At 71.5% G+C, this 47,081-nt stretch carries 46 protein-coding genes; 22 read left to right on the forward strand and 24 right to left on the reverse strand.

Features of this window, described 5'->3' with window-relative positions; all coding sequences use genetic code 11:
• Positions 1-137: 137 nt before the first annotated feature.
• Positions 138-788, reverse strand: coding sequence for a heme oxygenase (biliverdin-producing) (locus tag ACFWA7_RS10135; RefSeq protein WP_385537218.1), 651 nt, complete (start codon positions 786-788; stop codon positions 138-140).
• Between the two features lie 82 nt (positions 789-870).
• The gene (map, locus tag ACFWA7_RS10140) at positions 871-1,728 is read right to left on the reverse strand and encodes a type I methionyl aminopeptidase (protein ID WP_385537216.1); all 858 of its coding nucleotides are present in this window, start codon (positions 1,726-1,728) and stop codon (positions 871-873) included.
• Between the two features lie 77 nt (positions 1,729-1,805).
• On the opposite strand from map, the gene ACFWA7_RS10145 reads away from it, so the two are divergent.
• Positions 1,806-2,030 (forward strand): hypothetical protein, encoded by a 225-nt coding sequence (locus tag ACFWA7_RS10145; protein ID WP_385537213.1) that lies wholly within the window; start codon positions 1,806-1,808, stop codon positions 2,028-2,030.
• Positions 2,031-2,301: 271 nt separating this feature from the next.
• On the opposite strand, the gene ACFWA7_RS10150 is transcribed toward ACFWA7_RS10145, so the two are convergent.
• On the reverse strand, positions 2,302-2,904 hold the full coding sequence (locus ACFWA7_RS10150) for a hypothetical protein (protein WP_385822148.1): 603 nt from the start codon (positions 2,902-2,904) through the stop codon (positions 2,302-2,304).
• A 119-nt stretch (positions 2,905-3,023) separates the two neighbouring features.
• Between ACFWA7_RS10150 and npdG the strand changes: the two genes are divergently transcribed.
• Positions 3,024-3,737, forward strand: coding sequence for an NADPH-dependent F420 reductase (npdG, locus tag ACFWA7_RS10155; protein ID WP_385822151.1), 714 nt, complete (start codon positions 3,024-3,026; stop codon positions 3,735-3,737).
• Between the two features lie 66 nt (positions 3,738-3,803).
• Positions 3,804-3,995 carry a hypothetical protein gene (locus ACFWA7_RS10160; RefSeq protein WP_385822153.1) on the forward strand — a complete coding sequence of 64 codons (192 nt, stop codon included), beginning with the start codon at positions 3,804-3,806 and terminating at the stop codon, positions 3,993-3,995.
• On the opposite strand, the gene ACFWA7_RS10165 is transcribed toward ACFWA7_RS10160, so the two are convergent.
• Positions 3,985-4,785 carry a site-2 protease family protein gene (locus ACFWA7_RS10165; RefSeq protein ID WP_385537204.1) on the reverse strand — a complete coding sequence of 267 codons (801 nt, stop codon included), beginning with the start codon at positions 4,783-4,785 and terminating at the stop codon, positions 3,985-3,987. The genes ACFWA7_RS10160 and ACFWA7_RS10165 overlap by 11 nt on opposite strands.
• Before the next feature lie 167 nt (positions 4,786-4,952).
• Between ACFWA7_RS10165 and ACFWA7_RS10170 the strand changes: the two genes are divergently transcribed.
• On the forward strand, positions 4,953-8,309 hold the full coding sequence (locus ACFWA7_RS10170) for a BTAD domain-containing putative transcriptional regulator (RefSeq protein WP_385822155.1): 3,357 nt from the start codon (positions 4,953-4,955) through the stop codon (positions 8,307-8,309).
• A gap of 163 nt (positions 8,310-8,472) precedes the next feature.
• On the opposite strand, the gene ACFWA7_RS10175 is transcribed toward ACFWA7_RS10170, so the two are convergent.
• The 3 genes from ACFWA7_RS10175 to panB all read right to left on the reverse strand — a co-directional run bounded on the left by ACFWA7_RS10175 (position 8,473) and on the right by panB (position 11,406).
• Positions 8,473-9,327, reverse strand: a complete 855-nt coding sequence (locus ACFWA7_RS10175; RefSeq protein WP_371652395.1) for an ABC transporter permease — start codon at positions 9,325-9,327, stop codon at positions 8,473-8,475.
• Complete coding sequence (locus ACFWA7_RS10180) at positions 9,324-10,349, reverse strand: ATP-binding cassette domain-containing protein (protein ID WP_385537196.1); 1,026 nt, start codon at positions 10,347-10,349, stop codon at positions 9,324-9,326. The genes ACFWA7_RS10175 and ACFWA7_RS10180 overlap by 4 nt, the downstream gene beginning before the upstream one ends.
• Positions 10,350-10,527: 178 nt before the next feature.
• Positions 10,528-11,406, reverse strand: coding sequence for a 3-methyl-2-oxobutanoate hydroxymethyltransferase (panB, locus tag ACFWA7_RS10185; RefSeq protein WP_385537194.1), 879 nt, complete (start codon positions 11,404-11,406; stop codon positions 10,528-10,530).
• Between the two features lie 304 nt (positions 11,407-11,710).
• Here panB and ACFWA7_RS10190 point away from each other — a divergent pair, with 304 nt between their 5' ends.
• Entirely contained in the window at positions 11,711-12,733 is a 1,023-nt protein-coding gene (locus tag ACFWA7_RS10190) for an endonuclease/exonuclease/phosphatase family protein (protein WP_385537191.1), read from the forward strand.
• Between the two features lie 115 nt (positions 12,734-12,848).
• On the opposite strand, the gene ACFWA7_RS10195 is transcribed toward ACFWA7_RS10190, so the two are convergent.
• The 3 genes from ACFWA7_RS10195 to ACFWA7_RS10205 all read right to left on the reverse strand — a co-directional run bounded on the left by ACFWA7_RS10195 (position 12,849) and on the right by ACFWA7_RS10205 (position 16,754).
• Positions 12,849-14,597: an NAD+ synthase gene (locus tag ACFWA7_RS10195; RefSeq protein WP_385822157.1), complete on the reverse strand. Its 1,749-nt coding sequence runs from the start codon at positions 14,595-14,597 to the stop codon at positions 12,849-12,851.
• A 78-nt stretch (positions 14,598-14,675) separates the two neighbouring features.
• Positions 14,676-16,280 carry a multicopper oxidase family protein gene (locus ACFWA7_RS10200; RefSeq protein ID WP_385822160.1) on the reverse strand — a complete coding sequence of 535 codons (1,605 nt, stop codon included), beginning with the start codon at positions 16,278-16,280 and terminating at the stop codon, positions 14,676-14,678.
• A gap of 66 nt (positions 16,281-16,346) precedes the next feature.
• Complete coding sequence (locus ACFWA7_RS10205; RefSeq protein ID WP_385537186.1) at positions 16,347-16,754, reverse strand: hypothetical protein; 408 nt, start codon at positions 16,752-16,754, stop codon at positions 16,347-16,349.
• Positions 16,755-16,824: 70 nt separating this feature from the next.
• Between ACFWA7_RS10205 and ACFWA7_RS10210 the strand changes: the two genes are divergently transcribed.
• The 3 genes from ACFWA7_RS10210 to ACFWA7_RS10220 are packed head-to-tail and all read left to right on the forward strand — an operon-like array spanning position 16,825 to position 18,706.
• Entirely contained in the window at positions 16,825-17,526 is a 702-nt protein-coding gene (locus ACFWA7_RS10210) for a DUF998 domain-containing protein (protein WP_385822163.1), read from the forward strand.
• Entirely contained in the window at positions 17,523-18,365 is an 843-nt protein-coding gene (locus ACFWA7_RS10215; RefSeq protein WP_385822166.1) for an alpha/beta fold hydrolase, read from the forward strand. Before ACFWA7_RS10210 ends, ACFWA7_RS10215 begins: the two co-directional genes overlap by 4 nt.
• A 41-nt stretch (positions 18,366-18,406) precedes the next feature.
• Positions 18,407-18,706 carry a transposase gene (locus ACFWA7_RS10220; RefSeq protein WP_385822211.1) on the forward strand — a complete coding sequence of 100 codons (300 nt, stop codon included), beginning with the start codon at positions 18,407-18,409 and terminating at the stop codon, positions 18,704-18,706.
• Positions 18,707-18,923: 217 nt separating this feature from the next.
• Here the strand turns inward: ACFWA7_RS10220 and ACFWA7_RS10225 are convergent, their stop codons facing one another.
• Both ACFWA7_RS10225 and ACFWA7_RS10230 read right to left on the reverse strand, forming a co-directional pair.
• Entirely contained in the window at positions 18,924-19,139 is a 216-nt protein-coding gene (locus tag ACFWA7_RS10225) for a DUF397 domain-containing protein (protein ID WP_385822169.1), read from the reverse strand.
• Positions 19,136-19,966 carry a helix-turn-helix transcriptional regulator gene (locus ACFWA7_RS10230; RefSeq protein ID WP_385822172.1) on the reverse strand — a complete coding sequence of 277 codons (831 nt, stop codon included), beginning with the start codon at positions 19,964-19,966 and terminating at the stop codon, positions 19,136-19,138. The genes ACFWA7_RS10225 and ACFWA7_RS10230 overlap by 4 nt, the downstream gene beginning before the upstream one ends.
• 134 nt (positions 19,967-20,100) lie before the next feature.
• On the opposite strand from ACFWA7_RS10230, the gene ACFWA7_RS10235 reads away from it, so the two are divergent.
• From ACFWA7_RS10235 to ACFWA7_RS10270, 8 genes are all read left to right on the forward strand, one after another.
• Positions 20,101-20,280: a hypothetical protein gene (locus ACFWA7_RS10235; protein WP_385822174.1), complete on the forward strand. Its 180-nt coding sequence runs from the start codon at positions 20,101-20,103 to the stop codon at positions 20,278-20,280.
• On the forward strand, positions 20,277-20,528 hold the full coding sequence (locus ACFWA7_RS10240) for a hypothetical protein (RefSeq protein WP_385537172.1): 252 nt from the start codon (positions 20,277-20,279) through the stop codon (positions 20,526-20,528). The genes ACFWA7_RS10235 and ACFWA7_RS10240 overlap by 4 nt, the downstream gene beginning before the upstream one ends.
• A 1-nt stretch (position 20,529) precedes the next feature.
• Positions 20,530-20,715, forward strand: coding sequence for a hypothetical protein (locus tag ACFWA7_RS10245; RefSeq protein WP_385822176.1), 186 nt, complete (start codon positions 20,530-20,532; stop codon positions 20,713-20,715).
• Positions 20,716-20,935: 220 nt separating this feature from the next.
• Complete coding sequence (locus ACFWA7_RS10250; RefSeq protein WP_385822178.1) at positions 20,936-21,139, forward strand: hypothetical protein; 204 nt, start codon at positions 20,936-20,938, stop codon at positions 21,137-21,139.
• Positions 21,140-21,150: 11 nt separating this feature from the next.
• On the forward strand, positions 21,151-21,411 hold the full coding sequence (locus tag ACFWA7_RS10255) for a hypothetical protein (RefSeq protein WP_385822180.1): 261 nt from the start codon (positions 21,151-21,153) through the stop codon (positions 21,409-21,411).
• Positions 21,408-21,689 (forward strand): hypothetical protein, encoded by a 282-nt coding sequence (locus ACFWA7_RS10260; RefSeq protein ID WP_385537167.1) that lies wholly within the window; start codon positions 21,408-21,410, stop codon positions 21,687-21,689. The genes ACFWA7_RS10255 and ACFWA7_RS10260 overlap by 4 nt, the downstream gene beginning before the upstream one ends.
• Before the next feature lie 177 nt (positions 21,690-21,866).
• Positions 21,867-22,811, forward strand: a complete 945-nt coding sequence (locus ACFWA7_RS10265) for a radical SAM protein (protein ID WP_385822182.1) — start codon at positions 21,867-21,869, stop codon at positions 22,809-22,811.
• A gap of 12 nt (positions 22,812-22,823) precedes the next feature.
• Positions 22,824-23,954, forward strand: a complete 1,131-nt coding sequence (locus tag ACFWA7_RS10270; protein ID WP_385822185.1) for a protein-L-isoaspartate(D-aspartate) O-methyltransferase — start codon at positions 22,824-22,826, stop codon at positions 23,952-23,954.
• A 247-nt stretch (positions 23,955-24,201) separates the two neighbouring features.
• On the opposite strand, the gene ACFWA7_RS10275 is transcribed toward ACFWA7_RS10270, so the two are convergent.
• The 5 genes from ACFWA7_RS10275 to ACFWA7_RS10295 form a co-directional block, all read right to left on the reverse strand.
• Positions 24,202-26,112 carry a protease pro-enzyme activation domain-containing protein gene (locus ACFWA7_RS10275; protein WP_385822188.1) on the reverse strand — a complete coding sequence of 637 codons (1,911 nt, stop codon included), beginning with the start codon at positions 26,110-26,112 and terminating at the stop codon, positions 24,202-24,204.
• Between the two features lie 254 nt (positions 26,113-26,366).
• A complete protein-coding gene (locus tag ACFWA7_RS10280) occupies positions 26,367-26,999 on the reverse strand; it encodes a DUF305 domain-containing protein (protein ID WP_385822190.1) in 633 nt (210 codons plus the stop codon).
• Positions 26,996-27,655 carry a DUF3105 domain-containing protein gene (locus tag ACFWA7_RS10285; protein ID WP_385822193.1) on the reverse strand — a complete coding sequence of 220 codons (660 nt, stop codon included), beginning with the start codon at positions 27,653-27,655 and terminating at the stop codon, positions 26,996-26,998. The genes ACFWA7_RS10280 and ACFWA7_RS10285 overlap by 4 nt, the downstream gene beginning before the upstream one ends.
• Before the next feature lie 203 nt (positions 27,656-27,858).
• The gene (locus ACFWA7_RS10290) at positions 27,859-28,179 is read right to left on the reverse strand and encodes a hypothetical protein (RefSeq protein WP_385537151.1); all 321 of its coding nucleotides are present in this window, start codon (positions 28,177-28,179) and stop codon (positions 27,859-27,861) included.
• A 196-nt stretch (positions 28,180-28,375) separates the two neighbouring features.
• A complete protein-coding gene (locus tag ACFWA7_RS10295) occupies positions 28,376-30,364 on the reverse strand; it encodes an amino acid transporter (protein WP_385537148.1) in 1,989 nt (662 codons plus the stop codon).
• A gap of 274 nt (positions 30,365-30,638) precedes the next feature.
• Here ACFWA7_RS10295 and ACFWA7_RS10300 point away from each other — a divergent pair, with 274 nt between their 5' ends.
• The 3 genes from ACFWA7_RS10300 (at position 30,639) to ACFWA7_RS10310 (ending at position 32,968) form a co-directional block, all read left to right on the forward strand.
• Complete coding sequence (locus ACFWA7_RS10300; protein ID WP_371652380.1) at positions 30,639-32,000, forward strand: glutamine synthetase family protein; 1,362 nt, start codon at positions 30,639-30,641, stop codon at positions 31,998-32,000.
• A gap of 120 nt (positions 32,001-32,120) precedes the next feature.
• Entirely contained in the window at positions 32,121-32,465 is a 345-nt protein-coding gene (locus ACFWA7_RS10305; protein WP_385537144.1) for a VOC family protein, read from the forward strand.
• Between the two features lie 143 nt (positions 32,466-32,608).
• Positions 32,609-32,968 carry a 5-carboxymethyl-2-hydroxymuconate Delta-isomerase gene (locus ACFWA7_RS10310; protein WP_385822195.1) on the forward strand — a complete coding sequence of 120 codons (360 nt, stop codon included), beginning with the start codon at positions 32,609-32,611 and terminating at the stop codon, positions 32,966-32,968.
• A gap of 128 nt (positions 32,969-33,096) precedes the next feature.
• Here ACFWA7_RS10310 and ACFWA7_RS10315 read toward each other — a convergent pair whose 3' ends face one another.
• The 7 genes from ACFWA7_RS10315 to ACFWA7_RS10345 form a co-directional block, all read right to left on the reverse strand.
• Positions 33,097-34,119, reverse strand: coding sequence for a TolB family protein (locus tag ACFWA7_RS10315; protein WP_385537138.1), 1,023 nt, complete (start codon positions 34,117-34,119; stop codon positions 33,097-33,099).
• Positions 34,116-35,384: an MFS transporter gene (locus ACFWA7_RS10320; RefSeq protein ID WP_385537135.1), complete on the reverse strand. Its 1,269-nt coding sequence runs from the start codon at positions 35,382-35,384 to the stop codon at positions 34,116-34,118. The genes ACFWA7_RS10315 and ACFWA7_RS10320 overlap by 4 nt, the downstream gene beginning before the upstream one ends.
• 1 nt (position 35,385) lies before the next feature.
• On the reverse strand, positions 35,386-36,276 hold the full coding sequence (locus ACFWA7_RS10325) for an alkaline phosphatase family protein (RefSeq protein ID WP_385537132.1): 891 nt from the start codon (positions 36,274-36,276) through the stop codon (positions 35,386-35,388).
• Positions 36,277-36,538: 262 nt separating this feature from the next.
• A complete protein-coding gene (locus ACFWA7_RS10330; RefSeq protein ID WP_385549627.1) occupies positions 36,539-39,529 on the reverse strand; it encodes a bifunctional [glutamine synthetase] adenylyltransferase/[glutamine synthetase]-adenylyl-L-tyrosine phosphorylase in 2,991 nt (996 codons plus the stop codon).
• 96 nt (positions 39,530-39,625) lie between these two features.
• Positions 39,626-40,546 carry a phosphatase PAP2 family protein gene (locus tag ACFWA7_RS10335; protein ID WP_385822197.1) on the reverse strand — a complete coding sequence of 307 codons (921 nt, stop codon included), beginning with the start codon at positions 40,544-40,546 and terminating at the stop codon, positions 39,626-39,628.
• Positions 40,547-40,701: 155 nt separating this feature from the next.
• The gene (locus ACFWA7_RS10340; RefSeq protein WP_067160863.1) at positions 40,702-41,724 is read right to left on the reverse strand and encodes a LacI family DNA-binding transcriptional regulator; all 1,023 of its coding nucleotides are present in this window, start codon (positions 41,722-41,724) and stop codon (positions 40,702-40,704) included.
• Positions 41,725-41,749: 25 nt separating this feature from the next.
• Positions 41,750-43,381, reverse strand: coding sequence for a glycoside hydrolase family 13 protein (locus ACFWA7_RS10345; RefSeq protein WP_385822199.1), 1,632 nt, complete (start codon positions 43,379-43,381; stop codon positions 41,750-41,752).
• 319 nt (positions 43,382-43,700) lie between these two features.
• On the opposite strand from ACFWA7_RS10345, the gene ACFWA7_RS10350 reads away from it, so the two are divergent.
• From ACFWA7_RS10350 to ACFWA7_RS10360, 3 genes are read left to right on the forward strand one after another with little or no spacing between them, the layout of a single operon-like run.
• Positions 43,701-44,975, forward strand: coding sequence for an extracellular solute-binding protein (locus tag ACFWA7_RS10350; RefSeq protein ID WP_385549617.1), 1,275 nt, complete (start codon positions 43,701-43,703; stop codon positions 44,973-44,975).
• A gap of 33 nt (positions 44,976-45,008) precedes the next feature.
• Entirely contained in the window at positions 45,009-46,016 is a 1,008-nt protein-coding gene (locus ACFWA7_RS10355; protein WP_385549614.1) for a carbohydrate ABC transporter permease, read from the forward strand.
• Positions 46,017-46,018: 2 nt separating this feature from the next.
• A complete protein-coding gene (locus ACFWA7_RS10360) occupies positions 46,019-46,855 on the forward strand; it encodes a sugar ABC transporter permease (protein ID WP_385549611.1) in 837 nt (278 codons plus the stop codon).
• The last annotated feature ends 226 nt before the right edge of the window (positions 46,856-47,081 follow it).

Raw genomic sequence — 47,081 nt, forward strand, 5'->3', positions numbered from 1 at the left:
GCGTGACCAGCCCCCGCCGGCCCGCAGGCGGGCACCGGGCCCGAAGGGGGCGCGGGGCTGTGACATGTGCGGCTCCGCCGCGTGGGCGCGACCAGCCACAGCGGACCCGCACCCGAAAAACCGCCCCCCGCGGAGCGCTACGCGCTGAGCGGGAATTCGTCGCCCAACTCCCGGAACACCGCGGTGTTCAGCGCGAAAGCCCGCCGGCACTCGTCAACGATCCGCTGCCGCTCCAGATCGTCCACCTCCACCGCGTCCAGCAGCTCCCGGTACCCCCGCTTGAACGCGGCCGGATTCGGGATCGACTCGAAGACGTAGAACCGCACACCGTCGCCCTTGCGGGCGAATCCCCAGGTCTTCTCCGCCCTGTCGCGGATGATCTGGCCCCCGGAGAGGTCGCCGAGGTACCGGGTGTAGTGGTGTGCCACATACCCCGCGGGCCAGGTGACGGCGCACTCGCGGACCCGGGCCGCATAGGCCCTGGTCGAGGGGAGCGGGGCCGCGGTCCGCTGCCAGCCCGCGCCCCGCAGATGCGTGAGGTCCCGCTCCAGCTCGGCCGTACGCATCAGCTCGGGCCGTATGAACGGGCCGGCCACCGGATCGGTCCGCAGAGCGCCCGCGCCCTCCTCCAGCGCCTGGTACACGAACCACAGCTGCTCGGTGTAGCGGGCGTACGCCTCGACGCCGAGCCGTCCGCCGAGCAGGGCGCGCATGAAGCCGGAGGTCTCCGCCTCGGTGTGCTGTTCGTGCGACGCCGTACGGATGAGGGTGGAGAAGGGCGTGTCCAAGGTGCGCCTCCGGAGACCGATCCCGACGGCCTGTCGGTAAATGCCGTACCCCTCATGCGTACCCCCGCACACGGGGAACGGATCACGGCAGCGTGAGGATTTCCGTGCCCGTCTCGGTCACCACCAGCGTGTGCTCGAACTGGGCCGTCCGCTTGCGGTCGCGGGTGACGACCGTCCAGCCGTCCTCCCACATGTCGTACTCGTGCGTCCCCAGCGTCAGCATCGGCTCGATGGTGAAGGTCATCCCGGGCTTGATCACGGCGGTGGCGTGCGGCGCGTCGTAGTGCGGCACGATCAGGCCGGAGTGGAAGGCCGTGCTGATGCCGTGCCCGGTGAAGTCGCGCACGACGCCGTAGCCGAACCGCTTGGCGTACGACTCGATGACGCGCCCGATGATGTTGATCTGGCGGCCGGGCTTGACGGCCTTGATGGCGCGGTTGAGCGACTCCCGGGTCCGCTCGACGAGGAGCTTCGACTCCTCGTCGACGTCGCCGCAGAAGTAGGTGGCGTTGTTGTCGCCGTGGACGCCGCCGATGTACGCGGTGACGTCGAGGTTCACGATGTCGCCGTCGTTCAGGACGGTGGAGTCGGGGATGCCGTGGCAGATGACCTCGTTGACCGAGCTGCACAGGGACTTCGGGAAGCCCCGGTAGCCCAGCGTCGAGGGGTACGCCCCGTGGTCGCACATGTACTCGTGCGCGACCCGGTCGAGCTCGTCGGTGGTCACGCCGGGCGCGATGAGCTTGGCGGCCTCCTCCATCGCGCGGGCGGCGATGCGCCCCGCGATCCGCATGAGCTCAATCGTTTCGGCGGTCTGCACCTCGGGGCCGGTGTACGGCGTGGGCATGGGCTTCCCGACGTACTCGGGGCGGCGGATGTTCCCCGGGACGGTGCGGGTGGGAGAGAGCTCCCCTGGTACGAGCAGCGACTGGCCAGACATACCGGCGAGTCTATCGAGCCGCGTTGGGGCAGCATGGTCGAGAAGGTCCGAGCACGGGCCGAGGAAGGAGCCTCCGCATGGCCCTGTTCAAGAAGCGCACGGCCGGCAAGCCGGGCGAGTGGTACTACTGCCTGGTCCACGGCAAGGTCGAGGAGGGCCCCGAGTGCCCCGCGAAGGACCGTTTCGGCCCTTATGGGTCCCGCGAGGAGGCCGAGCACGCCATGCAGACCGCCCAGGAGCGCAACCTGGAGTGGGAGACGGACCCGAAGTGGCACGACAAGCAGCCGGAGAGCGAGGACTGAGGCCCCGGCCCCCGGTTGGGGCTCCGCCCCAGGCCCACCCTTGTCTGCAGGCCGTCCGTGGCTGGTCGCGCAGTTCCCCGCGCCCCTTCTGTGCCCGGTGCCCGGTGCTCGTGTGCGGGTTGTGGTGGGTTGCTCGCGCAGTTCCCCGCGCCCCTGCAAATGCCGCTGCATTCCCTGGGCGGCCCGGAGGGGCGCGTCTTGGGGGCGCGGGGAACTGCGCGACCAGCCACGCACGGTCCGCAGACGAACAGGGGCCCGGGGCGAAGCCCCCTCACCACCGAGCCGGCGGCGGGGCCGTCAGCTGGTCCGCCAAGCGGGACAGCCGGTCACGGAACCCCCGCCGCCCCCGCTGCACGGGCAGCCCGTTCTCGCCCGCCGCCGCGCTGACCAGGTGCTGCACCGTGTCCAGGTCCACCTCCGCGCCCGGCGGCACCGTCAGCGACTCGTGGACCAGGCCCCGCACCTCCGGGTCGCCCCCGTCCAGCGCCAGGACCCGCGCCCCGGCCCGCCGGGCGTCGTGCACCCGCTCCAGGAGGCCCCCGTCCGGCCGTTCCGGGGCCACCACGAGCAGCGTCTCGCCCCGCCCGGCCGCCTCCAGGCGCCCGAGCCCTACGGACAGGTGCGGGCCGCGGCCCGGCTCGACCCGGTGGCGTACGAGCGTGGGGGTGAGCTCGGGGACCCCCGACCAGGCGGCCTCGTCGGTCAGGTGCGCCGCCAGGTGCCACGGCTCGTACGCCTCGGTCCCCACCAGCAGCAGCCCCCCGCCGTTCGGCACCACCGAGCCCCGCAGCACCCCCGCGAACCGGCGGGTGCCCCGCAGCCACTCCGTCCCCGCGAGGACTTCCCGCAACAGTGCGACGCGTATGGCATCCATGGCCCGGCATCCTGCCGCACCGCACGCCCCGGCGGGCCGCATCGGTCAGTCCTCACCCGAACGGGAGCCGGCGTACCGGGGGCGTACCTACCGGTAGGGCCCGGCGTAAGGTCGGCCTCATGACTTCCACTGACAGCGCCGCGAACACCCCGAAGCCCGCCGCCAAGGACCCCTGGGACCTGCCCGACGTCTCCGGCCTGGTCGTCGGCGTGCTCGGTGGCACCGGTGACCAGGGCCGTGGGCTCGCCTACCGGCTGGCCCGGGCGGGCCAGAAGGTGATCATCGGCTCGCGGGCCGCCGAGCGCGCCCGGTCCGCCGCCGACGAGCTGGGCCTCGGCGTGGAGGGCGCGGACAACGCCGAGTGCGCGCGCCGCAGCGACATCGTGATCGTCGCGGTGCCGTGGGACGGGCACGCCAAGACGCTGGAGGCGCTGCGCGAGGAGCTGGCGGGCAAGCTCGTCGTCGACTGCGTCAACCCGCTCGGCTTCGACAAGAAGGGCGCGTACGCCCTCAAGCCCGAGGAGGGCAGCGCCGCCGAGCAGGCCGCCGCCCTGCTGCCGGACTCGCGGGTCACCGCCGCCTTCCACCACCTCTCGGCCGTGCTCCTCCAGGACGCCTCGATCGAGGAGATCGACACCGATGTGATGGTGCTCGGCGAGAGCCGCGCCGACACCGACCTGGTGCAGGCGCTGGCCGCCCGGATTCCCGGGATGCGCGGCGTCTTCGCGGGGCGGCTGCGGGGCGCCCACCAGGTGGAGTCGCTCGTCGCCAACCTGATCTCGGTGAACCGCCGCTACAAGGCGCACGCCGGGCTGCGCGTGACCGACGTGTAGGTCCGCCCGGGGCATGGGGGACACTGGACGGGCATCAGCGCCGTACCCGGACAGGAGCCGACTCCCATGCCCCGCCTCGCTCTGTACGCCCTCGTCGTCTGCGCCCTCGCGGTCGCCGCCGCCGTGGTCTCCTTCGTCCAGGGCAACTGGACCGGCGTCGTCTGGATCCTGCTCGCCGGGCTCTCCTCCAACATGGCCTGGTTCTACCTGCGCAAGGCGAAGGCCGACGCCCGGCGGGCCGCGGCCGTCAGCCGGTGAGCGACGGGATGTCCGGCGTGCCCTGCCAGAAGCGGTAGAGGCGCTGGCCCCAGTAGGTGTCCCACTCGGTGACGCCGAGCCCGCGCAGGATCGAGTGGATGGCGTCGAAGAACACGTTGTTCACCGACGGCAGCCACAGGAACGCGAAGACCGCGAGCAGCCCGAAGGGCGCGAACGGCTCGATCTGGCGGCGGATCCCGTGCGACAGCCACGGCTCGATCACCCCGTACCCGTCCAGGCCCGGGACCGGCAGGAAGTTCAGGATCGCCGCCGTCACCTGGAGCAGCGCCAGGAACGCCAGCGCGTAGCGGAACCCGGCGGGCACGCCGTCCAGCGCGTGCAGCCAGAACGGCGCCGTGCAGACCACCGCGAACAGCGCATTGGTGAGCGGGCCCGCCGCCGCGATCAGGCTGTGCTTCCAGCGGCCCCGGATCCGGCCGTGCTCGATGAACACGGCGCCGCCGGGCAGACCGATGCCGCCCATGATCACGAAGATGACCGGCAGCACGATCGACAGCATCGCGTGCGTGTACTTCAGCGGGTTGAGCGTCAGATAGCCCTTGGCGCCCACCGAGATGTCGCCGCCGTGCAGCGCGGTGCGGGCGTGCGCGTACTCGTGCAGGCACAGGGAGACGATCCAGGCGCCCGTCACGAAGAGGAAGACGGCGAAGCCCGGCGCGGCCGAGAACCCCGTCCACACCGCCCATCCGCCGACCGCCGTGACGGCGACGATCCCCAGGAAGACCGGGCTGATCCTCCGGTCGCTGCGACGCGAGGTGGCGGTGGCCATGTGCGGGGCTCCCGGGGTGGAGGTGCGGTCGGACGGCCCCGACCGTACAGGTGATACCCCGGGAACGTCCGGCGATCCCTCACGAGTTCCACCCCTGGCCACCGCCGCTTGGCCGGGAGTTGGCGGGCGTGGGCACGAGGGCGTCGCACGTCGCGGAGAATGGGGCCGTGCGCTACCGGATTATCGGCACCACCCAGCTGTTGAACCCCGAAGGAACGGCGGTCGCCGTCGGCGGGGCGCGGCTGCGCGCCCTGCTGACCGTGCTCGCCCTGCGTCCCGGCCGTACGGTCCCGGTCGGCCTCCTCGTCGACGAGGTGTGGAACGGCGAGCCGCCCGCCGACGCGGCCGGTGCGCTCCAGGCGCTCGTGGGGCGGTTGCGGCGGGCGGTCGGGCACACCGCGGTCGCCTCGGTGGAGGGCGGCGGCTACCGCCTCGACGCCGAGCCGGACGACATCGACCTGTACCGGTTCGAGCGGCTGGCCGGGGACGGGACCCGCGCCCTTGAGCAGGGCGACCCGGCGAAGGCCCTCTCCCGGCTCGACGACGCGCTGGCGCTGTGGACCGGGCCCGCCCTGGCCGATCTGCCCGACCGGACGGCCGAGGCGGCCCGCTGGGAGGCCCGCCGCCTCGACGCCCGCCGGGCCCGCCTCGCCGCCGCCCTCGCCCTGGGCCGGGCCGATGAGGTGCTGCCCGAGCTGGCCGCGCTCTGCGCCGCCCACCCGCTGGACGAGCCGTTGCACGCCCTGCGCATCCGCGCCCTGCGCGCGGCGGGCCGCACGGCCGAGGCCCTCGCCGCGTACGAGGACGTCCGCCGCACTCTCGCCGACCGCCTCGGCGCCGACCCCGGCCCCGAACTGCGGGCGCTGCACGGGGAGTTGCTGCACACGCCGGACGCGTCACCCGCCGATGCGTACCCGCCCGGTCCGCCCCCCGCGCCGGCCGCCCGCCCGGCCGCCCCCGGCAATCTGCGCGCCCGGCTCACCTCCTTCGTCGGGCGCGAGGCCGACATCGAGACGATCCGGGGGGACCTGGGCGGCGCACGCCTGGTGACGCTGCTCGGGCCCGGCGGGGCCGGCAAGACCCGGCTCTCCCAGGAGGCCGCCGAGGCCGTCGGCGCGGCCGGGGACGGCTGGCCCGACGGGGTGTGGCTGGCCGAGCTCGCCCCGGTCGCCGACCCGGCGGCCGTGCCCGCCGCCGTCCTCACCTCGGTCGGCGCCCGCGAGACCGTGCTGCACGGCGCCGGCGCCGAGGAGCTGCGGGCGGCCGACCGCACCGGCGGCGATCCGCTCGTCCACCTCGCCGCGCACTGCGAGCGCCGCCGGATGCTGCTGCTCCTGGACAACTGCGAGCATGTGATCGGCGCCGCCGCGGAGCTCGCGGAGTATCTGCTGGCCCGCTGCCCGGGGCTGACCGTCCTGGCCACCAGCCGGGAGCCGTTGGGCGTGCCGGGCGAGCTGGTGCGGCCGGTGGAGCCGCTGCCGGGGCCGGTGGCGCTGCGGCTGCTCGCCGACCGGGGCGCGGCGGCGCGGCCGGGCTTCCGGGTGGAGGACGACCCCGGGGCGGCCGCCGAGATCTGCCGTCGGCTCGACGGTCTGCCGCTGGCGGTGGAGCTCGCCGCCGCCCGCCTCCGTATGTTGACACCACGTCAGATCGCGGACCGGCTCGACGACCGGTTCCGCCTCCTGACCAGCGGCAGCCGGACCGTACTGCCGCGCCAGCAGACCCTGCGCGCGGTCGTCGACTGGTCCTGGGACCTCCTGGAGGCCCCGGAGCGTACGGTCCTGCGCCGCCTCTCCGTCTTCGCGGGCGGCTGCGTCCTCGCGGCGGCGGAGGAGGTCTGCGCGGACGGCGCGGCCGGGGCCGGGGGCGTCGCCGCCCGCGATGTCGCCCCGCTCCTCGGCTCCCTCGTCGACAAGTCGCTGGTCGTCGCCGCGCCCGGGGACGGCGGCGAGATGCGCTACCGGCTCCTGGAGACCGTCGCCGAGTACGCGGCGGAGCGGCTCGACGACGCCGGGGACCGGGGCGCCACCGAACGCCGCCACCTCGTGCACTACCGCGAGCTGGCCCGGACCACCGACCCCGAGCTGCGCGGCCGGGGGCAGCGCGCCGCGGTCGCGCTCCTGGAGCGGGAGTACGAGAACCTGCGCACCGCGCTGCGCCGGGCGGTGGACCTCGCAGACGAGGACGAGGCGCTGTGCATGGTGCACGCGCTGGCCTCGTACTGGCACATGCGCGATCTGCGCGGCGAGTCCCGCCGCTGGTCCGAGGCGGCCGCGGAGCTGGGCCCCGACCCGTTCGCGCCGCCCGCCGAGCCCGCGCCCCCGGTCTTCGCGCGCTGCACCGACAGCCCGCCCCCCATGGAGCCCGAGGTGCTCCAGGAGGCGCGGCGCGGGGTGCGGCTGTTCCTGCTCGCCGCCATGGACCACACCGGCGACGACTGGACGACGCCCGAGGCGCGGGAGCGCCTGCGCACCATCGTGGGCGTCTACCGGCCGGGGCTGCCGCAGACCTGCCGGATGCCCGGCGCGCTCTGGTTCTTCCCGGTGATCCTGGTCAGCGACGCGGACGCGCTCATGGAGCTGCTTGACGCGACCGTACGGGCCTGTGAGGAGTTCGGTTACGAGTGGGAGCTCGCCAACGCCCTCCAGATGCGGGCCAACGTCCTCGCCAACCGCAGCGACTGGTCCGGTGAGGCGACCCGCGACGCCGACGCCGGGCTGGACATCTTCCGGCGCCTGGGCGACGACTGGGGCGCCGCCGAGGCGCTGTCCGCGCGCGGCGAGGCACGCGAACGGCGCGGCGAGTACGCGCTGGCGGGCGAGGACTACGCCGAGGCCGTGCGGTACGCCGAACGGCTCGGCGCCCAGGCGCAGGTGTCGCTCCTGAAGGCGCGCCTGGCGTCGGTGCTCCTTGAGACCGGCGAGGACGAGCGCGGCGAGGCGATGCTGCGCGAGATCCTCGCCGCGGGCCGCCAGGCGGGGTACGAGGCGCAGCCCGCCGCCCGGCTGTTCCTGTCGATGTGGCTGGGCCGCACCGAGCGGATCGCCGAGGCCCGGGAGCAGATCGCGCTGATGCTGGAGGAGTTCAAGTCGAGCAACCTCTCGCTCTTCGAGGGCTTCGTGCTCGGCATCCGCGCCTGGCTGGAGAACCTGGAGGGCGCCTACGACAAGGGCCTGGTGGACTCCCGCGCCGCGCTGGCCCGGGCCGTGGAGCCGATGGCCCAGATGGTCGCGCCCCAGATGATCCCGGTGCATCTGCTCTGCGTCGCCTGGGCGTGGGCCGGCCTCGCGGAACCCGGCGCCGGGGCCGTCACCGACGCGGCGCGGCTGATCGGCGCGCACGACACCCTGCTGCCGTCGATCCACTTCGCCACGCCCATGGAGGTGCAGCTGCGGGAGAGGGTGGAGGCGATGGTCCGCCCGCTGCTCGACGACGCCGTCTACGAAGCGGCGTACGCCGAGGGCGGCGGCCTCTCTCTGGAAGAGGCCGCCGCCCTGGCACAACGGGACCGGCAACAGGCTTGATGGGACGTCAGCTCTGGGCGGCCCCGTAAAGGGCGCGGGGCTGCGACATGTGCGGCTCCGCCGCGTGGGCGCGACCATCCCCCGAACTCTCCGCTTCGTTCGAGCAGGGGGGGACCCCCATTGCACGGTCCGCGGCCGCATAACCGCACACCCCGCGGAGCGATCAGGTGCGCTTACGGAACTTGGCGACCGCCAGCGGGGCCGTCACCGCGGTGATCGCGACCGCCCAGCCCAGCGTCATCAGCGCCGAGTGGGCGACCGGGCCGCCGTTGACCAGGTTGCGGGCGGCGTCCGCGAGGTTGGAGAGCGGGTTGTAGTCCGTGAAGGTCTGCAGCCAGCCCGGCATCGTGGTCGGCTTCGCGAAGATCGACGAGCCGAACTGCAGCGGCATCAGCACCAGCATCGCCACTCCCTGGACGGCCTGGGCCGTCTTCATGGTGAGACCCAGCAGGATGAAGATCCACATCAGTGAGGCGCCGAACACCAGGGACAGGCCGACCGCCGCGAGCAGCTCGAACACCGAGGTGTGGATGGACAGCCCGAGGATGAAGCCCATGATCAGCAGGATCGAGGTGGCGACGATCATGCGGCCGATCTCGACCACGATCTTGGCGATCAGGACCGACGACCGGGCGATCGGCATGGTCCGGAACCGGTCCATGACGCCCTTCTTGAAGTCGTCGTTGATGCCGGTGCCGACGGCCATCGCGATGTTCAGGCCCTGCATCGCCATCAGGCCCGGGATCAGGTAGTTGACGTACTCGCCCTGGTTGCCCTTGCCGGAGACGGCGCCGCCGAACACGTACACGAACAGCAGCGTGAAGATGATCGGCATGAACACGGCGTCGAACATCGACTCCGGGTCCTGCTTGATCTGGAGCGCGTTGCGGCGCACCAGGGCGCCTATGTGCCGCAGATTGGCGCGCGGGCCGATCCGGCTGTCGGCGTCCGTGACGGGCGGGCGGATGCCGGTCGGCGCCTTGGTGGGGGCCGCCTTGGCGGTGGTGGCGGTGCTCATGCCGCGACCTCCTCGATCGTGTCGTCGCTCTCGGACTCCTGGAGGGTGGGCTTCTGGCCGGTGATGGCCAGGAACACCTCGTCCAGGCTGGGCAGATGGGTGCCTATGTGGGCGATGCCGAAGCCGTGGGCGCCCAGCAGAGCGACCACCGCGGTCAGCTGCTCGTCGCTGAGGATCGGCACGTTCAGCAGGCCCTCGTCGGGGACCGCCTGGGTGCCGGAGACCCCGTCCAGACCGGCCTCGGTGATGGCGCGCGCCATCGCGCCCAGCTGACCCGGGTCGGTGGGCCGGATCTGCAGGGTGCGGCCGCCGACCTTCGCCTTCAGCTCGTTGATGCCGCCGTTGGCGATGACCTTGCCGCGGTCGATGACCGTCAGCTGGTTCGCCAACTGCTCGGCCTCTTCCATGTACTGGGTGGTGAGCAGCACGGTGGCGCCTTCGGCCACCATCCGCTGGACCTCGTCCCACACCTCGTTGCGGGTGCGCGGGTCGAGACCGGTGGTCGGCTCGTCCAGGTACAGCACGGCCGGGTTGCCGATCATCGAGGCCGCGAGGTCCAGACGGCGGCGCATGCCTCCCGAGTAGTTCATCGCGGGCCGCTTCGCCGCCTCGGTGAGCGAGAACCGCTCCAGGAGCTCGTCGGCGCGGGCCCTGGCGTCCTTGCGGGACAGATCGAGCAGCCGCCCGATCATGTACAGGTTCTCCCAGCCCGACAGCTTCTCGTCCACCGAGGCGTACTGCCCGGTGAGGCCTATGGTGCGGCGCAGCTGGCGGGGCTGCTTCACCACGTCGTACCCGGCGACGGTGGCGGTGCCGGCGTCCGGCACGAGCAGGGTGGACAGGCAGCGGACGAGGGTGGTCTTGCCGGCGCCGTTGGGCCCCAGGACTCCGAGGACCGTGCCCTCGCGTACGTCCAGGTCCACGCCGTCCAGCGCCTTGGTGTCGCCGAAGTGCTTCACCATTCCCCGCACCGTGACGGCGTTGGCCGCGCCGCCTTCGGGGTTGTCGTCGATTCGCGTCATGACCACAAAGGTGCCAGGTGCCACCGACAATCCACCGACAGCCCGCCTACAGCCCGCCTACAGGGACTGTAGGCGGGCTGTAGGAGCGCCCCCTAAGGGGTGTGGGACTGTGACCTTCGCGGCTCCGCCGCGTGGGCGCGCTCAGCCGGAGCCGGCCCGCGGCCAACCGGCGACGCGCTTAGTGGAACGTGTGCTCCTCGGCCGGGAACGCCCCGCCCACGACCTCTCCGGCGAACGCCTTGGCCGCGTCGCCCAGGACACCCCGCATATCCGCGTACTGCTTGGTGAAGCGCGGCACCTTCCCCCCGGTCAGCCCCACCATGTCCGTGTAGACCAGGACCTGCGCGTCGCACTCCACGCCCGCCCCGATCCCCACGGTCGGGATGTGCAGCGAGCGGGTGATCTCCGCGGCCACCTCGGCCGGTACGAGTTCGAGCACCACCGCGAACGCGCCCGCGGACTCCGCGGCCTTCGCGTCGCGCAGCAGCTGGTGCGCGGCCTCGTCGGAGCGGCCCTGCACCCGGTAGCCCATGGCGTTCACGGACTGCGGGGTCAGGCCCAGGTGGGACATGACCGGGATGCCGGACTGCACGAGCAGCTCGGTCTGGGGCAGCGAGCGCTCGCCGCCCTCCAGCTTGACGGCCCCGACGCCGGTCTCCTTGATCAGGCGGGTGGCGCTGCGCAACGCCTGCACCGGGCCCTCCTGGTAGGTGCCGAACGGCAGGTCCGCGACGACGAGGGCGCGCTTGGTGCCCCGTACGACGGCGGCGGACAGCATGGCCATCTCGTCGAGCGTGACCGGGACGGTCGTGTCGTAGCCGAGGTGGCAGTTGCCCATCGAGTCGCCGACGAGCAGCACCGGGATCCCGGCCTCGTCGAAGACGGACGCGGTCATCGCGTCGTACGCGGTGAGCATGGGCCACTTCTCGCCCCGGGCCTTGGCGGCGGCGATGTCGTGGATCGTGACGCGGCGCGTCGACTTGCCCCCGTACAGCGCCTTGCTGCTGTCGGAACGTTCTACGGGCGGATTCTGCGCAGCCTTGAATTGTTGCGTCATCGCAACGGCTCCTGTTCGTCATCTCGAAGCGCCCTGACGGCGTCTCCGGACCACTTCCATGGTGGCATCCCACCCCCGCCGACGGGAAGTGGGTGCCTCAGTCACGCAAATACATGAGCTTTAAACCACCTGCCTGGCAAATATGCGCGTTTTGTCACAGCCGCCCCCTCAACCGTGACCTGCTGGAACCCGGCGGGGCGCCCTGTCGTCATCGAGGCAGTACGACGACAGGGAAAGCCACCCTCCATCGCCTAGGGTCATCGGTGCGGCGGAGTGCGAACGGCAAGGCAGTGAGGACGACGGTATGACGCGGGCGTACGTGACGGAGACGGGGATCGGCAGCGCGGAGGGCGAGCGCTCCGGATCCCGGGTCCGGCGCCTGCTGGACGGCTGGAAAAACGATCCCGGCATCTGGCGGCGGGGCCTGGTCCTGGCCGGGCTCGCGGTGCTCATCGCCCTGGTGATGCTGGTCCACGCCAAGATCCCCAACCGGATCGGCAACCTGGGCAGCCTCACGGAAACCTTCCTGCCGTGGCTCGGGATCTTCGTCCCGGTGCTCCTCGGCCTCGCCCTGTGGCGCCGCTCGGCGACCGCGCTGATCGCCCTGGTCCTCCCGGCGGTCGTCTGGCTCAATCTGTTCGGCGGGCTGCTCACCGACAAGGAGAGCAAGGGCGGCAACCTGGTCGTCGCCACGCACAACGTGAACGCCGACAACCCCGACCCGGCCGGCACCGCCCGCGACCTCATCGCCTCCGGCGCCGACGTCCTCGCCCTGGAGGAACTGCCCGGCAGCAGCGTCGGCGCGTACGAGAGGGCGCTGGCCGGGACCTACCCGCACCACTCGGTGCAGGGCACGGTGGGCCTGTGGTCCAGGTTCCCGCTGAGCGACGCCGAGCCGGTCGACATCAAGATGGGCTGGACCCGCGCCATGCGGGCCACGGTGAGCACGCCCGCGGGCCGGGTGAAGGTGTACGTGGCGCACATGCCCTCGGTACGGGTGAAGCTCAGCGCCGGGTTCACCGCGCGCCAGCGGGACGCCAGCGCGGACGCCCTGGGCGACGCGATCGCGAGCGACCCGCTGAAGAAGGTGGTCCTGCTCGGCGACCTCAACGGCACCATGAACGACCGCGCCCTGAACAACATCACCTCGCAGATGCGCTCCACCCAGGGCGCGGCGGGCAACGGCTTCGGCTTCACCTGGCCGGCCTCGTTCCCGATGGCCCGGATCGACCAGATCATGGTCAAGGGCGTCGAGCCGAAGTCGTCGTGGACGCTGGGCCGGACGCCGAGCGACCACCTGCCGATCGCGGCCAGGCTGAAGATCTGAGCCGGTAGCCGATCGGCAGGGTGCCGGTCAGGCCGACTCGTGCCATCGGTTGGTGATCGGCAGGGTGCCGGTCAGGCCGACTCGTGCCATCGGTTGGTGATCGGCAGGGTGCCGGTCAGGCCGACTCGCGCCACCGGTTGGTGACCGGCAGCCGCCGGTCCTTGCCGAAGCCCTTCGCGGAGATCTTGGTGCCCGGCGGGTACTGGCGCCGCTTGTACTCGGCGGTGTCGACGAGCCGCAGGGTCCTCGCCACCAGCTCCGCGTCGAACCCCGCCGCCACGATCGCCTCGCGGCCCTGGTCGCGGTCGACGTACATGGCCAGGATCGCGTCCAGGACCGCGTAGTCCGGCAGCGAGTCCGTGTCGACCTGGTCGGGGCGCAGCTCGGCGCTGGGCGGCTTGGTGATCGAGTTCTCCGGGATGGGCGGAACCTCGCCCCGCCCGGCCGCCGCCCTGTTGCGCCAGTTGGCGAGGCGGAACACGGTCGTCTTGTAGACGTCCTTGATGGGGCCGTACGCGCCGACCGAGTCGCCGTACAGGGTCGAATACCCCACCGCCAGCTCGGACTTGTTGCCCGGCGCGAGCACGAGGTGGCCCTCCTGGTTGGAGATCGCCATCAGCATGGTGCCGCGCAGCCGCGACTGGAGGTTCTCCTCGGCGAGCCCGGTCAGGCCGAGCGAGTCCATGTACGCGGTGAACATCGGCTCGATGCTCACCGTGCGCAGATTGAGGCCGGTGCGGCGGCCCAGCTCGGCCGCGTCGCCCTTGGAGTGCTCCGAGGAGTACTTGGACGGCATCGACACGCCGTACACGTTCTCCGCGCCGAGCGCGTCGCAGGCGATCGCGGCGACCAGCGCCGAGTCGATGCCGCCGGACAGGCCGATCAGGACGGACCGGAAGCCGTTCTTGGTGACGTACGCGCGCAGCCCCGTGACCAGCGCCGAGTAGACCTCCTCGGCGTCGTCCAGCCGCTCGGCCTGCCCCCCGGTGAGCTCCGGCTCGTACGCCGGGACGGGCTCCTCGGAGAGGATCACGTGCTCGATCCGCAGACCGTCGTCGACGGTGCCGGACGGGACCGGGCCCGCGGCCGGCAGCTCCAGGTCGAGCAGCACACCGCCCTCGGCGAACTGCGGGGCGCGGGCGACGACCTCGCCGTTCCGGTCGACGACGATCGAGTCGCCGTCGAAGACCAGATCGTCCTGGCCGCCGACCATCGCCAGGTAGGCGGTGGTGCAGCCCGCCTCCTGGGCCCGCTTGCGGACCAGTTCGAGCCGGGTGTCGTCCTTGTCCTGCTCGTACGGCGAGGCGTTGATCGAGACCAGCAGCCCGGCCCCGGCGGACCGGGTGGCCGGGACGCGGCCGCCGTCCTGCCACAGGTCCTCGCAGATGGCGAGGGCCACGTCGATGCCGTGGACCCGGATCACCGGCATGGTGTCGCCCGGCACGAAGTACCGGAACTCGTCGAAGACGCCGTAGTTGGGCAGGTGGTGCTTGGCGTATCTGAGCACCACCTCGCCGCGGTGCAGTACGGCGCCCGCGTTGCGCGGGGCGCCCGCGGGCTGGCCGTAGCGGGGCTGGGTGTCCGACCGGTCGAGATAGCCGACGATCACCGGGAGCTCCCCGAGGCCCTCGGCGGCCAGGCGCGCCGCGAGGCCGGTCAGCGCCTGCCGGGACGCCTCGACGAACGAGGAGCGCAGCGCCAGGTCCTCGACGGGATAGCCGGTCAGCATCATCTCGGGGAAGGCGGCGAGGTGCGCGCCCTGCTCGGCGGAGTGCCGGGTCCAGTGCACGATCGCCTCGGCGTTCGCGGCGATGTCGCCGACCGTCGAGTCGATCTGATTCAGAGCGAGACGTAGTTGAGGCACCCCGCCAGTGTAATCGTCAAAGCGACGCGATGGGGGGTGGAGCGGGGGCGCGGCGCCCGGCTCCACCCCACCGGCGGGCTACTTCCGGTAGCCGAGGACCGTCATCATCCCGGCCTCCGAGTGGTAGACGTTGTGGCAGTGGACCATCCACAGCCCCGGGTTGTCCGCGTCGAGGTCCACGGTCAGCGTCCGCCCCGGCAGCACCGACGCCGTGTCCTTGCGAGCCCCGCCGGCCCCGCCTGCCAGCGCGAACGTGTGGCCGTGCAGATGCACCGGATGCCACATCGACGTCGTGTTGGCGAAGACCATCCGCACCCGCTCGCCCGTGCTCACCGGGTGCCGCGCGTCCGGCCGGTACGGCTTCCCGTCGAAGGCCCAGTCGTACTTCGCCATCCCGCCGGTCAGCGTCAGCCTCACCGTGCGGTCGGGCGCCTTCGGCGGCAGCGCCACGGACGCGTCCGGCGCGAGCCGGTCGGCCGTGACCAGTCGCCCGGTCAGCTCCTTGGGGCGTACGGAGGCGGTAGGCGCGGCCCCGCCACCGGTGCGCAGCACCGCGAGCGCCGCCGCCTTCTTCCCCTCGGCCTGCGCCACCAGGGGGAACACCCCGTCGCCCGCCGTGACCAGCACGTCGTACCGCTCGCCCATGCCGAGCAGCAGCGCGTCCGCCGTCGTGTGCCGGACCGGGAAACCGTCCGTGTGGGTCACCGTCAGCTCATGGCCGCCGAGCGCCACCCGGAACGCGGTGTCGCCGCCCGCGTTGACGATCCGCAGCCGGATGCGCTCGCCCGGCTTGGCCGTGAAGGAGGAAGGGGCCTGCGGCGTACGGCCGTTGACCAGGTAGTACGGATACGCGACATCGCCCGCGTCCCCGCCGAGCAGCTCGCTGCTCGCGCCCATGAGCATGCGGGAGGGACCGGTGGAGGGACTCCGCGTCGGCTCGCCACCCGTATCTCCCCTGCCTCCCATGTCGTGGCCGGAGTGGTCCATGCCGCCTCCGCTGCCCATCCCGCCCCTCAGCTCCGCCAGCACCGCGTCCGGCGTCGAGCCGTCCACCCCGTCGACCCAGTCGTCCAGGACGAGGACCCACTCCCGGTCGTACGCCAGCGGCTCCTTCGGGTCCTCGACGATCAGCGGGGCGTACAGACCGCGGTCCTGCTGGACGCCGGAGTGGGGGTGGAACCAGTACGTGCCGGGGTGGGCGACGGCGAACCGGTAGGCGAACGACGCCCCCGGCGCGACCGGCCGCTGGGTCAGACCGGGCACGCCGTCCATGTCGTTGCGCAGGGCGAGGCCGTGCCAGTGCAGCGAGGTCGGCTCGGGGAGGTGGTTGGCGAGGGTGAGCGCGAGCGTGTCGCCCGCGGTGACCCGCACCTCCTGCCCGGGCAGCCGGTCGCCGTACGCCCAGGACCGGACCGTACGGCCGCCGCCCAGGTCGAGCGGGGTCGCGGTGGCGGTGAGCCGGACGTTCCGGACGGGCCCGGAGCCGCGCCGGGCCTCGGCGGCGACGACCTCGGGACCGGCGGGGTCGACGAAGCCGCCGGGGGTCGCCGAGGACTTGGAGCCGTGGTCCATGCCGTCCATGCCGTCCATGGAGCCGGAGCCCGAGCAGGCGGCGAGCAGGGCGCCGCCCGCGACGGCGGTGGTGGCGCCGAGCACGGCGCGGCGGGTGGGGTGTGCGGACATGACTGGGTGCACCTCGTGGTGTGGGCATGCGGAAAAGTAGGGGCGCGTGTCCTGCTTCGCGCGCTCCTACTGCCGCAGCACCGACAAGGCGGCGACGGAACTCCCGTAGGGAGGGGGCGGGTTGGGCCACAGGGGCCGCGGGATCCGGCCGCGTACGGCGGTCGCGCCCGGCGTCCGGCCGCGCGCCGACAGCAGCCGTACGGCGAGCAGGGCGAGGCCCCACACACCGAGCACCGCGAGACACACCGAGCCGGGGTCCATCCCGCGCATGGGCTCCGGGCGGGGAGCGACGGCCTGGTGGTGACCGGCCGTCGCGGGCGCGGGCGCGGCCATGGCCATCGAGGTGTGCTCCCCGGCCGTCGGCGCGGTGTGCTCCGTCGGATGCCCGACCGTGTGCATCGTAAAGATGCCGAAGAGCAGCGCGGCGCAGAGCAGCAGCTGCCCGTACGCCGTCGTCCTCCTCGCGGTCACCATGGACCGCACCTTACCCCCACCCGGTATCACCCGACGTGCGGGACCGGGGTGCCCCGGCGAGCATGACCCCATGACGACCACGGACGCGGCCGAAGAGGACGTACCCGCCTCGGGTGTCCGGCCCGCGGTGGTCCTGCTGGCGCTCGGCGCGCTCGCGTACACCGCGTGGGTGCTCGAAGTGGTCGTCCACACCGGTCTCGACCCCGTACAGACGTATGTGAGCGAGCTCGCCGCGGCCGACCAGCCGCTCGGCGGGCTCTTCCGGGCGACGGACCTGACGGCCGGGACGCTGGTGTTCGCCGGGTCGGCGTCGGCGCTGTGGCGGTGCGACCGGCGGCCCTGGTCGGTGGCCGGGTGGGCGGGGCTCGTGCTGTTCGGGGCGGCGACCGTGGCCGACTCCCGGCTGCCGCTGAGCTGCGCGCCGACCGTCGACCCCGAGTGCGCGGCCCGCGAGACGGCCGGTCTGGTCCCGGCCACGCACACCGCGCACGCGGTGAGCAGCAGCGTCGCGATGACAGGCGCGCTGGTGGGCGTCGTGGCGCTCACCGTCGCGGCCCGCCGCTACGGCCGATGGGCCCCGATGGCCCGGTTCGGGCCGGTCCTGGTGGCGCTCGAACTGGCCGTCACGGTCTGGACGCTGACCTCCATCGCCGCGTTCGAGGCCGGGCGCGGCACCTGGTCGCTGGGGGCCGGGCAGCGGTTGCAGGTGCTGTTCGTGGCGGTGTGGCTCGGGGTGCTCGCGCACGCGGTCGCGCGCGAGAATCAAGTATGACGTTCGTACGGATCGACGGGGTGCCGCACCACGTGGTGGTGGCGGGCAGCGGTCCGCCCGTGCTGCTCAGCGCGGGCCTGGGCATGGCCTGGTTCGACTGGGACGAGGTGGCGGCCCTGCTGGCCCCCCACCGCACGGTGGTCCGCTTCGACCGCCCCGGCCACGGCCTCTCCGGCCCGGCGGTGGCGCCGCCGACGGCCTCGGGGGAGGCGCACCGGATCGCGGCGGTGCTGGACGCGGTGAGGGTTTCCGGGCCGGTGACGGTGGTGGGGCACTCGATCGCGGGCTTCCACGCGGAGGCCTACGCCCGGCTGCACCCGGACCGTACGGCCGCGCTCGTCCTGGTGGACTCCAGCGTGGAGCCGGAGGCGAGGGTGCCGGTGGCGGCGGGGACGCGGGTGGTGTCGGCGCGGGTGGCGGGGGCGGTGCTGGCGGCGGCGGGTCTGCCTGCGGCGCTCGGCCCGCTGCTGCGCCGGGCCACGGTCCGCCTCTCCCGCACGGGCGGCGCCGACCCGGCCCCGCGCGCCCTGGTCCGCCGCTGCTACCGCACCTCCCGGGTGTGGCGGGGCCTGCTCCTGGAGAACGCCCGCTACCGCCCGGTGGCGGCGGAACTCCTCACCCTCCGCGACCGCTTCCCCCTGCCCCCGATCCCGGTGACGGTCCTGGCGGCCGCCGCCGGGGGCCCGTCCTGGCTCACCCGCCAACGTGGCCTGGCGGACACGCTGCGGGGCGACCTGCGAGTGGCGGAGGGGGCTGGGCACCTGGTGATGCTGGACGCGGCGGGAGTGGTGGCGGAGACGGTCCTGAGGACGGTTTCCCCCACCCCGCCCGTTGCCTGAACGGGATAAGGGGTACAGTCGAACGGATCATCCCCGATGCTCTGTGGGAGCACATCGCGCCGCTCGTGCCGCCGATCGGAACCCCTGGGCGCGGTACCCCCAGCGCCGACCACCGGGCCGTGATCGCCGGTCTCGTCTGCGCCGAACTCCTCGGCACTGCCTGGGTGAAGATCCCCGCCACCCTCGGAGTCTCCCGCCGCACCTGCCGCACCCGGCTCGACCGCTGGGAAGCCACCGGCACATGGGCCCAAATCCGCACCCTGGTGGAAGACTCCGACCACTTCCACACCCTCACGCGGGAAGCCATCACTACCGCAGTCACCGGGCACGCCACCAGCTAGCGCCCTGTCCCGGGGCGCCCGATCACCCGGACGCCCCGGAACCGCACACCAAACCCATCGCGCAAGGTGACGCAACGGCGCCCGCCCTGTCCGGTTTCCCGCCCGCTTGCGCGTAGCCGGCTGCGCGCCCCCTGATCACCCAACGCAGCAGCAACACCAAAGAGCCCCGCCGCTCCGAGGGGAGGAACGGCGGGGCCCAGCCAGCAAGGAGGCTTAGTTAGTCGGCGGCGCGGTACATGCCAACGAAGGCGGACCAGGCGGCAGCCGGGACCGTGAGGCGAGGACCGTCCGGAACCTTGCTGTCCCGGACCGGAACCACACCAGTGGCCGCCGCATCGGCGGGGGACCACTCAACACACTGGCCGCCGTCGCCACCGCTGTATGTGCTCTTGACCCACTGCGTGATGGTGCTGGGGTCGGGGGTGTTGCTCATCTGGCGTGTTCCTCCGTGATCTTACGAACGAGGTCTAGCGACTCTTCGTCGGACAGTGCCGCCATACGTAGCCGGTCGAACATTTGGCAAGCGGAGTTGACCACGCTAGTGGAGTCGTCCACTTGTCCGCCCTGAGTTGGTGTTTCGGTGTAGACAGCTTTGGGCTTGTCGTCCAGGGAAAGCAGCGTAAACGGAAGGTGGGACGCGGGGGCACCCGCCTTGAACGGCAGGACCTGAACCGTGACGTGCGGCGACTCCATGAGCATGGCTAGGTGCTCAAGCTGGGCCACCATGACCGCCTTGCCGCCGACAAGCGTGCGTAGGACGCTCTCGTGCACGATGACCCACAAGAGCGGCGGCTCTTCCCGGCGCATGACTTCGTGGCGCAGCATGCGGGTCTCCACCCGGGCTTTGATGGTGTCCGCGTCCTCCCTTGGATGCGCTGAGCGGAACACCGCTGCCGCGTACTCCGGCGTCTGTAGTAGGCCCATGAGGAACGTGCAGGAGTAATCAGTGATGCCGCTCGCTGTCCGTTCAAGGTCTACGTACGGCACGAACCACTCAGGATGACCATTTCGACTCAGGCGTTCACGGAGGCGCTTGTACAGCCCCGGAGTGCCAGCGGCCTTGTCCAGCGCTTCCGCGAAGGCGACTGAAGCCAGTACGACGCCGCGCTCAACCTTGCTGATCTGTGGCTGCCCGTAGTGGATCACGTCGGAGAACTCGTCCTGGGAGTAGCCCAGCGACTCGCGTAGTTCCCGCGCTTCCTCCCCGAAGTACTCCGCCGCGTTGGACGGGCCGGATGACTGGTCAGCACTTTCGCTCACTTGTCCAACTCCCGGGTATTCCACTGACGTTGGCATGGTCTAGCTCCTTTTGAGCGTACGCGCGACTGGCCATGGTGGAAGCCAGGAGTCCAGCCAGAAGGAACCACCCACGTGAAGAGGACGGGCGCCAGGCCATGACCAGTGACACCACCAGGACCACCGGCTCGCGGGACGACGTGGCGGATTTGGAGCGAGCCATAGCCCGACGCGACTTCTGGCGCCTGGTCCCGGAGTGGGTTCCGCGCGGCGGGTACACGCCCCCGAACCACGACGTGCTCATGGCCGCGCTCGCCGGACTCAGGCGGAAGCTGTGAACGGCCAGGAGGCGGCGCGGGAGCACCCGTACGAGCCGGAGCCGGGCGCCGTGGTCCGGGACGCGCAGGGGCGCGTGGGGCGCTTTGTCGGCCGGGACTACTGGGGCCACCACATCCTGCGCCCGCTGCGCGGTGGCCGGGAGTGGGACGCCGGAACCGGGGAGCTTCGACCGGCTGCCCAGTCCGACGTGCTGAGCGAAGCCGTCCGCGAAGCCAACGCCCGGAGCCAGAGACAGGGGAGGGCGTGAGATGTCGCGTGACGCTGTCCCCCGTTTCACACCGGAACAACGGGGCGTGCTGGAAGCGGGGTTGGTGCAGATCGTCGCGGAGCGGGAGGCGCGGGAATGGGTGGCCGCCATAAACGCCGTGCTGCCCACGCTGGCCGTGGCCGTGACGGCAGCAGTCGAACGCGAGACGCGAGGGCGGGAGGCGTGAATGCGCGGCGTACCCGTCACCCGGCGCGTGCCGTCCACGGAAGCAATCAGGCTGTGCCCGCGCGGGTGCCGGTGGTGCGAAACCGCCCGCCGCATGTTCGGCGCGTCCTACGGCCGGTTGCCCGATTCACCGGGCCGCTACTGGTGGCGGTGATCATCGGCGGCTGCGTGGCCGCCATGGTCCTGGCAATTGCATCCCGTACCCCGTGAGGAACTGAGGAATGGACGTGGCACAACTGAGCGCGGAAGAGCAGCGGTTACACAGGGAGTACGTCATGGCCCACCGCAAGCAGATCCTCAGACGGCACGGATGGGGCGAGACGCCCGCCCAGATGAGCAAGCGTTACGGCGTCGGCTCCTATCTGCTCCACCGCATGCTGGACCGGTGGCTGAGCGGCCCGGACGGATGGGAGCCCGCCCAGTGAGGAGCCGTGTCTTGTGTGAAGCGGTCGCCGTGCTGAAGGTGGAGCACGTGGCCGCCGCCCGGCGCATCCCCATGACGGAGCCCTGGTACGTAGGGGCCGTGCCCCCGGTGGTCATCTGTACCCGCCCGCGCCATGTCGGCGGCTGGCACGAATGCCGACTCCGCCCGCTGGCAGACGCATACGGGGGTGGCACGGTCGGGATTCGCTGGCGCCCCACCGGGGTGCGGATCACGCACTTCCCCGGATACGAGGGAGGGGAGCCACAGCCGTGACCACCAGGAATCCCGTCACCTCCGACCCCCGGGACCTCAACCGGCCACCCGCGTTCAGGGACCCCGACGAGATCAGTAAGGGCCTGGTCGTCTTTGACCGCGACTACGACATGCCCGGCACGGTGCGAGCGGTGGTCGGTCTCATGGTCGAGATGGAGCGCCCCACGGGCCTCATCTGGCGGTCGAATTACCGAAGACTGCGCCCTGCCTCGCCGTGGGAGCGGAGGCAGCTCGTAGCGGTCGGCAAGCTCCACCGGGTCCGTCAGCGCGGACGCTGACCCATCCGACTCCGCCCCCTGCCGGGGACGACCTGTTGACCGCTTCCCCCAACCGACCCCCGGCAGGGGCGCGGGCACCACCCCGCCCCCGTTGGACCACCCACCCACCCGCAACCGGTCGAGCGCCGACCGGGACGGGCAGGCCAGTGCACGAACGACACGAAGGAGTGCGCCACCGTGACAGCCATCTTGGACGGCCCCGCCAGCACACCCGTGAGGCGGCTGAGTTCGCTTGCGTTGGAGATCACCGGCCAGTGTCAGAACACCTGCGCATCGCACTGCTACGCCAAGTCCGGTCCGCACGGCAGCCACGGCACGATGCGCCGCGCGGATTGGTACGCGCTGCTGGACCAAGCCGCCGGGCTCGGCGTGGCCATGGTGCAGTACATCGGCGGCGAGCCGACCCTCCACCCCGATCTTCCGACGCTCATTGACCGTGCGCTGAACCTCGGTATGCGGGTGGAAGTGTTCTCCAACCTCGTGCATGTGCGCCCGTCGATGTGGCAAGCCTTGGACCGGCCCGGGGTTCGTCTGGCCACCTCGTACTACAGCAACAAAGCGACCGAGCACGAGAGGATCACCGGCGGGCGCGGTTCCTACGCCCGAACGAAGGCGAACATCACCGAGGCGATCCGCCGTGGCATCCCGCTACGTGCCTCGCTCGTGCACATCATGGACGGACAGGCCATCGAAGGTGCCCGCGCGGAGCTGCGGCAGCTCGGTGTCACGGGGGAAATCCGGCTCGACCGGGTTCGCGCCATCGGCAACGGCGACAGCGCCGGAGTCACCTTCCACGATCCGGCCGAACTGTGCGGGCGGTGCGGCGGCGACCGCGCCGCGATCAACCCGGACGGCGTCGTCACTCCCTGCGTGATGTCACGCTGGCTGACGGCCGGGAGTGTCCGGACGCAGACCCTTGCCGAGATCCTGAACGGGCCTGAGTGGGCCGACCGTATGGCCGTGATCCCCCAACGCGGCGGTAACGCGTGCGTTCCGGACTCGTGCACGCCGAAAGAGGACTCGTGCCAGCCGTCGCCGGGCGTGGTGACGGCGTGCAACCCCGACCAGGATGGGTCGGACTGTTCGCCTGCGGAAACCGAGGCGTGCGATCCCGCTTACTGAGGAGGTGCCCTGATGGACTGGGAGACACACGCGCGTCGTCTGGCGGCCGATACCGTCCGGCCTGAATCGCGCTGGTACGGTCCGCTCGCCACCGTGCCCCGGCACCTCTTCGTGCCGCGCTGGTGGGCGAACGACGGCGGCCGATGGGTGCTGCGGGACGGTCCCAGCGATCCCGAGGCGTGGGTACAGGCGGCCTACAGTGACCGCACGCTGGTGACCCGTGTGGGTCCGCTGCACGCGGACGACGCCGAGCCGGACGCCGAGATCACCACAGGGCACCCCACCTCGTCGTCAACGCTGCCGGGACTGGTCGTCTCGATGTACCGGCACGCGGTGATCGGTGACGAGTCGGAGGTGCTGGTGACGACCGGGTCGGGCTACGGCACCGCACTTGCCTGTCGGCGCCTCGGGGACAAGCGGGTGACGAGCATCGATGTAGATGCCGCGCTTGTGAAGAAGGCTGGTGACCGGCTGAAATCGGTAGGGCTGAACCCGAAGACGGCCGTCTGCGACATCACCGGCCCGCTGCCCGGGGAGTACGACCGGATCATCTCCACCGTGTCCGTACGGCCCGTCCCCGCCTCGTGGCTGGCCGCGCTCAAGCCGGGCGGGCGCCTGGTGACGACGATCGCCCGCACGGGCCTGATCGTCACGGCGGACAAGACCCCCGATGGTGGCGCGGCCGGGCGTATCGCGCTGGACGCTGCCGGGTTCATGGCCACCCGCCAGGATGACGACTACCCGCCCGGCCTCGACGCGGTGTACGAGCAGGCCAAGACAGCGGAGGGAGACGCGGTCGGCGTCGGCCGGTATCCGGTGCTGTACGTACCGGACGCATGGGACGTGTGGTCCATGCTCGAACTCTCCGTACCCGGTATCGAGCACAGGCGCACGGACGACGATGACCGGCGCACCGTGTGGCTGCTGCACCCTGACGGGTCATGGGCACGCGCGGAAGGCGTGTGGACCGACCCGCCCACGGTGCACCAAAGCGGTCCCCAACGTCTGTGGGATGAACTCGAACGCATCCGGCACCGCCTCAACCGCGAAGGCGGGCTGCCCGTCTACGGCGCACACGTCCGGATTGAGCCGGACGGCACCACGCACCTCAAGCGCGGCGCCTGGTCGGCAACCATCTGCTGACCGCCCCGCCAACGGGGCCGCGCCCCTTGGCCGCGCGGGGAACTGCGCGACCAGCCCCCACCGGCCCGCAGACAAACACGGATCCCCGGGGCGAAGCCCCGCAACGGGGTCCGGGGGCGGAGCGGCCCCCGACCCCCACCCCGGCCGCCCGCCCAGGGCTTCAGGGAAGGGGCGGGGTGGGGGCAAAACCCCCCGCCCCGGAGCCGAAACCGGCCCCGGGGCGGGGGAGATGGGCGAGCCGGGTCGGCTAGTGGTGGCGGCCGTAAGACGCCACGTAGCCCCGGGACGGGGTGCCTACGCCCGTCACGTCGTCGTAGCCGCGCACCGCGTGCAGCGAGCTGTCCTTGCCCAGCGTGCGCACCGACGTCGCGAGACCGCCCGACGCGTCGACGCTGTTCACGAAGTCCACCCGCGCCACCGCGAGGTCACGCGCACCCAGCGGGTGGTCCGTGACGTCGTGGTACAGGGGCGAGCCGTAGCGCGCGTAGATCGACGGGTTCGCGAAGCCGATCGGGAAGTGCCGGGCCTGCTGCGCCAGCGCCTGGACGCCCGCGATGACCGGCGCCGCCAGCGACGTGCCGCCGATGCGGTACTCGTCGTACTTCACCGCACCATCGGGGAACGTCTGCGTCTGGCCGACGAGGAAGCCCGTGTTGGGGTCCGCGACCGCCGCGATGTCCGGGATCGTGCGCATGCGCGACGAACCGTTCGCCTTCGCCAGCGAGTCCGGGACCACTCCGCGCTGGTAGAACGGCTGCTTCACCGTCGAGCTGGTGCCGCCGCCCGCGCCCGAGGTGTACGCGCCGGGGAAGGCCGTCCAGCTCTTGCCGTCCGCCGCCAGCGAGGACTTCAGCGTTCCCCAGCCCGTCTCGAACTTGTACGTGTCGCCCTTGCCGACCGCCAGCGAGGTGCCGCCGACCGCCGTCACCCACGCCGAGTTGGCCGGGGTGTCGACCTGCTTCTTGCCGGTGTTGGCGACCTCGTCGCCGTCGTCGCCGGAGGAGAAGTAGAAGCCGATGCCCTCGACCGCGCCCAGCTTGAACGTCTGGTCGTAGGCCGCCGCGACGTCCGGCGTCTCGTTGGCCTCGATGTCGCCCCACGAGTTGGAGACGATGTCGGCCAGGTGGCTGTCGACGACCTTGTTCAGCGCGTCGAGCAGATCCGGGTCGTTGCAGGACGCGCCCGCCACGTACACGATGTCCGCGTCCGGCGCGACCGCGTGCACGGCCTCGACGTCCAGCGACTCCTCGCCGTACCAGCCGGCCGCGTCGCACGCCTCCACGCTGTTGTAGTCGGCGGGCTTCACCTCGCTGTACTGGCCGTGCCTGTACGACTTGTCGCCGTTGCGCAGCGCGTACCGCTGGGCGTCCTTCGCCATCGTCGGCGAGGCGTACGCGTCGGTGATCGCGACGGTCACGCCCTTGCCGGTGTAGCGGCCCGCGCCGTACGCCGCCCGCAGCTGCTTGCCCGTGTACCCCTTGACCGCGTACGGGACCTTGGTGCCGTACGCGTCCGGCAGGGTGGTGGCGATGTTCGAGCCGTAGTACGTCGAGAACGGCCCCGAGTTCTTGAAGGCCGGGCCCGGCGCGGGCAGCGTCTCGTGGTGCGTCGCCTTGTGCGGGGCGTTGTCCAGACCGGTCACGGTGAGCACCGCGTCGGCCAGCGCGCCCGGCGCGGAGGCGGTCTTCACCGGGGCGCGGTAAGTGCGCCCGCTCTTGCGGTAGTTGTGGAGGGGGGTGGCGAACGCCTTCTCGGCGGCGGCCACGTCGCCGGAGACCGAGATGTAGTGCTGGTTGGCGCCAGTGACGGTCAGCCCGGCCGACTTCAGCCAGCCGGTGACCGCCGCGATCTGCTCCTTGGTCGCCCCGAAGCGCTGCTGCGTCTGCGCGGGCTCAAGGAACTTCCCGTACGACGCCGAGCTCGGGTCGGACACGGCCGCGGCGTACGCGGCGAGGCCCTTGGCGTCGCGGCCCGCGAGGTAGACCCGCGCGTCGACCTTGTTCGTGGTCGCCGTGGCGCCCTGGTCGGCGGCGCCGGTGGCCCACGCGGGCTTGGTGCCCGTGAGGGCGGCCCGCCCGGACGGCACGGGGTCCGCCGCGTGGGCGGACGGTATGCCGAGAGCGAGCGCGCCGGCGAGCAGAGGCAGTGTGGCTGCCATGCTCACGGCACGCCGCCTGGTGCGGCTGGTTCTCAATGTGACCCCCTGCATGAGGCTCTTCACCTGGGAGGCATGCGCTCTTGATCTGCACATGCACAGCGTCACTCTGGTGAGGAACGGTTCATGCGGGGGACATGTGAGTCCCAAGAGAAACCCAAGTCCCGCCGGGGTGGCGGGACTTGGGTTCTTTTGGTGACTGAAATGCCGACTCGGGCGGATTGTGTACGCCGCCCGGACCGGGGCCGCTCACCGCGTTACGTACGCGGGGTGGCCCCCCGCGCCTTAAGCATCCCGGCCATCAGGTCGATCTCCGACTGCTGGGAGTCGACCATGCCCTGCGCCAGAGCGCGCTCCACCCCGGTCGTACACCGCTGGGCGCACCCCTGGGCCATGTGGATACCGCCCTTGTGGTGCTCGGTCATCAGCTGGAGGTAGAGGATCTCCGCCTGCTTGCCGTCGGCCGCGCGCAGCCGGTCGAGCTCGGTGTTGGTCGCCATGCCGGGCATCAGCGCGCCGTCCGCGCCGCGCTCGCTGCCCATGCCCATCCAGGCCATCGGCAGCCGGTCCGGCTCCGACTTGGGCAGCCCCCACAGGTCGAGCCAGCCGATCAGCATGCCCCGCTGGTTGGCCTGGGTGTTGGCGATGTCGTACGCGAGACGGCGGACCTCCTCGTCCTTGGTGCGGTCGCGCACGACGAACGACATCTCCACCGCCTGCTGGTGGTGGACGGCCATGTCGCGCGCGAATCCCGCGTCCGCCGAGGCCGCCACCGGGGTGTGCTCGGCCGGCTCGGAGTCCCCGCCGGTGGCACTCGCGACCGTGGCCACCGTCGCGAACACCAGGGCCGCCACGACCGCCGCGAGGGACGCCCAGTAGGTGCGGTTCACTTCTGGTCCAGCCCGCCGGTGCACGCCGCGCCCGGCTCCGGCGTCTGCGCGCCCTGCACGTACTTGGCGAAGAACTGGTTGACCCGCGGGTCGTCCGCGCTGGTCACGGTGACCTGCTTGCCCCAGGCACTGAGCATGATCGCCCCGGCCTGGTCCTGGTAGGGGCTCATCAGCGAGTACGGCGTCTTGGAGACCTTGTCGGAGAGCTTCTGCACATCGGCGGCGGGCGCCTTGTCGTTGTACGTCACCCACACCGCGCCGTGCTCCAGCGAGTGCACCGCGTTCATGTCGGGGAGCGCCTTCTTGTAGACGACGCCGCCGCAGTTCATCCACACCTGGTTGTGGTCGCCGCCGACCGGCGGCTTCATCGGGTACGACACGGTCTTGGTGACGTGGTTGCGGCCGAGCTTCTTCGGGTCCCAGTCCTTCTCGCCGGCGATGCTCGCCTTGGCGTCGGCGGCCTTCTGCGCCTGCTGCTTGTCCTTGTCGTCGGACTCCTTGTTCAGCAGGTACGCGCCGACGCCGACGAGCCCGGCGACGATCGCCACCGACACGGTGACGGCGACGATCTTGTTGCGCCGCTCGCGGGCCTGCTCGGCGCGGCGCATCTCGGCTATCCGCGCCTGGCGGGAGTTCTTCGATTCCTTGGTGGCCATGGGGGCTCAAGTCCTTCTGGTGATGGGGGAGTCGGGGGAGGGTCTTCGGACCCCGCGAGGCCCGTTGCCGCTCAGGGGCGCGGGGCTGTGTCATGTGCGGCTCCGCCGCGATGGGGGTCCCCCCTGCTCGAGCGCAGTCGAGAGCTTGGGGGCGCGACCAGCCCAGGACGGTCCGCAGCCGAACAACCGCACAACCAGCGGAGCTACGTCCGCAGAACTTGAAGGACATGCAGGTCAGGGGCCCGGGGCCGAGCCCCGCCCCGAACAGGCGCCCCCGAGGGGCAGACCGCGGCGGCCCGCACCGCATGCCCGGCCCCCGGCGCCGAGGTGTCGATCGGCGGCGGCGCCGTGAGCACGGCCGGGTCGGCGTGCGGGAAGAGCCCGCAGTCGCCCCGGTCGTACGGACAGCTGTACTGCGCCGCGCCGCTCACCGGCACGGCGTGGTGGGCCCTGGGGGCCGGGTCGGCGCTCGCCGCGCCGCCCGCGGTGAGGCAGAGGAAGAGCGCGCCGAGGAGCGTCGCCATGGCGCTCACCAGCGCCACAGGACGTGAGATGCGAAGGCGTCGCACTCCCCCCATAGGCGCAGATGCTAAGCGAGGGAGCGCGACGCGCGGCAGGGCGGGGTCGGCCAAGATCCGGCCGTCCGGCCGGAACCGGGCCGCCACGCCCCGGGCAGCCGCCCGGGGCGGATCCGTCGGCGGCCCGGCCCGGACCCGGGGGTCAGCCCACGTGGACGCGCGGCCGCCGCTTCAGGTCCGGTTCGGCGCGGCGCAGCACCTCGCGGGTGACCGGGGCGACCTCGCCGTCGCCGAAGACCAGGAAGCGCAGCAGATGGCTGAGCGGGTGGCCCTCGGTCCAGTTGAAGTACGCGTGCGGCACCTCGCCGGTGCGCTCGCGCAGCTTCATCATCACCGCCGCGATGGTGTTGGGCACCACCGCGCCCTCCACCCGCAGCCTGCGCACCCCGTGCTTCTCGTCGCCGTGCACGGTCAGCTCGGTGGTGAAGTCCGAGGAGTTCTGCACGAACACCTCCAGGAACAGCACCGGCCGCCCGTCCGGGATGTGGGTCTCCTCGCGCTGGCTGTACTCCTTGGCGCGGTACTCCCGGGTGCTGTGCTCCTGCGGCTCGTTGGCGATCAGCCGCAGCGGCCCGCTCGCGGCCGCCTCGTCGATGAACCGGCTCGCCGCCTCGTCGAAGGTCACCTCGGTGGCCCGCAGCTCGAACGCCCGGTGCACCCGGGACGCGAACGACGACAGCAGGATGGCGAGGATGAACAGCAGCGCGATCTTGAGACCGTCGGGCCGCTCGATGACATTGGTGACCAGGGTGTACGCGAAGACGGCGGTGATGGCGCCGAACCCCAGAGCGGCGGCCCGCCTGCCCCGGTGCAGTACGGCGACGGTCGAGGCGAACGACGCCGACAGCATCAGGACGAGCACCCCGGTCGCGTACGCGCCGCTCTGCGCGTCGACGTCGGCGTCGAACCACCAGGTGATGAAGAAGGCGATCGCCACGAAGATCAGCACCAGCGGGCGCACCGCGCGGGTCCACTCCGGGGCCATGCCGTAGCGCGGCAGATAGCGCGGAACGAGGTTGAGCAGCCCGGCCGTCGCCGACGCCCCGGCGAACCAGAGGATCGCGATGGTCGACACGTCGTACACCGTGCCGAACGCCTCGCCCAGGTGCTGGTGGGCGAGATAGGCGAGCGCGCGGCCGTTGGCGTCGCCGCCCGTCTTGAACTCCGCCTCCGGGATGAGGATCGTCGTGGCGAGGCTGGAGACCAGCAGGAAGCCGCTCATGACGAGGGCCGCGGTGGTGAGCAGCTTGCGGGTGTCGCGGATACGGCCGAGCGGCTTGGCGTACGTGTCGGAGGCGTCCCCCGTGATCTGCGGCATCACCGCCACGCCCGTCTCGAAGCCGGACATGCCGAGCGCGAGCTTGGGGAAGACGAGCAGCGCCACGCCGACCATCGCCAGCGGCGAGGAGTGCTCGGCGCTGACCGCGTGCCACCAGTCGTCGACCACCACCGGCTCGGTGGCGATCTTGCCGACGGCGGTGGCGAGGACCACCAGGTTGAGCGTCAGATAGACGGCCACCAGCACCACGGCGATGCCCATGGCCTCCTTGAACCCCTTGAGGAAGACCGCGCCGAGGGCGGCGACCAGGGCCAGCGTGATCCAGAGGTTGGAGCCGTGCAGCCAGTCGGGGGCGAAGGGGTTCTCCACCACGTGGGCCGAGGCGTCGGCCGCCGAAAGGGTGATGGTGATCATGAAGTCGGTGGCCGCGAAGCCGAGCAGCACCAGGACGAAGATCTTCCCCGCCCACCAGGGCAGCAGCCGCTCCAGCATGGCGATGGAGCCTTCGCCGTTGGGGGACTCCTTGGCGACGCGCCGGTAGACCGGCAGCGCGCCGAGCAGGGTCAGCGCGATCAGTACGAGAGTGGCCATCGGCGAGAGCAGTCCGGCCGCGAGGGCCGCGATGCCGGGCTGGTAGCCGAGGGTGGAGAAGTAGTCCACACCCGTCAGGCACATCACCCGCCACCACGTGTGGCCCTTGTGCTCCTGCGGCGGGGTGCCGTGCGGGCCGGGGTGGCGCGCGGAGTTCTCGGACAGGCCGTCCAGGAGCCAGGCCCGCCAGCGGCGGACGGCCGGCTCCCGGGCAGGCGGGGCGGCGACGGTATCCGGGGGCTCCATCTGGGTGCCGGTCATCCTGCGGTTCTCCATAGACGTACTCGTTGGCAGTACTCGGGTCCGTGCCCGGTGGCCGTGATCGACCGTTGCGGGGACGTTTCTGCATGCGACGAGGAGCGAGTATCCCCCACAGCCTCGCCCCGGGCGGCACCTGGTGCGACTGTGGGGAGGTGACGTGCCGCAGGTCATAGCGGGTGCGTAATGTGGCGGTAATCCCGGGCCTTGATACTGATGCTTCCCCCTCATGCCCGGGCGGTGGTGCACAGACCGTCTGAACTGCAAGGATGTGGCTATGGACAAGCAGCAGGAGTTCGTGCTCCGCACTCTCGAAGAGCGTGACATCCGGTTTGTGCGTTTGTGGTTCACCGATGTGCTCGGCTTCCTGAAGTCGGTCGCGGTGGCTCCTGCCGAACTGGAGCAGGCGTTCGACGAGGGCATCGGCTTCGACGGGTCGGCCATCGAGGGCTTCGCCCGGGTGTACGAGTCCGACATGATCGCCAAGCCGGACCCGAGCACGTTCCAGATCCTGCCGTGGCGCGCTGAGGCCCCGGGCACCGCGCGGATGTTCTGCGACATCCTGATGCCCGACGGCTCCCCGTCCTTCGCGGACCCGCGCTTCGTCCTCAAGCGCATCCTCGCCAAGACCTCGGACCTGGGCTTCACCTTCTACACCCACCCCGAGATCGAGTTCTTCCTGCTGAAGGACAAGCCGCTGGACGGCACCCGCCCGGTGCCCGCCGACAACTCCGGCTACTTCGACCACACCCCGCAGAACGTCGGCATGGACTTCCGCCGCCAGGCGATCACCATGCTGGAGTCGATGGGCATCTCGGTCGAGTTCAGCCACCACGAGGGCGCGCCGGGCCAGCAGGAGATCGACCTCCGCTACGCCGACGCGCTCTCCACGGCCGACAACATCATGACGTTCCGCCTGGTCATGAAGCAGGTGGCGCTTGAGCAGGGCGTCCAGGCGACGTTCATGCCGAAGCCGTTCTCGGAGTTCCCCGGCTCCGGTATGCACACCCACCTCTCCCTCTTCGAGGGCGACCGGAACGCGTTCTACGAGTCGGGCGCCGAGTACCAGCTCTCCAAGGTCGGCCGCTCCTTCATCGCGGGCCTGCTCAAGCACGCCGCCGAGATCTCGGCCGTCACCAACCAGTGGGTCAACTCCTACAAGCGCATCTGGGGCGGCTCGGAGCGCACGGCGGGCGCGGGCGGCGAGGCCCCCTCGTACATCTGCTGGGGCCACAACAACCGCTCCGCGCTGATCCGTGTACCGATGTACAAGCCCGGCAAGACCGGCTCCTCCCGCGTCGAGGTCCGCTCCCTGGACTCCGGCTGCAACCCGTACCTGGCGTACTCCCTGCTCCTCGCGTCCGGCCTCAAGGGCATCGAGGAGGGCTACGAGCTCCCGGCGGGCGCCGACGACGACGTCTGGGCGCTCTCCGACTCCGAGCGGCGCGCGATGGGCATCGAGCCGCTGCCGCAGAACCTCGGCGAGGCGATCTCGCTGATGGAGCGCAGCGAACTGGTCGCCGAGACGCTCGGCGAGCACGTCTTCGACTTCTTCCTGCGCAACAAGAAGCAGGAGTGGGAGGAGTACCGCTCCGAGGTCACCGCGTTCGAGCTGCGGAAGAACCTGCCGGTGCTGTAGAGGCGGTACGGGTAGTAGGGGCATTCGGGTGAGCCCGGCGGGCGGGTCGGTCCGCCGGGGTATGTCATGGCAGGGGCGGTCGGAAGCCGCCCCGCGCCATGCACTGCGAGGAGCACTCCCATGACCCAAGGCCTCAAGACGATCATCTATCCCGTCAAGGACATCGCCCGGGCGAAGGCCCTGTTCGGCGGCCTCCTGGGCGCCGATCCCGTGATGGACGAGCCGTACTACGTGCAGTTCAACGCGGGGGGCCAGGAAGTTGGCCTCGACCCCAACGGCCACGGCAAGGGGATGACGGGGCCGGTCCCGTACTGGCATGTCGACGACATCAAGAAGTCCGTGAAGACGCTGCTCGAAGCCGGCGCGGAGTCGCTCCAGGACGTCCAGGACGTCGGCGGCGGCCGGCTGACGGCGTCGGTGAAGGACGCCGACGGCAACGTGATCGGGCTGGTCCAGCCGTCCTGAGTACGTACGGGAGGCCCGCCCGGGCGCGTGGGGCGGGCCTCCCGGCGCGTCCGGGACCGGCGGCCGGGGGAATACCGCCCGGCGGCGGCCGGTTGCGGCTGCTGGGAGCCAGCCGGTCCCGCCGTGCGACCAGAGGATTGAGCATGCCGTTCGTCCATGTCGAGTACTCGGAAGGTCTCGCCGAGACCTTCGACCGCCAGGCCTTCGCGCGCGAGGTGCACGCCGCCGCGCCGGGCATCGTCGACGCCCCGGCCGTGGCCTTCAAGACCCGCTTCCGGCGGATAGAGGAGTCCTACTTCGGCGAGGGCGACGAGAACATCGACGCCCTCTTCATCCAGCTCTCGATCCTCACCGGCCGCACCCGGGAGGCCCGCGAGAAGCTCGCCGAGACGGTCCGCGACATCGCCCTCAAGCAGGTGACGGCCCCGGAGGGCCGCCGGCTGCACGTCATGGTCGAGGTCCGCGAGATGGAGCGGGAGTCGTACCGCTTCCACAAGGACTGACCGCCCCGCCCTTCCCGCCCCCCGGCGCCGCTGCCGTCCTTGGCCCCGTGTCCGTATGGATGGATGAATGGCGTGCGTCGGGGGGCTGTACGGCCCCGCCGCCCCCGGCGCCGCCCCCGCCCGGCCGATCAGCCCAGATACGCCGGCGCCAGACCCGCCGTCAGCAGCCGGTGCGGGCTGCCCGTGCCGTCCGCCGGGAGCGTGTACAGGTCGGCCCCGTAGTCGCCCGGCAGGGAGTACGTCACCGTCCTGTCGTCCTGCCAGACCAGCTGGTCGTCCACGCTGCGCGGCTCCGCCAGGGCCGTCTCGTGCATCGTGGCGAGGTCCAGGACGTACAGGCGCCAGGGCGCGTCCGCCGGGAGGCCGGGGACGCGCTTCTTGAAGGCGAGGCGGGTGCCGTCGGGGGAGAGGGACGGGCACTCCAGGTTGGTGCGGAGTGTCGTCACCTTGCGGGAGGGGAGGTCGCCGCGGACCAGATACGTCTTCTTGCCCGTCGCCATCGTCGCGTAGAAGTGCTCGTCGTCGGCGAAGGTGACGCCCCAGAAGTTCACATCGGAGGCGCGGTACGGGTGTCCGTCGCGCTCGATCGCGAAGTCCTCCAGCGTCTTGGTCAGTTGGCCCGTGCGCGTGTCCAGGATCGCCGTGCGGGTGGAGAAGTTCGTGCCCGCGTACGAGTCGCCGCCCACGAAGACCGTCCAGGCGGCCAGATGGCCGGACGGGGAGACCCGCGCCCGGGTCGGGATGCCCGGCAGGCTGTAGTGGGCGCGCTCCTTCAGCCGCGCGTCCAGGATCACCGCCCGGTAGCCGTCCTGCACCGCGCCCCGCTCGGCCCGCAGGCACACCCCGGTCCCGGCGGCGGCGTAGAAGCGCAGGCACTTGACCCCGGAGGCGGTGCGCGGCCCCGCCGGGCCGGCGGCCGGGACCGTGGCGAGCTCGTCGCGGTGCGGGCCCCAGGCCATGTTGCGGAAGACGATCCGGCGGCCGGAGTCCGGGGCGAGCGAGACCTGGCCGCCCTTCACCGGCGGGCCGCCCGCCTGCACCTGGTTCCTGCGGTCCTCGCGGGCCGTCGCGTGCAGCACGGACGCGGTGGCCACGCCCGCGAGGACGACCAGGGCCGTCACGAGGACGATCAGTTTGCTGCGGAGGGTCATGCGGGCCTTCCCCCGTCGGTTTCGGACGTGGCCGCCGGGCGCAGCAGAACCGCCCCGGCCGCGCACACCGCGAGCGCCACGGCCGCCGTGGACAGGGCCGTGCGGTCGCCCCACGCGGTCCAGGCCGCGCCGAACGCGATCGAACAGACGAAGCGGGCCGACGCCTGGCCGGTCTGGATCAACGCCAGCCCGCTGGAGCGGAGTCCGGCCGGGACGGCGCCCGCCGCCGCGGCCATCAGGACGCCGTCGGTCGCCGCGTAGAACAGGCCGTGCAGGGCGAGGACGACGTACGGGAGCGCCGCGCCGCGCCAGCCCGGCAGCAGCAGGGCGTACGCGCACAGCAGGGCCGCGTGGCCGCCGAGGAAGACCTGCCAGCGGCCCACCCGGTCGGCGAGGCGGCCCAGCGGGACGGCAAGCAGCAGGAACGCGGCGGCCGTCCCGAGCGGCAGCAGCGCGAACCAGCGGTCGGGCACGTCCAGGCGCCGCTGGAGCAGGAGGTAGACGAAGGAGTCGCTGACCGTGGCCAGGCCCAACAGCAGGGCGCAGAGGGCGAGTCGGCGCACCTCGCGCTCGCCGAGCAGGGCGAGGGCCGCCTTGAGCGAGGCGCGCGGCGCGTCGGGGGCCCGTTCGGGGGCGGTGCGCGCGGGGACGAACAGCACCAGGACGAGGACGCCGACCGCCGCCACGCAGAAGCTCACCGTGAAGACGGCGTCATAGCCGTCCACCGCTTGACGGAGGATCAGAAACGCTGCCAGCGGCCCGAGCAGCGCGCCCGCCGTGTCCATCGCGCGGTGCACGCCGAACGCCCGCCCGCGCGCCTCGGGCGCCGAGGCCAGCGAGATCATCGCGTCGCGCGGCGCCGTGCGCAGCCCCTTGCCGGTCCGGTCGGCCGCGAGCACCGCGCCGATCACCGGCAGCGAACCCGCCACCAGGAGCAGGGGTTTGCACACCGCCGACAGGCCGTAGCCGAAGACCGCGACGGCCTTGTGGCGCCCGCCCCGGTCGGCCAGGTGCCCGCCGATGAGCCGGACGAGCGCGCTGAAGCCGTTGTAGACGCCGTCGAGCAGGCCGAAGCCGAGCGGCGACAGACCGAGGCCGGTGACCAGGTAGAGCGGCAGGACGGCGGTGACCATCTCCGAGGAGACGTCGGTGATCAGGCTGACCGCGCCGAGCGCGAGCACGGTCGGGGCCACGGCGGACCGCCGCCCGGGGGTGAGCCGGGCGGCGGGGGCCGCGGGAGTGCTGCGGCTGTCTGCTACGTACACGTCAGGAGGCCCAGATGCCCGTGATGTCCGAGGCGTTGGCGGCCTGGCCGGCGTGCGTGGTGCCGTACATGTCCTCGATCGTGCGCAGGACGTTGTAGTGGTTGTACGTCGTCGAGGACGACGAGCCCGGGATGACCTGCTGGCCGTAGAGGACGGTCGCGATCTTGTTGCCCGCGAGCCGGTTGTCCTCGTCGAAGGTGACCACGAGCAGGCTGTTGTGGGTCTTGGCCCAGTCCGCGTACGCCTTCAGGTTGTTCTTCAGCCAGGTGTCACCGGTCGAGACCGAGCAGTCGTGCATGTCGCTGCACAGGTTCGGCACGACGAAGGAGACCTGCGGCAGCGTGGTGAAGTCGGTGGGGAACTGGGTCATCGTCTTGGCCGTGGAGGTCGGCACGTTGCTGAAGGCGAACCAGGGGTTGTGCTTGCGGGCGTACTTGCCGCTGCTGCACGTGGTGGAGCCCTGGCTGGGCAGGGTCTCGTTGTAGCTGCCCCAGGTCTTGCCCGCGGCGATCAGCTCGGAGCCCAGGTTGGCCGCGGAGCTGAAGCCGGGGGTGTAGCAGCTGTCGTCCGTGACGCCCTGGTTGCTGCCCGAGAAGAGCTGGAGGTAGTTGGGCTGGCTCGGGTGCGTGACGCCGAACGACTGCGTGAGGTTGGCGCCGCCGCTCTTGAGCGAGTTGATGTAGGGGGCGCTGGAGCTGCCGATGACCTGGTTGTACGCGTGGTTCTCGAAGACCACGACCACGGTGTGGTCGGGGGTGGGCACGGTCGCCGTCGTCGAGGCGGCGGACGTGCCGCCGAGCCCGGCCCACAGGCCGGCGGACGCGGCCGCGAGGCCGACGGCGGAGAAGAGGGCGGTGCGGGTACGGCGGCGGGGTATGGACCAGCCGGACACGGCGGTACCTCCGGTGAGGGGGAATGTGGGGGGCGGTGCACCGAGAGGTTAGGGCGGGCAGTTGAAGACGGGAAGATCCGTGCGGGTGAAGGACTGGGGAACGGTTGGGTGAGATTGTGGCTGCGGACCGTGCGGGGTTGCTCGCGCCCACGCGGCGGAGCCGCAAATGCCACAGCCCCGCGCCCCTGGGTGGTCAGGGGCGCGGGGAACTGCGCGAGCAACCCAGCACGGTCCGCAGCCGAAATGCGCCCTTGTTCGATGGTTATGCCCCGTAGAAAAGGCGTTCTACCACCGCTCGCGCCCGCCGCGTCACACGGCGGTAGTCGTCCAGCATGTCCCCGACGTGGCCCGGCTCGTAACCGAGGTAGCGGCCGACCGCCGCCAGCTCCCGCCCGTCGGACGGGAACGTGTCACCCGCACGCCCCCGCACCAGCATCACCCCGTTGCGCACCCGCGTCGCCAGTACCCACGCGTCGTCCAGTATCACCGCGTCCTCGGTGGAGATCAGGCCCGCCGCGTGGGCGGCGGAGAGCGCTTCCCGGGTGCGGGTGGTGCGCAGGCCCGGCTCGGCCCAGCCGTTCTGCATCTGGAGCAGCTGGACCGTCCACTCGACGTCCGAGAGGCCGCCGCGCCCCAGCTTGGTGTGGAGCGTGGGGTCGGCGCCGCGCGGCATCCGCTCCGACTCCATCCGGGCCTTGAGGCGCCTGATCTCGCGCACCGCGTCGTCCCCGAGCCCCTCGGCCGGGTAGCGCAGCGGGTCGATCAGCTCGATGAACCGCCGCCCCAGCTCCTCGTCGCCCGCCATCGGCTCGGCGCGCAGCAGCGCCTGGCTCTCCCACACCAGGGACCAGCGGCGGTAGTACGCGGCGTAGGAGGCCAGGGTGCGCGCCATCGGGCCGCTCTTGCCCTCCGGGCGCAGATCCGCGTCGATCAGCAACGGCGGGTCGGCCGTGGGGAGTTGGAGCAGCCGGCGCATCTCGGCGACGACCCGGTTGGCGGTCTGCGTGGCCTCCTGCTCGTCGACGAACTCGCGCGGCTCGTGGACGAACAGGACGTCCGCGTCCGAGCCGTAGCCCAGTTCGTGCCCGCCGAAGCGGCCCATGCCGATGACCGCGAACCTGGTGGGCAGGAGCTCGCCCCACTCCGCCCGCACGGCCGCCCGCAGCGCGCCCGCGAGCGTCGCCGCGTTCAGGTCCGTCACCGCGTTCCCGACCCGGTCGACCAGCGCCCCCGGGTCCTCCTCGGCGGGGCGTTCCTCCGTGCCGTACGAGCCGATCAGATCGGCCGCGGCGGTGCGGAACAGCTCTCTGCGCCGTACGCCACGGGCCGCCGCGACCGCGCCCTCGGCGCTCTCGGAGCGGCCCACCGCGGCCAGTACCTCCTGCTCCAGCGGCTCGCGGACGCGCGGCTTGAGGCCCTCCGGGTCGCCCAGGATCGCCACCGCCTCCGGGGCCCGCAGCAGCAGGTCCGGGGCGAGGCGGCCGGCCGAGAGCACCCGGGCCAGGTTCTCCGCCGCCGCGCCCTCGTCGCGCAGCAGCCGCAGGTACCAGGGGGTCTTGCCGAGCGCGTCGGAGACCTTGCGGAAGCCGAGCAGGCCCGCGTCCGGGTCGGCCGAGTCGGCGAACCAGCCGAGGAGGACCGGCAGCAGGGTGCGCTGGATGGCGGCCTTGCGGGTCACGCCCGAGGAGAGCGCCTCCAGATGTCTCAGCGCCGCGGCCGGGTCCGCGTACCCCAGGGCCTCCAGTCGCTGTCCGGCCGCGCGCGGGCTGAGCCGGGTCTCGCCGGGGGAGAGCTGGGCGACCGCGTCGAGCAGCGGCCGGTAGAAGAGCTTCTCGTGCAGCCGCCGCACCACGGAGGCATGCTTCTTCCACTCCCGGTTGAGGGTGCTGACCGGCTCGGTGCGCAGGCCGAGCGAGCGGCCCAGACGGCGCAGATCGGCCTCGTCCTCGGGCACCAGATGGGTGCGGCGCAGCCGGTACAGCTGGATGCGGTGCTCCATCGCGCGCAGGAAGCGGTACGCGTCGTCCAGCTGGGCGGCGTCCGCGCGCCCCACGTACCCGCCCGCCGCGAGCGCGCCGAGCGCGTCCAGGGTGGTGCCGCTGTGCAGGGTCGCGTCGCCGCGCCCGTGCACCAGCTGGAGCAGCTGTACGGCGAACTCGACGTCCCGCAGCCCGCCCGGCCCCAGCTTCAGCTCGCGGTGGACCTGGGCGGCCGGGATGTTGTCGACGACCCGGCGGCGCATCTTCTGCACGTCGCCGACGAAGTTGTCGCGCTCGGCGGCCTGCCACACCAGCGGCGACACCGCCTCGATGTACGAGGCCCCCAGCTCCGGGTCCCCGGCCACCGCCCGTGCCTTGAGCAGCGCCTGGAACTCCCAGGTCTTCGCCCAGCGCTGGTAGTACGCGAGGTGCGAGGAGAGCGTGCGCACCAGCGGGCCGTTGCGGCCCTCGGGGCGCAGATTGGCGTCGACGGGCCAGATGGTGCCCTCGACGGTGGTCTCCGAGCAGATCCGCATCAGGTGCGAGGCGAGCCGGGTGGCGGCCTGGAGCGCCTTGCGCTCGTCGGCGCCTTCCGCGGGCTCCCCGACGAAGATCACGTCGACGTCGGAGACGTAGTTCAGTTCGTGGCCGCCGCACTTGCCCATCGCGATCACCGCGAGCCGGCATATCGCGGCGTCGTCGGGGGCCGCGGTCCGGGCGATGGCGAGCGCCGCCCGCAGCGTGGCGGTGGCCAGGTCCGCGAGCTCGGCGGCCGTCTCGGCCACATCGGTCGTCCCGCACACATCGCGGGCCGCTATGGCCAGCAGGCAGCTGCGGTAGGCGACCCGCAGCGAAACCGCGTCCTGGGCCCGCGCCAGGCCCCGCTCGAACTCCGCGACCCCCGGATGCAGGTCCACGGCCTCGTAGGTGACGAGCGCGTGCCAGTCGCGCGGATGCCGCGCCAGATGGTCACCGAGCGCCTCGGAGGCCCCCAGGACCCCCAGGAGGCGGTCCCGCAGCGGCTTGGCGGTGATCAGGGTGTCGAGCAGCGCCTGCCGCTCGGCCGGGTCCTGTGCCTCCACGATCCGTACCAGCCCGGCGAGCGCCAGATCGGGGTCGGCGGTCGCCCCCAGCGCGTCCAGGAGCACCGGATCGGTCCGTACGGAGGCGAGCTCCGGGGTGTCGAGCAGCCGCTCGGCCGCCGACGGATCGGTGAACCCGAACCGCAGCAGCCGTGTGAAGGTGCTGCTCCTGCGCCCCGGCACCGCCGTCATCCCGCCTCCCACTGCCACCGCGCCCGGCTCCGCGCCGGATCAAGGTCGGATCCGAGCCTATCCGCAGGGAGCCGGGTCAGGGCAGGCGAGGAACGGCTACGCGCGTACGGGGCCGGCGGCCGCGCGGGCGCGTGGCGTGTCCTCGGGCCGCCTCGCCAGGCGGTGCGGCAGTTTCCCGTACCAGGCGTACGAGACGAGGAAGCCGAAGGCCAGGCAGAGGATGCCGCCCACCGCGTCCAGCCAGAAGTGGTTGGCCGTCGAGACGATGACGACCAGGGTCGCCGCCGGGTAGAGCAGGCCGAGGATCCGTGCCCAGGGCGCCTTGGCGAGCGCGAAGACCGTCAGGCCGCACCACAGCGACCAGCCGATGTGCATGGACGGCATCGCCGCGTACTGGTTCGACATGTTCTTCAGGTCGCCCGAGGCCATCGAGCCCCAGGTCTGGTGGACCAGGACGGTGTCGACGAAGTTCCCGCCGTTCATCAGGCGGGGCGGGGCCAGCGGGTAGAAGTAGTAGCCCACCAGGGCCACGCCGGTGGTGGCGAAGAGGATCAGCCGGGACGCCGCGTAGCGGCCGGGGTGGCTGCGGAAGAGCCACACCAGGACACCGATCGTGACGATGAAGTGGAGTGTGGCGTAGTAGTAGTTCATCCCGGTGATCAGCCATGTCACCGAGTTGACGCCGTGGTTGACGGACTGCTCCACCGCGATGCCGAGGTGCTGCTCGACCGACCAGATCCAGTCGGCGTTGTCGAGCGCCTGCGACTTCTGTTCGGGGACGGCGTTGCGGATCAGTGAGTACGTCCAGTAACTCACCGCGATCAGGAGGACTTCGAACCAGATCCGGGGGCGGCGCGGGGTGCGCAGCCGTTGGAGCAGCGTGGTGGGCGGTGCCGGGACCGGCGGCGTCGGCGCTTCGGTGACGTGCTCTTCGGAAACGGGTGTGGGCGCAGCCGACGCGGCGGCCGACGGGGTGTCCGCCGTACCTTCCAGAGTCTTCACGGTCATTTCACCCATAGCGAGAGAGTCTGCCAGATGGACCCACGCCCCGCAGATCGTCCTCCGGTCGCGTTCGGTCCGGATTTCTACTCCCTGTGGAGGACTCCTTACGGAGGAGAGGCCGACTCTTCCCCCGATTTTATGCCGAACCGGGCAGCCGTCCCACTGGAGAGCTACTTGGGAGCCGGTCCAGAAGCGGTTGAACCACGTACCACCAGCTCGGGCATGAACACGAACTCGCTGTGCGGGGCCGGGGTGCCGCCGATCTCCTCCAGGAGGGCGCGGACCGCCGCCTGCCCCATGGCCGTCACCGGCTTGCGGATCGTGGTCAGCGGGGGATCGGTGAACGCTATGAGCGGGGAGTCGTCGAAGCCGACCACCGAGATGTCCTTCGGCACGTCGAGCCCGGCCTGGCGGGCCGCCCGGATCGCGCCCAGCGCCATCATGTCGCTGGCGCACACCACCGCCGTGCACCCCGCCGCGATCAGCGCGGTGGTCGCGGCCTGACCGCCCTCAAGCGTGTACAGCGAGTGCTGGACCAGCGCCTCGGCCTCGGCCGGGGTCAGCCCCAGCGAGTCCTCCATCGCGGCCGTGAACCCCTCGATCTTGCGCAGCACCGGCACGAACCGCTTGGGGCCCACGGCGAGCCCGATGCGGGTGTGGCCGAGGGCTGCGAGGTGCGTGACCGCGAGCCGCATCGCCGCCCGGTCGTCGGGGGAGATGAAGGGTGCCTGCACCTTCGGCGAGAAGCCGTCCACCAGCACGTACGGCACGCCCTGGGCGCGCAGCTGCTCGTAGCGGTCCATGTCGGCCGTGGTGTCGGCGTGCAGCCCGGAGACGAAGATGATGCCCGAGACGCCCCGGTCGACCAGCATCTCGGTGAGCTCGTCCTCGGTGGAGCCGCCGGGCGTCTGGGTGGCCAGGACCGGGGTGTACCCCTGGCGGGTGAGGGACTGGCCGATGACCTGGGCGAGCGCCGGGAAGATCGGGTTCTCCAGCTCCGGCGTTATCAGACCGACCAGACCGGCGCTGCGCCTGCGCAGCCGTACCGGCCGCTCGTAGCCGAGGACGTCGAGTGCGGCAAGCACGGATTCACGGGTGCCCGCGGCCACACCGGGCTTGCCGTTGAGCACGCGGCTGACTGTGGCTTCGCTGACCCCCGCCTGGGCTGCGATGTCGGCAAGCCGTGCGGTCACGGGATTGGACTGTACCGGTCGCACGTCAGATTGCCCACCAGACCGCTGATTCGGCGGGGATCGTGACGTTACCGCCGGTGAACTCCAGCGCCGAGGTCGAGAGCAGTGGCCGTCCGGGCACTGGAAGTTGGGCCGCCCCGGCGCCCGTGTTGACCGTGCACACGAACCCCGGCCGCGTGAACGCCAGCACGTCCCCGGGCGCCTGGAGCCACTCCATCTCCCCGTCCCCGAGCCCCGGCAGTTCGCGGCGCAGGGCGAGGGCCGAGCGGTAGAGCTCCAGGGTCGAGCGCGGGTCGCCGGTCTGCGCCTCGACGGACAGACCGCGCCAGGAGCCGGGCTGGGGCAGCCAGCTGCCGCCGCTGCCGAAGCCGTACGAGGGCCCCTCGGCGGTCCACGGGATGGGCACCCGGCAGCCGTCCCGGAACCCGTCCTGGCCCTCGGCGCGGAAGAAGGACGGGTCCTGGCGCACCTCGTCGGGCAGGTCGGTCACCTCGGGCAGGCCCAGCTCCTCGCCCTGGTAGACATAGGCGGAGCCGGGCAGCGCCAGCATCAGCAGGGCCGCGGCCCTGGCCCGGCGCAGGCCCTGCTCGCCGCCGCCGTAGCGGGTCGGGTGGCGCACCACGTCGTGGTTGGAGAGCACCCAGGTGGTGGGCGCGCCCACCGAGCGGGTCGCGGCGAGCGAGGCGTCGACGACCGCGCGCATCTGTGCCGCGTCCCACGGGCAGTTCAGGAACTGGAAGTTGAAGGCCTGGTGCAGTTCGTCCGGGCGTACGTACAGGGCGAGCCGCTCGGGCGAGGGCGCCCAGGCCTCGGCGACCGCGATGCGCTCCCCCTCGTAGGAGTCGAGCAGCCGGCGCCAGGTGCGGTGGATCTCGTGGACGCCGTCCTGGTCGAAGAACGGCAGCTCCTGGGCGCCGATCAGCTTGGCCTGCTCCCGGGCGCCGATGTCGGGCAGTCCGGCCGCCTTCACCATGCCGTGGGCCACGTCGATACGGAAGCCGTCGACGCCGAGGTCGAGCCAGAAGCGCAGCACCGACTCGAACTCGGCCCGCACCTCGGGGTGTTCCCAGTTGAGGTCGGGCTGCTCCGGGGCGAACAGGTGCAGATACCAGTCGCCGTCCTCGGTAGGGGTCCAGGCCGGGCCGCCGAAGACCGACTCCCAGTCGTTGGGCGGAGCGGCGCCGCCCTGGGCGGGCACGGCGGCCCGCTTGCCGGGGTGGAAGTGGTAGCGGTCGCGCTCGGGGCCGCCGGCGAGCGCCGCGCGGAACCAGCTGTGCTGGTCGGAGGTGTGGTTGGGGACGATGTCGACGATCACCCGCAGGCCGAGTCGATGGGCCTCGCGGACCAGGTCGTCGGCGTCCTGGAGGTCCCCGAAGAGCGGGTCGACGGCCCGGTAGTCCGCCACGTCGTAGCCGCCGTCGGCCTGTGGGGAGGCGTAGAAGGGGGTGAGCCAGACGGCGTCCGCGCCCAGCTCGGCGAGGTGCGGCAGGCGGGCCCGGATGCCGGGCAGGTCACCGATGCCGTCGCCGTCGCCGTCCGCGAAGGAGCGGACGTACACCTGGTAGATGACGGCGTCGCGCCACCAGGGGGTACTCCCGGGGTCCCGGCCCTGGCCGCGGCCCGCGACGGCGGTGGTCGTGGTGAGCTCCTGCGTCATAAACGGGTCCCTCTCCAGTGGCCTGCGCGATGTTCTGCGTTCTGCGACTACGGGATCAACGCCTCTGCATCCCGAAGGTAACAGTCCTGCAAGGTCTTGCGGAAGCCTTGCAAAGGCGGTGCCGACCTCCCGGACGTGCCCATGGGGTACGGAGAAGCCTCCTGACAAGGTGCGCATCGGCAACCGTGTGGACACGTGGATGTAACGATCGACCGGCCTTGCAGAAATTCTTCGCAAGGTCTTTCGGTCTTCTTTCATCCTTGTTACGTTCCTGGCGATCCGGCGCCGTGATGGCGCGGCACCCGTTGAAGGAGTTCACATGCGACGTGGCATAGCGGCCACCGCGCTGGTCGCGGCCCTGGCGCTCGCGGCGACATCTTGCGGCGACAGTGACAGCAGTGACAGCGGTGACAAGAAGAGCTCGGGCGAGCTCTCCGGCACCGTCACATGGTGGGACACCTCGAACGACACCGAGAAGGCGACGTTCAAGAAGATCGCCGAGGACTTCCACGCGCAGCACCCCAAGGTCACCGTCAAGTACGTCAACGTGCCGTACGGCGACGCGCAGAACAAGATCAAGAACGCTTTCAGCAGCGGCTCCGACGCGCCGGACGTCATCCGCGCCGACGTCGGCTGGGTCGCCGACTTCGCCTCCCTCGGCTACCTGGACAAGGTCCCGGACGCCAAGGCCAAGGAAGTGGACTCCGCCTTCCTCAAGCAGGCCGCGGCCAGCGGCAGGTACGACGGCCAGATGTACGCCGTCCCGCAGGTCATCGACACCCTCGGCCTCTTCTACAACAAGAAGATGCTGAAGGACGCGGGCGTGCAGCCGCCGAAGTCCCTCGAAGAGGTGAAGACGGCCGCCGCGGCCATCAAGTCCAAGACCGGCAAGACCGGCCTGTACCTGCGCGGCGACGACTCGTACTGGTTCCTGCCGTTCATCTACGGCGAGGGCGGCGACCTCGTCGACGCCAAGAACAAGAAGGTCACCGTCGACTCCCCGGCCGGGGTCAAGGCCTTCAAGGCCGCCCGGGACCTGGTCACGTCCGGCGCCGCGATCACCAACGCGACCGACGGCTGGAACAACATGGAGACCGCCTTCAAGTCGGGCAAGGTCGCCATGATGGTCAACGGCCCCTGGGCCGTGGCCGACGCCTACGCCGGCGACGAGTTCAAGGACAAGGCCAACCTCGGCATCGCCGCGGTCCCGGCCGGCTCGGCCGCGCAGGGCGCCCCGCAGGGCGGCCACGACCTCGCGGTCTACGCGGGCTCCAAGAACCGCGACGCCTCGCACGCCTTCGTCGACTACCTGACCTCGCAGACCGTCCAGGTGCAGACCACCAAGGCGCTCAGCCTGCTGCCGACCCGGACCGCCGCGTACGACCAGCCGGACGTCAAGTCCAACGAGATGGTCCAGTTCTTCAAGCCGGCCGTCGACAAGGCCGTCGAGCGCGCCTGGATCCCGGAGAACGGCGCTCTGTTCGAGCCGCTGAAGCTCCAGTTCACCAAGGCCGTGACCGGCGCCTCCTCGCCCGAGGACGCGGCCAAGGCCTCCGCCACCGCCTTCCACAAGATCCTCAAGGACTGGAAGTAGCGGACGGGCAGCGGGAGACGGGTACTGACTGACATGACTGTCCACACCGGCCAGTCGACGGCGAAGGCCGCGGGCGAGGGCGCCCGCGGCCGGGGCCGCGCGACCGGCGAGCGCCCCGGCCGGCTCCGGCGGGCGCTCTCGACGCACTGGTACGCCTGGACGATGGTCGCCCCCGTGGTGATCGTCCTCGGCGTGATCATCGGATGGCCGCTCGGCCGCGGCATCTACCTGTCGCTGACCGACGCCAACGAACGCAACGTCGGCCGCACGATCGGCGCCAACCACATCGACGCGACGTACAAGTTCGTCGGTCTTGACAACTACGTCGATGTGCTGAACGACCCCGTGTTCATGCAGCGGCTGGTGTGGACCATGGTGTGGACGGTGTGCTGTGTCGCCTCCACGTTCCTGCTCGGCCTGGTGCTGGCGAACATGCTCAACCGGGAGTTCCGCGGCCGTGCGGCCTACCGGATGATGCTGATCCTGCCGTGGGCGGTGCCGGGCTTCGTCTCGGTGTTCGCCTGGCGCTTCCTCTTCAACCGCGACAACGGCCTCCTGAACAAGGTCCTGGACGGCGGCGGCATCTCGGCGGTGCCGTGGCTGGACGACCCGACCTGGGCGAAGTTCTCGGTCATCGCGGTCAACGTCTGGCTCGGCGTGCCGTTCATGATGGTGGCGATCCTGGGCGGCCTGCAGTCGATCCCGGGCGAGCTGTACGAGGCGGCGGAGATGGACGGGGCCGGGCCCTGGAAACGCTTCGTCTACATCACGGTCCCGGGCCTCCGCGCGGTGTCTTCGACGGTGATCCTGCTCTCCACGATCTGGACGTTCAACATGTTCCCGGTGATCTTCCTGCTCACGCGGGGCGGGCCGGGCGACTCGACGGAGATCCTGGTGACCCAGGCGTTCCGGGAGGCCTTCGTGGAGAGCCCGCGGGACTTCGCGGGGTCGGCGACGTGGGGCGTGCTGATCCTGGCGGTGCTGATGATCTTCGCCTTTGTGTACCGGCGGTCGCTTCGCAAGCAGGGAGAGGTGTGGTGACGATGTCGTCGCAACGGGGTAAGCGGTCACCGTTGGCTTCGGTCGGCCTGCACGCCACACTCATCGGGGCGTCGGTCATCGCCGTCTTCCCCGTCCTGTGGGTGCTGCTGACGTCGCTGAAGCCGGCGAAGTACGCGATCACCACGGACTTCTTCAAGGACACGACGCTCGACAACTACCGCTATCTGGTGGACAAGACGAGCTTCTTCACCTGGTTCGGGAACTCGGCGCTGATCGCCGGGGTGACGACGCTGCTCGGCGTCTTCATCTCCGCGACCACGGGCTACGCGGTGAGCCGCTTCAAGTTCCCCGGCATGCGCCCGCTGATGTGGACGCTGCTGGTCACCCAGATGTTCCCCATGGCGATCCTGATCGTCCCGCTGTACAACCTGATGGGCCAACTGGGGCTGCTGAACCAGCCGGTGGGCCTGATCATCACGTATCTGACGATCGCCGTCCCGTTCTGCGCCTGGATGATGAAGGGCTTCTTCGACGGGATCCCGGTGGAGATCGACGAGTCGGGACGGGTGGACGGGCTGAACCCGTTCGGCACGTTCTGGCGCCTGATCCTGCCGCTGGCGAAGCCGGGCCTCGCGGTGACGGCGTTCTACTCCTTCATCACGGCGTGGGGCGAGGTCGCGTACTCGTCGGCGTTCATGGTGGGCGACGAGAACCTGACGCTGGCGGGCGGGCTACAGACGTTCGTGACGCAGTACACGGCGAACTGGGGGCCGATGACGGCGGCGTCCGTGCTGATCGCGGTGCCGGCGGCGGTGTTCTTCCTGTTCGCGCAGAAGCACTTGGTTGCGGGGATGACGGCGGGGGCGACGAAGGGGTGACGTGTTTATACCCCCACCCCGCCCGTTCCCGCTGTGCCATGTGCGGCTCCGCCGTGTGGCCTCCGGGGGTGGGTGGGGGGTTGAGGTGGTTCTCCCGGGGGCCGCGCCCCCGGACCCCGGGGAGGGGCTGCGCCCCTGCACCCCCACGTGGCGGCTCCGCCCACCGCACCCCAGGCGGGGGCGGCGGCCCCTGCGCCCCCCCCACCTCTGTGCCCCGGCCGGTGGG

The organism is Streptomyces sp. NPDC059994 (genome assembly GCF_042737755.1).
Classification (GTDB): domain Bacteria; phylum Actinomycetota; class Actinomycetes; order Streptomycetales; family Streptomycetaceae; genus Streptomyces.

Bases quoted from the DNA above. Each gene is read 5' to 3' on its own strand.
- ACFWA7_RS10205 (WP_385537186.1), bottom strand. From the start codon at position 16,754: ATGGTGACCGCGAGGAGGACGACGGCGTACGGGCAGCTGCTGCTCTGC.
- ACFWA7_RS10295 (WP_385537148.1), bottom strand. From the start codon at position 30,364: ATGACCGGCACCCAGATGGAGCCCCCGGATACCGTCGCCGCCCCGCCT.
- ACFWA7_RS10350 (WP_385549617.1), top strand. From the start codon at position 43,701: ATGCGACGTGGCATAGCGGCCACCGCGCTGGTCGCGGCCCTGGCGCTC.
- ACFWA7_RS10335 (WP_385822197.1), bottom strand. From the start codon at position 40,546: ATGGGTGAAATGACCGTGAAGACTCTGGAAGGTACGGCGGACACCCCG.
- ACFWA7_RS10160 (WP_385822153.1), top strand. From the start codon at position 3,804: ATGCCCCGCCTCGCTCTGTACGCCCTCGTCGTCTGCGCCCTCGCGGTC.
- ACFWA7_RS10250 (WP_385822178.1), top strand. From the start codon at position 20,936: ATGGACGTGGCACAACTGAGCGCGGAAGAGCAGCGGTTACACAGGGAG.
- ACFWA7_RS10200 (WP_385822160.1), bottom strand. From the start codon at position 16,280: ATGTCCGCACACCCCACCCGCCGCGCCGTGCTCGGCGCCACCACCGCC.
- map (WP_385537216.1), bottom strand. From the start codon at position 1,728: ATGTCTGGCCAGTCGCTGCTCGTACCAGGGGAGCTCTCTCCCACCCGC.
- ACFWA7_RS10165 (WP_385537204.1), bottom strand. From the start codon at position 4,785: ATGGCCACCGCCACCTCGCGTCGCAGCGACCGGAGGATCAGCCCGGTC.
- ACFWA7_RS10275 (WP_385822188.1), bottom strand. From the start codon at position 26,112: ATGGCAGCCACACTGCCTCTGCTCGCCGGCGCGCTCGCTCTCGGCATA.
- ACFWA7_RS10215 (WP_385822166.1), top strand. From the start codon at position 17,523: ATGACGTTCGTACGGATCGACGGGGTGCCGCACCACGTGGTGGTGGCG.
- ACFWA7_RS10145 (WP_385537213.1), top strand. From the start codon at position 1,806: ATGGCCCTGTTCAAGAAGCGCACGGCCGGCAAGCCGGGCGAGTGGTAC.
- ACFWA7_RS10310 (WP_385822195.1), top strand. From the start codon at position 32,609: ATGCCGTTCGTCCATGTCGAGTACTCGGAAGGTCTCGCCGAGACCTTC.
- ACFWA7_RS10270 (WP_385822185.1), top strand. From the start codon at position 22,824: ATGGACTGGGAGACACACGCGCGTCGTCTGGCGGCCGATACCGTCCGG.
- ACFWA7_RS10235 (WP_385822174.1), top strand. From the start codon at position 20,101: ATGACCAGTGACACCACCAGGACCACCGGCTCGCGGGACGACGTGGCG.
- ACFWA7_RS10300 (WP_371652380.1), top strand. From the start codon at position 30,639: ATGGACAAGCAGCAGGAGTTCGTGCTCCGCACTCTCGAAGAGCGTGAC.
- ACFWA7_RS10245 (WP_385822176.1), top strand. From the start codon at position 20,530: ATGTCGCGTGACGCTGTCCCCCGTTTCACACCGGAACAACGGGGCGTG.
- panB (WP_385537194.1), bottom strand. From the start codon at position 11,406: ATGACGCAACAATTCAAGGCTGCGCAGAATCCGCCCGTAGAACGTTCC.
- ACFWA7_RS10345 (WP_385822199.1), bottom strand. From the start codon at position 43,381: ATGACGCAGGAGCTCACCACGACCACCGCCGTCGCGGGCCGCGGCCAG.
- ACFWA7_RS10330 (WP_385549627.1), bottom strand. From the start codon at position 39,529: ATGACGGCGGTGCCGGGGCGCAGGAGCAGCACCTTCACACGGCTGCTG.
- ACFWA7_RS10225 (WP_385822169.1), bottom strand. From the start codon at position 19,139: ATGAGCAACACCCCCGACCCCAGCACCATCACGCAGTGGGTCAAGAGC.
- ACFWA7_RS10290 (WP_385537151.1), bottom strand. From the start codon at position 28,179: ATGGCGACGCTCCTCGGCGCGCTCTTCCTCTGCCTCACCGCGGGCGGC.
- ACFWA7_RS10180 (WP_385537196.1), bottom strand. From the start codon at position 10,349: ATGACGCGAATCGACGACAACCCCGAAGGCGGCGCGGCCAACGCCGTC.
- ACFWA7_RS10315 (WP_385537138.1), bottom strand. From the start codon at position 34,119: ATGACCCTCCGCAGCAAACTGATCGTCCTCGTGACGGCCCTGGTCGTC.
- ACFWA7_RS10285 (WP_385822193.1), bottom strand. From the start codon at position 27,655: ATGGCCACCAAGGAATCGAAGAACTCCCGCCAGGCGCGGATAGCCGAG.
- ACFWA7_RS10360 (WP_385549611.1), top strand. From the start codon at position 46,019: ATGTCGTCGCAACGGGGTAAGCGGTCACCGTTGGCTTCGGTCGGCCTG.
- ACFWA7_RS10190 (WP_385537191.1), top strand. From the start codon at position 11,711: ATGACGCGGGCGTACGTGACGGAGACGGGGATCGGCAGCGCGGAGGGC.
- ACFWA7_RS10150 (WP_385822148.1), bottom strand. From the start codon at position 2,904: ATGGATGCCATACGCGTCGCACTGTTGCGGGAAGTCCTCGCGGGGACG.
- ACFWA7_RS10305 (WP_385537144.1), top strand. From the start codon at position 32,121: ATGACCCAAGGCCTCAAGACGATCATCTATCCCGTCAAGGACATCGCC.
- ACFWA7_RS10175 (WP_371652395.1), bottom strand. From the start codon at position 9,327: ATGAGCACCGCCACCACCGCCAAGGCGGCCCCCACCAAGGCGCCGACC.
- npdG (WP_385822151.1), top strand. From the start codon at position 3,024: ATGACTTCCACTGACAGCGCCGCGAACACCCCGAAGCCCGCCGCCAAG.
- ACFWA7_RS10210 (WP_385822163.1), top strand. From the start codon at position 16,825: ATGACGACCACGGACGCGGCCGAAGAGGACGTACCCGCCTCGGGTGTC.
- ACFWA7_RS10355 (WP_385549614.1), top strand. From the start codon at position 45,009: ATGACTGTCCACACCGGCCAGTCGACGGCGAAGGCCGCGGGCGAGGGC.